52 protein-coding genes (1 of these 52 running past the window's edge) are annotated in these 56,510 nt (G+C 60.5%); 29 read left to right on the top strand and 23 right to left on the bottom strand.

The genetic code is table 11. From position 1 onward, the window contains the following. Positions 1-599: antirestriction protein ArdA (locus tag CORTU0001_RS11250; RefSeq protein ID WP_050776561.1), on the top strand; the 599-nt coding region annotated here is incomplete at its 5' end. Positions 600-985: 386 nt separating this feature from the next. Here CORTU0001_RS11250 and CORTU0001_RS00010 read toward each other — a convergent pair. The 6 genes from CORTU0001_RS00010 to CORTU0001_RS00040 all read right to left on the bottom strand — a co-directional run bounded on the left by CORTU0001_RS00010 (position 986) and on the right by CORTU0001_RS00040 (position 8,489). After that, positions 986-2,248, bottom strand: a complete 1,263-nt coding sequence (locus tag CORTU0001_RS00010; RefSeq protein ID WP_034667787.1) for a hypothetical protein — start codon at positions 2,246-2,248, stop codon at positions 986-988. Between the two features lie 1,347 nt (positions 2,249-3,595). Further along, positions 3,596-4,234, bottom strand: coding sequence for a hypothetical protein (locus tag CORTU0001_RS00015; RefSeq protein ID WP_005326379.1), 639 nt, complete (start codon positions 4,232-4,234; stop codon positions 3,596-3,598). Positions 4,235-4,255: 21 nt separating this feature from the next. After that, positions 4,256-5,347 carry a hypothetical protein gene (locus CORTU0001_RS00020; RefSeq protein ID WP_005326380.1) on the bottom strand — a complete coding sequence of 364 codons (1,092 nt, stop codon included), beginning with the start codon at positions 5,345-5,347 and terminating at the stop codon, positions 4,256-4,258. After that, the gene (locus tag CORTU0001_RS00025) at positions 5,340-5,603 is read right to left on the bottom strand and encodes a hypothetical protein (protein WP_005326381.1); all 264 of its coding nucleotides are present in this window, start codon (positions 5,601-5,603) and stop codon (positions 5,340-5,342) included. Before CORTU0001_RS00025 ends, CORTU0001_RS00020 begins: the two co-directional genes overlap by 8 nt. An 8-nt stretch (positions 5,604-5,611) precedes the next feature. After that, the gene (locus CORTU0001_RS00030) at positions 5,612-7,522 is read right to left on the bottom strand and encodes a DNA primase family protein (protein ID WP_005326383.1); all 1,911 of its coding nucleotides are present in this window, start codon (positions 7,520-7,522) and stop codon (positions 5,612-5,614) included. 562 nt (positions 7,523-8,084) lie between these two features. Then, on the bottom strand, positions 8,085-8,489 hold the full coding sequence (locus CORTU0001_RS00040; protein ID WP_005326384.1) for a hypothetical protein: 405 nt from the start codon (positions 8,487-8,489) through the stop codon (positions 8,085-8,087). A gap of 157 nt (positions 8,490-8,646) precedes the next feature. Between CORTU0001_RS00040 and CORTU0001_RS00045 the strand changes: the two genes are divergently transcribed. The 6 genes from CORTU0001_RS00045 to CORTU0001_RS00070 all read left to right on the top strand — a co-directional run bounded on the left by CORTU0001_RS00045 (position 8,647) and on the right by CORTU0001_RS00070 (position 14,511). Further along, positions 8,647-10,023 (top strand): M20 metallopeptidase family protein, encoded by a 1,377-nt coding sequence (locus CORTU0001_RS00045; RefSeq protein WP_005326385.1) that lies wholly within the window; start codon positions 8,647-8,649, stop codon positions 10,021-10,023. Between the two features lie 42 nt (positions 10,024-10,065). Then, positions 10,066-11,313 carry a sensor histidine kinase gene (locus CORTU0001_RS00050; protein WP_005326386.1) on the top strand — a complete coding sequence of 416 codons (1,248 nt, stop codon included), beginning with the start codon at positions 10,066-10,068 and terminating at the stop codon, positions 11,311-11,313. Further along, positions 11,310-11,921 (top strand): hypothetical protein, encoded by a 612-nt coding sequence (locus CORTU0001_RS00055; RefSeq protein WP_005326387.1) that lies wholly within the window; start codon positions 11,310-11,312, stop codon positions 11,919-11,921. Before CORTU0001_RS00050 ends, CORTU0001_RS00055 begins: the two co-directional genes overlap by 4 nt. Further along, on the top strand, positions 11,918-12,583 hold the full coding sequence (locus CORTU0001_RS00060) for a response regulator (RefSeq protein ID WP_005326388.1): 666 nt from the start codon (positions 11,918-11,920) through the stop codon (positions 12,581-12,583). Before CORTU0001_RS00055 ends, CORTU0001_RS00060 begins: the two co-directional genes overlap by 4 nt. A 66-nt stretch (positions 12,584-12,649) precedes the next feature. Next, a complete protein-coding gene (locus CORTU0001_RS00065) occupies positions 12,650-13,861 on the top strand; it encodes a sensor histidine kinase (RefSeq protein WP_005326389.1) in 1,212 nt (403 codons plus the stop codon). Beyond that, positions 13,858-14,511: a response regulator gene (locus CORTU0001_RS00070; protein WP_005326390.1), complete on the top strand. Its 654-nt coding sequence runs from the start codon at positions 13,858-13,860 to the stop codon at positions 14,509-14,511. Before CORTU0001_RS00065 ends, CORTU0001_RS00070 begins: the two co-directional genes overlap by 4 nt. Before the next feature lie 24 nt (positions 14,512-14,535). Here the strand turns inward: CORTU0001_RS00070 and CORTU0001_RS00075 are convergent, their stop codons facing one another. After that, entirely contained in the window at positions 14,536-14,916 is a 381-nt protein-coding gene (locus CORTU0001_RS00075; protein ID WP_005324140.1) for a hypothetical protein, read from the bottom strand. Positions 14,917-15,089: 173 nt separating this feature from the next. Here CORTU0001_RS00075 and CORTU0001_RS00080 point away from each other — a divergent pair, with 173 nt between their 5' ends. The 3 genes from CORTU0001_RS00080 (at position 15,090) to thpR (ending at position 17,226) form a co-directional block, all read left to right on the top strand. Beyond that, complete coding sequence (locus CORTU0001_RS00080; protein WP_005326392.1) at positions 15,090-16,472, top strand: YeeE/YedE thiosulfate transporter family protein; 1,383 nt, start codon at positions 15,090-15,092, stop codon at positions 16,470-16,472. 85 nt (positions 16,473-16,557) lie between these two features. Then, a complete protein-coding gene (locus CORTU0001_RS12000; protein WP_005324145.1) occupies positions 16,558-16,680 on the top strand; it encodes a hypothetical protein in 123 nt (40 codons plus the stop codon). 3 nt (positions 16,681-16,683) lie between these two features. After that, entirely contained in the window at positions 16,684-17,226 is a 543-nt protein-coding gene (thpR, locus tag CORTU0001_RS00085) for an RNA 2',3'-cyclic phosphodiesterase (RefSeq protein WP_005326393.1), read from the top strand. Here the strand turns inward: thpR and CORTU0001_RS00090 are convergent. The 6 genes from CORTU0001_RS00090 to CORTU0001_RS00115 all read right to left on the bottom strand — a co-directional run bounded on the left by CORTU0001_RS00090 (position 17,223) and on the right by CORTU0001_RS00115 (position 24,630). Then, positions 17,223-18,914 (bottom strand): FUSC family protein, encoded by a 1,692-nt coding sequence (locus CORTU0001_RS00090; protein ID WP_005326394.1) that lies wholly within the window; start codon positions 18,912-18,914, stop codon positions 17,223-17,225. The two genes, thpR and CORTU0001_RS00090, sit on opposite strands and share 4 nt — an antisense overlap. 67 nt (positions 18,915-18,981) lie before the next feature. Then, entirely contained in the window at positions 18,982-20,439 is a 1,458-nt protein-coding gene (locus CORTU0001_RS00095; protein ID WP_005326395.1) for an ATP-binding cassette domain-containing protein, read from the bottom strand. Then, a complete protein-coding gene (locus CORTU0001_RS00100) occupies positions 20,436-21,257 on the bottom strand; it encodes an ABC transporter permease (protein ID WP_005326396.1) in 822 nt (273 codons plus the stop codon). The genes CORTU0001_RS00095 and CORTU0001_RS00100 overlap by 4 nt, the downstream gene beginning before the upstream one ends. Next, positions 21,257-22,225, bottom strand: coding sequence for an ABC transporter permease (locus tag CORTU0001_RS00105; RefSeq protein ID WP_005326398.1), 969 nt, complete (start codon positions 22,223-22,225; stop codon positions 21,257-21,259). Before CORTU0001_RS00105 ends, CORTU0001_RS00100 begins: the two co-directional genes overlap by 1 nt. Then, a complete protein-coding gene (locus CORTU0001_RS00110) occupies positions 22,222-23,826 on the bottom strand; it encodes an ABC transporter substrate-binding protein (RefSeq protein ID WP_100067779.1) in 1,605 nt (534 codons plus the stop codon). The genes CORTU0001_RS00105 and CORTU0001_RS00110 overlap by 4 nt, the downstream gene beginning before the upstream one ends. Before the next feature lie 39 nt (positions 23,827-23,865). Then, entirely contained in the window at positions 23,866-24,630 is a 765-nt protein-coding gene (locus tag CORTU0001_RS00115) for a GntR family transcriptional regulator (protein WP_005326408.1), read from the bottom strand. Positions 24,631-24,832: 202 nt separating this feature from the next. Between CORTU0001_RS00115 and CORTU0001_RS00120 the strand changes: the two genes are divergently transcribed. Further along, positions 24,833-25,369, top strand: coding sequence for a hypothetical protein (locus CORTU0001_RS00120; protein ID WP_157749108.1), 537 nt, complete (start codon positions 24,833-24,835; stop codon positions 25,367-25,369). Here CORTU0001_RS00120 and CORTU0001_RS00125 read toward each other — a convergent pair. The 4 genes from CORTU0001_RS00125 to CORTU0001_RS00140 all read right to left on the bottom strand — a co-directional run bounded on the left by CORTU0001_RS00125 (position 25,366) and on the right by CORTU0001_RS00140 (position 31,282). Continuing rightward, entirely contained in the window at positions 25,366-26,385 is a 1,020-nt protein-coding gene (locus CORTU0001_RS00125) for an LLM class flavin-dependent oxidoreductase (protein WP_005326415.1), read from the bottom strand. The two genes, CORTU0001_RS00120 and CORTU0001_RS00125, sit on opposite strands and share 4 nt — an antisense overlap. 198 nt (positions 26,386-26,583) lie before the next feature. Beyond that, positions 26,584-27,984: a branched-chain amino acid transport system II carrier protein gene (gene brnQ / locus CORTU0001_RS00130; protein WP_005326418.1), complete on the bottom strand. Its 1,401-nt coding sequence runs from the start codon at positions 27,982-27,984 to the stop codon at positions 26,584-26,586. 204 nt (positions 27,985-28,188) lie between these two features. Next, positions 28,189-29,319 carry a MalY/PatB family protein gene (locus tag CORTU0001_RS00135; RefSeq protein ID WP_005326419.1) on the bottom strand — a complete coding sequence of 377 codons (1,131 nt, stop codon included), beginning with the start codon at positions 29,317-29,319 and terminating at the stop codon, positions 28,189-28,191. Between the two features lie 52 nt (positions 29,320-29,371). Continuing rightward, positions 29,372-31,282 carry an ABC transporter ATP-binding protein gene (locus CORTU0001_RS00140; RefSeq protein WP_005326420.1) on the bottom strand — a complete coding sequence of 637 codons (1,911 nt, stop codon included), beginning with the start codon at positions 31,280-31,282 and terminating at the stop codon, positions 29,372-29,374. Between the two features lie 190 nt (positions 31,283-31,472). Here CORTU0001_RS00140 and CORTU0001_RS00145 point away from each other — a divergent pair, with 190 nt between their 5' ends. Then, on the top strand, positions 31,473-32,021 hold the full coding sequence (locus CORTU0001_RS00145; protein WP_005326421.1) for a hypothetical protein: 549 nt from the start codon (positions 31,473-31,475) through the stop codon (positions 32,019-32,021). Continuing rightward, on the top strand, positions 32,018-32,554 hold the full coding sequence (gene idi, locus CORTU0001_RS00150; RefSeq protein WP_005326422.1) for an isopentenyl-diphosphate Delta-isomerase: 537 nt from the start codon (positions 32,018-32,020) through the stop codon (positions 32,552-32,554). Before CORTU0001_RS00145 ends, idi begins: the two co-directional genes overlap by 4 nt. Here the strand turns inward: idi and CORTU0001_RS00155 are convergent, their stop codons facing one another. After that, positions 32,555-33,853: an alpha/beta fold hydrolase gene (locus CORTU0001_RS00155; protein ID WP_005326423.1), complete on the bottom strand. Its 1,299-nt coding sequence runs from the start codon at positions 33,851-33,853 to the stop codon at positions 32,555-32,557. Between the two features lie 38 nt (positions 33,854-33,891). Here CORTU0001_RS00155 and CORTU0001_RS00160 point away from each other — a divergent pair, with 38 nt between their 5' ends. Then, positions 33,892-34,107: a hypothetical protein gene (locus tag CORTU0001_RS00160; RefSeq protein WP_005324176.1), complete on the top strand. Its 216-nt coding sequence runs from the start codon at positions 33,892-33,894 to the stop codon at positions 34,105-34,107. Beyond that, a complete protein-coding gene (locus CORTU0001_RS00165; RefSeq protein WP_005324177.1) occupies positions 34,100-34,339 on the top strand; it encodes a hypothetical protein in 240 nt (79 codons plus the stop codon). Before CORTU0001_RS00160 ends, CORTU0001_RS00165 begins: the two co-directional genes overlap by 8 nt. Positions 34,340-34,374: 35 nt before the next feature. Here the strand turns inward: CORTU0001_RS00165 and malQ are convergent, their stop codons facing one another. Further along, entirely contained in the window at positions 34,375-36,498 is a 2,124-nt protein-coding gene (gene malQ / locus CORTU0001_RS00170; RefSeq protein ID WP_005326424.1) for a 4-alpha-glucanotransferase, read from the bottom strand. A gap of 94 nt (positions 36,499-36,592) precedes the next feature. Between malQ and CORTU0001_RS00175 the strand changes: the two genes are divergently transcribed. The 3 genes from CORTU0001_RS00175 to CORTU0001_RS00185 all read left to right on the top strand — a co-directional run bounded on the left by CORTU0001_RS00175 (position 36,593) and on the right by CORTU0001_RS00185 (position 41,445). Further along, complete coding sequence (locus tag CORTU0001_RS00175) at positions 36,593-38,425, top strand: AMP-dependent synthetase/ligase (protein ID WP_005326425.1); 1,833 nt, start codon at positions 36,593-36,595, stop codon at positions 38,423-38,425. Between the two features lie 252 nt (positions 38,426-38,677). After that, on the top strand, positions 38,678-39,358 hold the full coding sequence (locus CORTU0001_RS00180) for a hypothetical protein (protein ID WP_005326429.1): 681 nt from the start codon (positions 38,678-38,680) through the stop codon (positions 39,356-39,358). Between the two features lie 344 nt (positions 39,359-39,702). Continuing rightward, entirely contained in the window at positions 39,703-41,445 is a 1,743-nt protein-coding gene (locus CORTU0001_RS00185; protein ID WP_005326431.1) for a hypothetical protein, read from the top strand. Between the two features lie 225 nt (positions 41,446-41,670). On the opposite strand, the gene CORTU0001_RS00190 is transcribed toward CORTU0001_RS00185, so the two are convergent. The 3 genes from CORTU0001_RS00190 to CORTU0001_RS00200 all read right to left on the bottom strand — a co-directional run bounded on the left by CORTU0001_RS00190 (position 41,671) and on the right by CORTU0001_RS00200 (position 45,224). Beyond that, positions 41,671-42,543, bottom strand: a complete 873-nt coding sequence (locus CORTU0001_RS00190) for a hypothetical protein (RefSeq protein ID WP_005326434.1) — start codon at positions 42,541-42,543, stop codon at positions 41,671-41,673. A gap of 228 nt (positions 42,544-42,771) precedes the next feature. Then, entirely contained in the window at positions 42,772-43,830 is a 1,059-nt protein-coding gene (locus tag CORTU0001_RS00195; RefSeq protein ID WP_005324190.1) for a CNNM domain-containing protein, read from the bottom strand. Then, positions 43,830-45,224 carry a hemolysin family protein gene (locus tag CORTU0001_RS00200; RefSeq protein ID WP_005326436.1) on the bottom strand — a complete coding sequence of 465 codons (1,395 nt, stop codon included), beginning with the start codon at positions 45,222-45,224 and terminating at the stop codon, positions 43,830-43,832. The genes CORTU0001_RS00195 and CORTU0001_RS00200 overlap by 1 nt, the downstream gene beginning before the upstream one ends. 147 nt (positions 45,225-45,371) lie before the next feature. Between CORTU0001_RS00200 and hemW the strand changes: the two genes are divergently transcribed. The 8 genes from hemW to CORTU0001_RS00240 all read left to right on the top strand — a co-directional run bounded on the left by hemW (position 45,372) and on the right by CORTU0001_RS00240 (position 53,506). Further along, positions 45,372-46,511 (top strand): radical SAM family heme chaperone HemW, encoded by a 1,140-nt coding sequence (gene hemW / locus CORTU0001_RS00205; RefSeq protein ID WP_005326438.1) that lies wholly within the window; start codon positions 45,372-45,374, stop codon positions 46,509-46,511. Between the two features lie 59 nt (positions 46,512-46,570). Beyond that, on the top strand, positions 46,571-47,620 hold the full coding sequence (gene hrcA / locus CORTU0001_RS00210) for a heat-inducible transcriptional repressor HrcA (protein ID WP_005324198.1): 1,050 nt from the start codon (positions 46,571-46,573) through the stop codon (positions 47,618-47,620). A gap of 69 nt (positions 47,621-47,689) precedes the next feature. Next, positions 47,690-48,841 carry a molecular chaperone DnaJ gene (gene dnaJ, locus CORTU0001_RS00215; RefSeq protein WP_005326440.1) on the top strand — a complete coding sequence of 384 codons (1,152 nt, stop codon included), beginning with the start codon at positions 47,690-47,692 and terminating at the stop codon, positions 48,839-48,841. Then, a complete protein-coding gene (locus CORTU0001_RS00220) occupies positions 48,841-49,599 on the top strand; it encodes a 16S rRNA (uracil(1498)-N(3))-methyltransferase (protein ID WP_005326442.1) in 759 nt (252 codons plus the stop codon). Before dnaJ ends, CORTU0001_RS00220 begins: the two co-directional genes overlap by 1 nt. A 23-nt stretch (positions 49,600-49,622) precedes the next feature. Next, on the top strand, positions 49,623-50,603 hold the full coding sequence (locus CORTU0001_RS00225; RefSeq protein ID WP_005326444.1) for a PhoH family protein: 981 nt from the start codon (positions 49,623-49,625) through the stop codon (positions 50,601-50,603). Next, entirely contained in the window at positions 50,600-51,217 is a 618-nt protein-coding gene (gene ybeY, locus CORTU0001_RS00230; protein WP_005326445.1) for an rRNA maturation RNase YbeY, read from the top strand. The genes CORTU0001_RS00225 and ybeY overlap by 4 nt, the downstream gene beginning before the upstream one ends. A 52-nt stretch (positions 51,218-51,269) precedes the next feature. Beyond that, positions 51,270-52,118, top strand: a complete 849-nt coding sequence (gene pdxY, locus CORTU0001_RS00235; RefSeq protein ID WP_005326446.1) for a pyridoxal kinase PdxY — start codon at positions 51,270-51,272, stop codon at positions 52,116-52,118. Between the two features lie 371 nt (positions 52,119-52,489). After that, positions 52,490-53,506, top strand: a complete 1,017-nt coding sequence (locus CORTU0001_RS00240) for a formamidase (protein ID WP_005326447.1) — start codon at positions 52,490-52,492, stop codon at positions 53,504-53,506. Between the two features lie 82 nt (positions 53,507-53,588). Here the strand turns inward: CORTU0001_RS00240 and CORTU0001_RS00245 are convergent, their stop codons facing one another. Beyond that, a complete protein-coding gene (locus CORTU0001_RS00245) occupies positions 53,589-53,978 on the bottom strand; it encodes a hypothetical protein (protein ID WP_005324208.1) in 390 nt (129 codons plus the stop codon). Between the two features lie 326 nt (positions 53,979-54,304). Here CORTU0001_RS00245 and era point away from each other — a divergent pair, with 326 nt between their 5' ends. The 3 genes in view from era to CORTU0001_RS00265 are tightly spaced (at most 10 nt apart) and all read left to right on the top strand, a layout consistent with a single transcriptional unit that may run on beyond the window. Continuing rightward, on the top strand, positions 54,305-55,342 hold the full coding sequence (era, locus tag CORTU0001_RS00255; RefSeq protein ID WP_005326450.1) for a GTPase Era: 1,038 nt from the start codon (positions 54,305-54,307) through the stop codon (positions 55,340-55,342). Positions 55,343-55,348: 6 nt separating this feature from the next. Then, the gene (recO, locus tag CORTU0001_RS00260; protein ID WP_005326451.1) at positions 55,349-56,065 is read left to right on the top strand and encodes a DNA repair protein RecO; all 717 of its coding nucleotides are present in this window, start codon (positions 55,349-55,351) and stop codon (positions 56,063-56,065) included. Positions 56,066-56,075: 10 nt separating this feature from the next. Next, positions 56,076-56,510: the 5' portion of an isoprenyl transferase gene (locus CORTU0001_RS00265; RefSeq protein WP_005326452.1), read on the top strand. 321 nt of this gene lie beyond the right edge of the window; the window shows 435 of its 756 coding nt (coding positions 1-435); its start codon is at positions 56,076-56,078; its stop codon lies beyond the right edge, outside the window.

Here is a 56,510-nt window from a genome sequence, read left to right on the forward strand (position 1 = left end):
CCGAGGGCCTAACTATGTTCACCCAACGCGAAGCACCCGATACAGTTCTAGAGCGCGAGCCTGGCGTAATTGTCATGTGCGAGCACTGCTATACCGTCGATGGCATTGATAAAGGCAAATTCATTAAAGTATCTGAATGGGAAGAGATGCCTACGGCTAAAGAGATACATGAATGGAATGGATATCCAATAACTAATAAGTGTGATACCGCCAAAATATTCCGTTCTTATGGATTGCCCGAAGGCTATGAGATTGAGCCTGGAAACGTTGAAGCATGGACCGGAGCATATGACCAGATTGGCTACACCCTATGGCCCGCTTTTTGTCGTTGGGCGGAAGAGGGAGTTGTCATTGAAGATATGGACAATGTTCCTGATGTTGCTACCTTTGAAGAGCAATTTTGTGGATGGTGGCCGAGCTTTTATGAGTATGCACTAAATCTCGCCGAAGACACTGGGTTGATGGAGGATACTGACCCCGACTCTCCGTTACGGACCTACTTTGATTGGGACTCCTGGGTGAGTGACCTAGCTTACGATTACACCGTCACCACTACCGACGCCCGCGAGGGTGGAGTGTTTATCTACCGGAATTTCTAAACACTACAACCCCGTTGCTGCTTTGTGTGCAGTAACGGGGTTTATTTTTTTTACCATCTGGCGACCAGATACTAACTATAGGATGTCCGTGTATGGTTGCTGCCATCTAGTAACCAAACAGCGACCACATATGGTTTGTATACGGTAGCGACCATACAGCGACCATATACTGACCAAATACTGTCCGTGTATGGTTGCTACCACTTAGCGACCAGATACTGACCAGAGAATGACCATGTATGGTTGCTACCAATTAGCAACCAAATACTAACCACATACCGACCAAGCGGGGGCGGTACTATGTAGCCACCTTCGGGTGGCTTATTTTTTTTGACACGCCACGAGACGCCAAGAATGTCGTCGGGGCGTGTCAGGTACGAGGTAATTTAATCCAGCGGCGTACCGTCTTCTTGCCACTGACGTATCTGCTCTTCACTGTACTTCTCTTTCGCTTCGCGATTAGTTACGCCTGCAGGTAGGTAGCCTTGTTCCCAGTCACTTAAATCGCCAACAACTTCGGCTTTGTTATAAACATCCTCAGTAAACTCTGCCTTTTCACCATTGGGGAGAGTAGCGGTTTCTGGTGTGTGGTCAGGACCGCTGACATACTTACTGAAAAGATACGGTACTAGCAAATGTGGCTGACGACCTTCACGGTTAGCAGCATAGTCTAGAGCATACTCAGCACCACTGCGCGCTTCGGACTCAGTGAATTTAAATTCATCAACAAGACGATCCATCCACTCAGCGGGCGGTTGCTCAAGATAATATGTCTCATGCACGTCAACATCAAAAGGATGGTGGCTGGATTTTTCACTATCAATAGCAGCGCTCAAACGCTCATCAATCTCACTAGCGATGACATAAGCCGCAAAGTCGGACATATCAACCCCAGCTTCATCGAAAGCCTTACGGTATTGATCTGCTGATAACTCATAAGGGTAAGAACCAGGGACTGCTACATCACCATCAGTATCTACATCATACGTCCGCAAAGCCTCATCCAGACGTGCCGGGGTGATAGACATTTTGTATAGCTTTGCAGCCTGATCAAAAGCCTTTTCGTCTACACGCTCAAAGACTTTGTCTTTGTCTTTGTTCAACTCTTCAAATGCTAAATCAACATCAGCATCAGGGTAGATCTTCTTTGCATACTTTTTTACATAGTCAGTATTATTGATATCTTTAGTCAATAACGAATACTTCATTGACATGTATGCTTCGCCGGTCTGCTGATTGCGTTTATTCGCAACGATAAGGGCGTGAGCACAACCCTCGCGACCGTACTTGTCTACCATACTCTCAGCAACGTGTTTAGCGTTTGGAGTAAGGTAGTGGATATTAGATTCGTCATATTCGCCAACTGATATGGCTAGGTTTTGTAAAGTACACCACCGATTAGGATCGCCTTCCTCGTAAGCATTGTCATACACATCATAAGCCTCCTCGATAGACATACCGCCATCAGAGTCTGATGCTTTCTGCCCAAAGTTGGGTTCATCCGAGCTGTCATCATTACCACATGCGCTTAAACCCGTGACGGCAAGAACACCAACGCTAGCTAAAGCGGCAAGTTTAAACTTTTTGTTGTTACGAGAAATAAACGGCATTTTAACAATCGGCTCCCAGCACTCATTCAATATTTTCACAAGAGGAAGACATACCCTCAGGCTATGCTCCGTACCTTTGCACTATAACAGGCTGGGATGTCTCTGGTCGCCGGAATGTGTCAACTGCGAGGCTATACCCCCGAGGGGTGGGGAAATTTTAAATTATCTTGCAGCGTGACCGCTGAAACCCGACGAAATTTCAACGTGTGCCACGTTAGTCTACGAATTTTAAATTTCGTAAATTTTAAAAATCCCCTGACCTGCGGTTTTAAAACTGCGTTTTAAATTTAAATTACACGAAGACGCGTTAAAACGGGCACATTTAAATAGCACGCTATTGCCCATTTTCCCACGTCATCGTACGTTTTTACCGCGCCGGCGACCGCCGTAGGCGGTCTAAGGGCGCAAGGGGATAAAAGGGCATAAGAGAGAGTGGCACACTTGGGGCAAAACCCCTGCGTGTGGTCGGCATAGCCGACGCCTCTCTTATCCCCCATTTAAAAAGACCCCACCCAGCGGGGTGAGGTCTACGGTGGCCTATTCGGCTAAGAATCTATGCAGCAACTGCCAGTTCCTGCTCTTCAGTGAGTGGATCACTGTACGGGGTGTACACTAAAACATTATTGAAATGTTCTAACGTTTTAGAAACGAAATCAATATTGCGTTTATTATTATCGCTACGACATTGCGGACAGAAGTACAGTTCTTTAACCGTATCCTTGCGCCGCAATTCATGCCCTTCCGGGCACGTACCAGGGTTGACAGTATGCAACGATGGGCCTGACCCCCGGCGTGTCCACTGTCCGGGGGTCAGGCCCTACAATTTTCACTGGTCTTATACCGCTATCGGCGGGTTAACCCTATGCAACGCGTTCACAACGTCGCGGGGAAGTACGCGCCCGAACCATCGATAGGCTCGAGACGAATGCTAGTAGAGCACGGCAGTCATCGGGGAGTTGTTAATTATGGCTGTCTTGGCTTCTAACTCAGCATGTGAAGGGGAAACCTCGATAAGGGAGCTCTTACATCTAATTTTCGTATCATGGAAAATACGATAACTAAATCCAACCGTAACCGTCCCACCATCCCTCACTAACGCTTTGTCTCTTCCCCAGTGACAATTGCTTACGATCCCATCGCACTCAACGCGCGGGAACGTAAAAATCTTGTGGAACCACCAGCTCACCCAAGTTGGTCTGAAAACCGTGCGGATTTCACGGCAGTCCACAAAGTTCTCTACGTTTTTATCGTCTTCCAACTCTAGGTACCCTTTCTCAACAGGAATGGTCGAAGCAGGGGCCTAACCCCCGACGTGTCCACTGTCCGGGGGCAGGCCCGATTTAGATAAGGGCGACGGTGGTGGTATCACCCCTCGGTGGTTAGCGGCTACTTCTTGGGTTCTAGCTTGTGGCCGTAGATCTTGTGCAGGCGGTTACCTAGCTCGGCGGTAATATTTTCCAACTCAAGAATGGCCGCCTCAAGAGTGGCCGCTCTTCCGTCGGCGCTATCACTCCGATCATAAGTGTATAGTGTTATCGGAAAAGATGTCCGCACCGCCTCGCTAAGCTGGTGTCCCACCTCGCGAACAACCGACGTGTAGGTCTTATCGGCCGGGTGATCCGCGCTGTCGCATGTTTTGATAGTGACTGTAGCTGCGTGGTCGTGGGTGGATGACTTACCCATTTCAGCATCTAGTTTGCTACCACAGTCCACGCCTCGGTCGATGATGATAGATATCCTGTTATCTTCTACGGGAACCATGAATATGTGTATGTTCGCCGTAGAGGGGTGGACGTATTCGATGTCGGTGGCTATGACCATTCCCAAATTATCTACACGGTGGGCAACATAAGTGGCACTCACTTTGCACCCCACGATGTGCGGGAAAATGTCCGGCGTGGTTTTAGCGAGTTCTTTTATAAACTTGTTGTATTCTGGGTTACTAGATTCGGTCTCTACCTTGATACCATCAACCTCACGGTAGATAACTTTCGCCTCTTTGGTCTTTTGGTTAATGATGGTCATGATGTATGAATATCCTTTCGATTAGTAGTTCTCACTACGGACGGTAGTTGCATCTTCCATGACGAGGGCCTTCTCTATCAGCTCGTCTAGGTCCTGCAACTCTAGATTTTGTGTTACGCGCCACATGACGAAGTTCATTCCGTCGCGCTCTTGCTCGTGCTTGTCACGATGGTCAAGTACCTCCCGGGCCACCCGGGTAGATATCCTGATGACGGTCCCTGGGTGAACCCCACCGTGGTCTGCCCGTCGTACATAGTCAGCTCCCTTTTTCGCGATGATGCGGTACAAAATATCTTTGAAAACTTTCTGAACAATGATGGCAATACGCCCGAACTCGTAGCGGCTCCAATCGCCGCCGTAGTTCTCTCGGTCCGGTAGTCGGCCTTCTTCTTCCAGCCACTGCATGCTCTCGGAGACGGCCTCTGTTATCTGGTTTTCTACTTCAGCGTCTTCGTCGTTGTAGTCCTCCGGTAACAGATCTTCTTCAGTGATGACTAAGCCGTTAACAGCGGTCGGGCCTGGTGCTTTTTCGGCTAATGACGCCCAAAGTGTGTCCCATTCCACACGTATCACCTCACGAGACTCGGCAACGATGTCATCCGGTATGGGGTTGCGGGTGAACGTCACCCAATGACGCTGCAGAAGCTCGAACCAACCTTCAGGGTGCTTGAGTACCGGCCTGGCTGTCGCGTCCGGCCACTGATTAAAGTTCTCTGGTAACGGCATAACCAGGTGGTAGCCTTTGCCGCTCATAGAAGTTTCCGAGTACAGTGCGTCCGGCAACATACCTAACAGGGATAGGGCAACATCTTTGGGGCATGTCTTTTCAATATCCACGATGATGACCCGGTCAACGATAGAGTCGAGGTAGTACGCATGATTAGCGGCCTCCGGAATACTATCTACTAATGTGTCTAGGTCCACACATACTTGGTCGCAGCCCTGTCGGATAGCCGCGCCGCGCACCATGCCAGTAGTAATAAGGTGTGGTACATCAATGGGCATTTTGTCCTTGGTGGAGATGGACCAGCGGCGTGTAGTACCAAGCTCTTGGATGGTCTCATTCTTGTAGAATGTGGGCCATATCACTTTAGGGTCAAAGGTTTCAGTCATTATGGTGACCCCTCAGTAGTGCAAGCAACTGCCCAAGCTCCGTAAGTACGTACTGCTTATCCGGGTCAGTAACACCGCGACGCTTGACTACCGCCAGACCTGCACGGGCGTTATCGTTCTTGGCTTCTTCTGCAGCCTCGCGTACCCACTGGGCCGCGTGAATCTTACCGCCATAGTCCTTGCATTCAATAACCACGCGGTCACCCTGATAGGTGATAATGAGCGTATCGTCTTGATAAATATCTAGGTATCGCATGATTTTCCTTATGTAGTGGATGGCGCGTCTGTACCTGTAGGTTGGTCGAAAGTTACAGGGGGATAACTTATGGGCCATCCGGTAACCGGGTCTAGTTTGGCGGGTAGTATTGGTGGCATTGGTGGCATTGGGTTAGCTTTTCTAAAGCGGGGGCCGGTGTGGTTCACCCATAAGCCTTCTATTAGGCCCGATGCGGGCACCTTGAGTGGGTTGCCAGGCCCTTTGGTGTGCCAGTACATATCCTGGAGTTTTCTGTCTTGACCTTTATATTGCTCAACCAAAGGTTCACTAGAAGCATCAAAAGATTTAAACTTAGAAGTTTGCATCCTTTTATTAGCTGGTGCCTCCCACCCATACTCCGGGTTTTCGTCGATGACGCGTCGAAGTTCATTCGTAAACGCCTTCTTCGAAGCTGCTTTACCCCGGTCAGAGACGGTATCCGCATACCATGCCTTGTATATCTGGTACAAGCATTTCAGCGGTATGAAATCGTGTACGAAGCTGTCATAATTTTCGTCGATAAACTCCCTAATAGGCGAGTTAACAAGTTTCTGCTCAATCTTGAGCTCTTTGGATGCAGTGGACTCGGTGAAGCGCTTATAGGAGGGGATTTCCAATAGCACATGCTTTGCCACCCATTCCAAGACCTCGGGGCGCTTAACATAATCCTCTCGGATAGCTGGGTTGCGCTTGCTGTCTAAGAATGTCTGAGGGAACGGGATGAACAGTTGACGCCGGAAGAGGGAGTCAGAGTCGTCGGCAACGCGAAGGTTGTCGTTGAAACACTGCGTTACCTGCACAAATGGTCGGTAGTCTACTACTGAGCGGTTCTTGCGGTCGATAGTCAGTGTGTCGGCAGTCACTAAGGCCTTGAAGTTCCTCGCGCTGGTGTGGTATGCACCCACGTTGTTCTCGTCGGCAATCACGGCGCATTTACCAATCACCCGGTGCATACCGAAGCGCTGTTCCATAGCGTCGAGCGGGATGTGCGCCGTGTTATGGCTACCTACTAAGGACTCAATCAGCTGCAGAAGAGTACCCTTGCCGTTGCTACCCTTCGGAGACATGAGGATAGCGGCTTGGTCAAAGCTGTTATACGGGCGAAGGTGCGCGCCAATTACTTGCCACATGGATAGTGCCAATTCTTCATCGCCGCCGAATAAAGATTCGAGCCACTCATCTGGTCGCCAGACTGTACCGTCTTCCTGCTCAATAACAGGCATCTCGGCATCGGGGTTCCACTTTGTTGCGAATTTAAACAGGTGGGTCTGGTCTGGACTATAAGGTTTAAACTCGCCGGTGTCGTAGTTGTAGACACCGTTAGCAAAAGGCGCAATGTCTTGAGTGGTGTCCACTCGCCGGGTGGGGGCCTCGCCTCGGATGTAGTTCATAATCTCTTCCCGGTCACGCTTCTTCAAGTCGCCGTGGAAGAAGGAGAAGATTTTATCCATACGAACGGTATCGGTGACATACAGACCATAGGAGTGGGACTTCTTATTACCGTCATAAAAGGCTAAGAATCCGCTTTCCCGGGTGTTACTATCGTCCGGCATAATTGCGACAAAGTTAAACTTCTTCAGCACCATAATCGCAATAACAAAAGGCGGCAGTTCTTTAGGCGGGGCCAGTTTGGTTTTGAGTATCTCGGCCTTTGCTTGGTAGACACCTTGGATAATGGTCAGCATTTCTTGCGCCATAATCTCGCAAGAGTTGTCGCAAAAGCCCGGTTCCTCTACATGCTGCAGTGCTGCGGCATTAACAAGTATTGATGTAGGGCGGTACATGGACTTAGATACATCAGCATTAGCTGTTCCAGACTTAGTCTTCTTAGCTTCTTCCAGTTCAGCCGGGGTGTTGGGTACTTTATCCGCGTCGACACCGTCAGTGCCGTAGATAGCGGAAACAATATCTTTAGACATTGCGGGCCTCCTTTGCGTCTAGGGCTCCGGCGACAGCGTCAAGTTGTGCGTCGCTCAGTCGTGGGGCGCGGTTTATAACCTCATCCACGTAACTATTCATGTCGTAGCTTTTAACGTCTGCTAATGATGCGCGCTCTTTTCTCTTTAATCCGCGCTCTTTCTTCTCTAATAGGGTTTTCATATTCTTTCTCTTAATTAACAAGGGGTTATGTCAGACTCAGACTTTAAAAATTGTCCGAATCTTCTTTAAAAACCAGCCTCGCGGCTGTTTAAAAAATCAATCTCGATAACAACAGGGCACTATTTAATTTTATGCTGCAGTGTGGAAGATATGCGACCGTCTCTGCGGTGCTTTTCTCTTTGCTGCACCTTCCATATAACCAGACAATGATCCACCATGCAAGGGTCTATTTCTGCAGATGAGAGCGTATATCAGAATATAACATAGTAGTTGTATGTATATTTTACGAGCTGGGGCTATAGGAAAAACGCAACAAATCGAAGTATGTTCGGTGCCAAAACTAGTATCTGTCCTGGTAATGCATATTATTCAGTGTGCCACTCAGGCTAATAGGGGCAAATTAGCAAATGTTATTTTATGCTCTATCTTGGGCTGCCGCGGCGGATACATCTCCTTCAATCGCGTGCGCGCGAGCCGCTCCACGTCTTGGTCGGTCGCGCATAGTTCAGCGCGCAGCGCCCACGCATCCCGCTTGGATTTCGTGCGCGAGACGTACTTTTCGATGATCTTCAACGTCGCCAAGCAATGCTTGGTCGCCCGGCATGAGCGCTGCCGGCGGGTGAAGGGAGTGGGGCCAAAGTAGACGTCGGCAAGCGCAAGCAGGCTCCGGGCCTCCTGCCGGGGAAGCCCCAGCCGGCACAGGTCGGCCTCGCGCGCGCCAGAGACCTCGCCGAGAAGCTCCATCGGCGAGGCAAGTTGGCGGGCGTAGTCCTGCAAGCGGGTCATGCCGGTGAGCCTAAGGCACCCCGCAAGCCCGCGGTAGCCCACCCGCGCCCGCCTGTGGATAACTCGCCCCACCCGTCACACCAACCCCGAACCCGCCGGGCGGCCTGTGGATAACCTGCGGTACCCTCGAATGCGAAAGCGAGAAAAGGAGCTCCCCATGACTGACCCGACCAAGCGAATTCGCCCCACCAACCCTGGCCGCCTGGCTGCCCCGCGCCAGGCCCAGCAGCTGCCGCCCCTGCCGGTGACGCGGGCGCGCATTGGTGAGCGGGTAGCCACCGAGGTATTCCAGGAAATGGGCGAGGGTATGCTCGAGGAGCTGCAGAACTTCCGCCGCGACCTGCACCGCAACCCGGAAATCGGCCTGGACCTGCCGCGCACGCAGAAAAAGGTTCTAGAAGCGCTGGAAGGCTTGCCGCTGGAGATTCACGTGGGCCAGGATTTGAGCTCGGTGGTGGCTGTGTTGCGCGGCGGCCAGCGCGGCGAGCGGCCGGTGTCGGTGCTTTTGCGCGCGGACATGGACGCCTTGGAGGTGCGCGAGCAGACCGGTAGCCCGTTTGCGTCAACGAATGGCTATATGCACGCCTGCGGCCACGACTTGCACACCGCCGGCCTGGTGGGCGCGGCGCGGATTCTGTGCGAGCACCGCGAGGAGCTGCACGGCGATGTCACCTTCATGTTCCAGCCCGGCGAGGAAGGCCCGGGCGGCGCGCTGCCGATGATTGAGGAGGGCGTGCTCGACGCCGCTGGCCGACGCCCCATTGCCGCCTACGGCCTGCACGTCGGCCCGCAGGATCGCGGCACCTTCCACTATGTGCCAGGCCCGATGATGGCCAGCTCCTCCAACCTGACCATCACGGTGTTGGGCAAGGGCGGGCACGGTTCCCGCCCGCACGATGCCATCGACCCGGTGGCGGCGCTGGCGGAGATTCAGATGTCGCTGCAGACCGCGCTGACCCGCCGTTTTGATGCGCTGGAGCCCATCGTGATTACCGTGACCAACCTGTGGGCGGGCGACGGCGCCTATAACGCCATCCCGGAGCGCGCGGCCTTGGGCGCTACGGTGCGCGTGCTGCGCGATGAGAAGATCGATGCCGTGCGCCAGATGATTACGGAGGTCTCCAGCTCCGTCGCCGCCTCGCACCGCTGCACCGCGCAGGTGGATTTCGAGATTTTGTACCCGACCACCAAGACCAATGCGCGCGAGAACCAATTCGCCGCCACCTTGTGGGGCCAGATGTTTGGCGCCGAGAACGTCCAGCCTTTCGACGCCCCGATGATGGCCTCCGAGGACTTCGGCTACGTCCTCTCCCAGGTGCCGGGCACGTTTATGTGGATGGGCACGGCCAATCCGGAAAAGCCCGAAAATCAGCGCGAGTGGAATCACTCGCCGATGATGCGCTTTGATGATTCCGTACTCGGCATGCAGGCTGCCGCGCTGGCGGCCGTGGCGTTTGAGCGCCTGGCTACCGAGAACGAGCATCCGTCCGCGCAGACGAAGGCCATGCGCGATGCGGCCGGGGTGCAGAAATAAATCATCCCTAGGGACTATGGCCGCGGGCTTAAGCTTGGGGCCATGGTCAGAACGAAGTGGAGTACGGCGGGCATTGTTGCCGCCTGCGCGGTGGCGAATTGGCTCGTCGGCATGGTGCTGATGAACCTCGATATTGAGGAGTACTCGCCGACATTTGAGGAGTACGGGCCCTATATCTGCACCGGGTTTGCGGTGGGAGTGCTGGGTATTATCGCCCTGCCCTTTGCCCTGGAGCACCAGCCGCGCGAGCTTTCCGACGTCGACTATGCCGGCTCCACCCGCAGCTTCATCGCCGGTTGCATCGTGCTGCTGGGGTCTAGTTCCTATTTCGGCGCGGTCAGCGGAGTTGTGGCTTTTATTTCCATGGTCTCGCGGCGCTCGACTACGCGCTCGGTGGCCGCGGTGGCATGCTTTGTACTGGCGTTTGCGATAGATACTAGCTTCAACCCGTACCTAAGCTGGGACGAGATCGGATGGGTTGGGGCCATCTTCGTCGTGGTCGTGATGGTCGCGGGCTTGCTGGTAGGCCAAAAGCGCGGCAATCAGCGCGAAAAGCGGTGGCGCGTGGAGCAGCAAGCCCGGATGAACCGCGAAGAGATGCGCGCCAAGGTGGAGCATGCACGGCGAGAGGAGCGCGAGAGCATCGCGCGGGATATGCACGATTCACTCTCGCATCGGCTGAGCCTTGTGGCTATTCATGCGGGAGCACTGAGTTATCCGCGCGAGGGCGTGCCGGAGGAGTTTACGGAGGCTGCGCGAACCATCCGTGCCGAAGCCCAAAACGCGGTGGAAGATTTGCGCACCGTCTTAAGCGCCTTGCGCGAAGACCTCTCCCAGGACCCGCGCACCGGTGTCGAGGAGCTGGTCGCGAGCGCACGGGAGGCCGGCGCAGAGGTAACGGTGGCCTACGCGAACGGTACCGACCCGGACGTTTTCGCCGGACTATCCACGATGGCGCAACACGCCGTGCACCGTGCAGTACAAGAAGGCTTGACGAACGCCCGCAAGCACGCGCCCGGTCAGCCGGTAAGTATCACGGTGCGCGAGGTGGCCGGCGCGGTAGACATCGAGATGCGAAACCCGGTGCCGCGCGGGAAGGCAGGAACCGACACGGGCAATGGCGCGGACACCACAGGTGGCTACGGTCTAGTGGGACTGCGCGAGCGTGTGGAGCTTTCCGGCGGGCGCATGAGCATCGTGGCTAACCAGGAAATCCCAGAAGGAAAGGGAGGCGAGGAATTCGGATGGAGTATCCAGCTACCGCTAGCGCACAAGGAGGCCACACGATGAGCGAGATGAGCTGGCAACTGCGCCATCCCGAATACGGGCTCATGCGCATCGACCTAGAAGAAACCACGGCCCGCGAGGGGTGGACGGGAAAGTACTTAGACTTTAAGCGCAGTCTTTTTATCTCCACCGTCAACGGAACCTCGCGCAAGCTCAGCTATACCGATACCGATGACTCGGCCTATAGCCTGGAATTCCTGCGCGGGCACAGCGACGATAACGCGCCCAAAGACGCAGACCGCATCGAGCTGGTGGAGCGCCGCGGTTATGTCGTGCCGGAGTTTCGCGGGCAAGGCGCGAGGGTGCTGTTTGCGGCGGTGGGGAAGCCGGACGTCGATAAGCGGCTGCATCGGGTAAGCCTATGGACGTTGCTCCTGCAGGCTGCGCTGACATTCATCGCGGCCACACTAGTCATCGAATTTTTCCCCAAATTCTTCGAAAAGCTAAACGATATTCTCGTGCCCTCGTTCCTCAATGGCGTAGTGGCGGGCCACGCGGGAATCGTGCCCGTAGCGCTGGCGGCAGTGGTAGCGGTTACTGTGGCTTATACGCCCGTCGCATCGCAGTTGTGGCGCGCGCGGTGGAATCAACCAGTAGGAAAGGGAGCATGATGGCCGATGCCCTGCGCGTAGTGCTCGTTGATGACGAGGAACTTGTCCGCAGCGGCCTGCGTCTGCTGCTATCCAACGCGCCCGATATCGAGGTCGTGGCCGAGGCGAGCAATGGCCGGGACGCGGTGGCTACGGTGCTCGACGCGCAGCCCGATGTGGTGCTGATGGATATTCGCATGCCGGTCATGGATGGCATCGCGGCCGTGGAGAAGATTCTGTCCGTTCACGCAGTGCCGATCATCATGCTCACGGCCTTCGATACCGATTCCTTCATCCTGCGGGCTCTGCGTGCCGGGGCGGCTGGGTTCCTGCTGAAGTCGACGCCGCCGGAATCGCTCATGGCGGCCGTGCGTGCGGCCGCGGCGGGGCAGCCGTTGTTGAGCCCGCAGGTCGTTGACAAGCTGGTGGGCATGCAAAGCCCCGCGCTTTCCGACGCCCAATCACACCACACCCGCACCGCTCGCACCCGGCTTGCCACTTTAAGCTCCCGCGAGCGCGAAATAGCCGGGCTGGTGGCCCAGGGCTTGAACAATCAAGACATCGCCGACCAATTGGTGGTGTCCCTGGCGACGGTGAAGTCGCATATGCAGCATATTTTGAAAAAGATCGGCGGTACCAGCCGTGTGCACATCGCCATTATGGCCTTAGAGGCGCGTGGCTAATGTCGGAGAATCCTCCCTGCGGGGGATACTGCGCCGGCGGCGTGTCGGCTTAGACTGGTGCGCGTTATGAAGGTGTTCCGAAAATCCGACGCGATGCTTAAGCGCCCGCTGTGGCAGAAAATTCTCATCGCAGTAATTGTTGTCGTCGGCGATGTGCTGGTCACGTTGATGCGACTAGCGGATACTGATGCCTCAGTAAATCGCATGCTTGTTACAGCCGCGGTGATGGTCGGCACCTGGATGCTTCTGCCTTTCGCCTTGCGCCATGCCGCCCGGGAGCGTGACCCGCGCAGCGCGCAGGCCGGACCGCGCAGTGCGTTGGTAGCCGCAACCATTATTTCGGCGACGGTGACGATTGCTGAGTACCGTCCTTCGGTAATGATAGCGGCGTTTTCTGCGGCCTCGCGCCGCAGCCGGTTGTGGATCGCGCTGGTATGCACGGCCATGGTGGCCTCGAAACTAGTCGACACTGATTTTTCCGGTGCTAAAGGTGCAAGTATTCCGTTTCAGATGGGCTATTTCGGCGGAGCGTTTATTCCCGCGCTGGTCGTACTAGTTGTTGGACTGGTTCGCTCGAACCAAAAAGAGCGCACGATTGCGCTGCAGGCGCAGGCGGAGCTCACACACGAGGAAATGGCCACGCGGGAGAACTTTGCGCGGCAGGAAGAACGCGACCGGATCGCGCGGGATATGCACGATACGCTCTCGCATCGGCTGAGCATGATTGCGGTTTATGCCGGCGGGTTGGCCTACCGCAAGGACCTAGATCCGGAAGAGACGCGGCAATCCGCGCGCACGATTCGCGATGAAGCCGAGGCCGCCGTGGGGGACCTGCGTGAGGCGCTGCACTCGCTGCGCAGCGAGGGGCGTATCGATCCGCGCGAGGGCGTGGAATCGCTGGTGGAGCGTTCCCGCCAGGCGGGCATGGACGTGGAGGTGCGCTACCAGGAGGGCGCGGGGCCGCAATCGCTGGAGGAGCTGAGCACCATGGCTGGCCACGCGCTCAATCGCGCGGTCCAGGAGGGCTTGACCAACGCCCGCAAGCACGCGCCGGGCGAGCCGGTCACCATCACCATCGCCGCGCTTGCCGACGCCCTCTTAATCACCATGTCCAACCCCACCGCCCAGGCCAAAGAAAAGGGGAGTGGGAACAGTGGCGGGTACGGGATCGTCGGCATGCGCGAGCGCGCTAGTGTGGTGGGCGGATCGCTGCAGGTAAACGACGAGGAAGATAGGTTCTCGTGGACGCTGCGCCTGCCCAGGAAGGAAGTACAGTGAGTGAGATTCGTGTAGTTCTCGTCGATGATGAGCCGCTGCTGCGCCACGGCCTGCGCATGATCTTGGAAGGCGCGCCGGGCATTAGCGTCATTGGCGAGGCCGGAAACGGCAAGGAGGGAGTGGAGCTCATCCTGGCCGAGGAGCCGGACGTGGTGCTGATGGATATCCGCATGCCGGTCATGGACGGCATCGAGGCGACGGCGCAGCTGCATTCGCTCGCCGGTGCGCGCGATATCCCGGTGGTGATGCTCACTGCCTTTGATACCGACGAATTTATCCTGCACGCCCTGCGCGCAGGGGCGGTGGGCTTTTTGTTGAAGACGACGGCGCCGGAGGCGCTGGTGGCGTCGGTAAGAGCGGCGGCCCAAGGCCAGCAACAGCTTAGCCCGAAGGTGCTAGAAAACCTGGTGGGGCTGGCGGCCACGCCGCCGCAGCCGGAACAAGAGATGATTCAACCCAGCGGGCTGGCCGAGCTGAGCGAGCGCGAAAATGAAATCGCCCAGCTGGTGGCCCAAGGACTGAGCAACGCCGAGATTGCCGAGCAGCTATTCATTTCCCTGACCACGGTCAAGACGCACATGAAGCACATCCTGGCCAAGATCGATGGCACCAACCGGGTGCACATCGCGATTGCGGTTCTCGGCGGTTAGGCGTGGCTGGGCTGGCCTGGGTAACTAGGGCCGGCGGAAAATGGCGGAGGCTAGGCCCACCAGCGCGATGACGCCGACGATAAGGGACGCCACCGGCCAGTACTGCGGGAAGTACTTGAGCGTGTAGCCGAATACTTGGCCGTCATCGAATTGCTGCCATAGCGCGAAGGGCATCCACCACAGCTTGGTTAGCGTGAGGATGGCGCCCACCAGGCCGGCGGCGACACGGCTTCCTCCGCGGAGGAAGAAGCTGGCCGCAACCAGCAGTACGCCCGCGATGGTCAGGGCGAATAGGAGGGGAGTTTCGGTGCCCAGCGGAGAGCCGCGCAGCAGGAACTCGTGGTCGATTGCGTGTTGCTCGATGAGGGTATATCCATCGAGTACTACGTCGTCTGGGATTCCCATAGGTTAATTCTCCTTAATTGTGCCCGGAGCGGCTGGGGTGCCCGAGGCGGCATAGGGAAGGCCGACGGAAACGCGGAAATCTGCCACCCTAGAACCGGGTTGTACGTCAATTATAGACAATTCTGTCTTAGGTGTCGTAGGCTGAGGCCCTTAACTCGAAACAAGGAGAAATAGTGATTATTACCGGACTTCTCACCGGCATCGTCTTCGGCGCCGTGCTGCAGCGCGGGCGCTTCTGCGTAACCGGCATGCTGCGCGATATTTTCCTCAATAAGACCTGGCGCGGCTTTACCGCCCTGCTCATTTTGATTTCCGTGCATGCCTTTGGACTGACGCTATTGACTGGCACGGGCGTGCTTTCGCCGGAGATTAGTGATTTCAAGCCGGTAGCCGTCATCGTGGGCGGCTTCATCTTTGGCCTCGGCATCATCTTGTCCGGCGGTTGTGCCTCCGGCACGTGGTACCGCTCGGCCGAGGGCCTGGTCGGCTCGTGGATTGCGCTGCTGTTTTATGGGCTTTCGGCCGCGGCCATGAAATCCGGCCCGCTGTCTGGTGCCAATGACTGGTTCAAGCAGTGGAGCCTCCCGGTTACCACCATCCATGGCGCGCTGCATATCTCGCCGTGGATCTTGGTTGCGGTCCTGTGGGTCGTGACCTTCCTGCTGTGGCGCCACTATCGCGCCAAGGACGCCGGCCGCCCGAAGGTGGACTTGGGCCAGCCGTGGTACGCCAAGCCGCTGAACATGAACATCGCGGCGGTTGCTGTAGGCGTCATTGGCACGGTGGGCTTTGTGCTTTCGGCCGACGCTGGCCGCAATGGCGGCCTCGGCATCACCACGCCGACTGCGGACATAGTCCGCTGGACCGCCACCGGTGATTCCGCCCGTATGAACTGGGGCACCCTGTTGGTCATCGGCCTGTTGGTGGGCGCGTTTATCGCCGCCAAGTCCGCCGGTGAGTTCCGCGTGCGCGTGCCCGATGCGCAGACCGCCACCCGCGCTATTTGGGGCGGCATCATGATGGGCGTAGGCGCGTCGCTGGCCGGCGGCTGCACCGTGGGCAATGGCATGGTGGAGACCTCCCTGTTTAGCTTCCAGGGCTGGGTATCGCTGTTCTTTATGGCCCTGGGCGTCGGCGCGGGCGCGCGCCTCTGGCTCAAGCCCAAGAGTGAGCCGCAGCAGCCGCAGACCTACTCCACCGAGGAATCCGTGGATAACTCGGTGGTCTCCGCCGAGGATAAGGTGCTGCCGAGCTTTGCCACTGCCACCGGGGCGGTAGCGCTCAAGACTAAGCCGCAGGCGAAGGACAAGGCCCGCGCGCTGGGCGGCGGGCGCTATGTGCTCGATACCCTCGGCGCGGTGTGCCCGTTCCCGTTGATCGAGGCCAAGCAGGTCATGGCGGAACTGGAGCCAGGCGAGGCGCTGGTTATTGACTTTGACTGCACCCAGGCCACCGAATCCATTCCGCAGTGGGCGGCCGATGAAGGCCATGAGATTCGTGATTTCCATCGCTCGGGCGATGCTGGTTGGCAGGTCACGGTGGTCAAGGGCGGATAATTACATCATTGTCAGCTACTATGTGGAGGCAGAAGAATCGAGTGTGATTCTTGTGCCTCCTTTGTGGTTTGAAAGAAGTTATCGCATGCCCGAGTTTGATGATAATTCCACCGCTGTAGCGGATATTTTGCATGCCTTCGCCGTCTTTGAGCGCGAGGAAGAACACGTGCTGGACGCGGAACTGCGCCTCAACGTCTATGCCAGCTAGGCCATGATCCGCGTCTTTGCTGCACTATTACCCTCGGCCGCCGCGCGCGAGCATTTGGTGCATACGCTGCGGCCCATCCACGCGGCAACTACTAATGAGCTGCGCTGGACGGATCCGGATAATTGGCATCTGACCATGGCGTTTTATGGCGAGCAGCCCAATGATGCCGCGGCGGTGCGCGAGCACCTAGCCCACGCGGTGGCAGGGCGCGCGGCGTTGGATGTGCGTTTAAGCGGTGCGGGGAGCTTTGAGCAGCGCACGCTGTGGGTGGGCGTCGGCGGGCAGGCGCGCGGTGTGCGGGAGTTGATGGCGGAGTGCCAGCTTGCCGACGTCCCCTTTAGCCACCACCGCCCCCACCTCACCGTCGCGCGTGCCGGCCGGCGGACCCGTGAGCCGTGGGCGCTGGCGGATTATGTGCGCGCGCTATCGGTGTATCGGGGACCGGATTTTCGCGCCGACCGCCTGTGCTTGATGCAATCCCACCTGGGTGAGGGCCGTGGCGGTGGCCCACGCTATGAGGTGATGGAGGAATATCCGCTGTTTTAAGCGGCGCGGGCGGTGCGGATTTCGCGGACGAGCGAATCGAGCTCCGCGCGGGTGGCGGTGCGGTCCGGATGGGTGGTGCAGAAATCTAGCAGGAAGTAGCCGGCGTGCTGTACAGCAATGTGGCGGGCCCAGAATTGGCGCACGGCATCGCGGTTATCCACGGCGAGGGACTGGATGGCGCGGCGCTCCGAGAGCAGCTCGTATTGCAGGTCGCGGCGCGCAGACAGTACGGCATCTGGGGTATTAACAAAGAGCAGACCGAGCAGGGTGGCCATGGACTCCATCGCGCGGACCTGCAGACGGGCCTGATTGCGCACGGGGGCGCTGCGCTGCCACAGCCACAGCACCGCGGTGGCGATGAGGATGGATAGGACGATCTCGCCGCAGCGAGCCTGGATGGTGGGCAATAGGGGCCGGGTGGCGGAGTTGCCCATGAGGAGGGCAAGTGGGGTGGAGAAGATAACGCAGATGGCGTAGTTCTTGGCCACGAAGATTTCGGCGCAGAACTGGCACGCGGCCAGCGCAAGCAGGAGCGTCCAGCCGCTGATGCCAAAGTAATGGAGGATAGAAAACAGCAGCACGCCGACGACAGAGCCGATCATGCGGTGGATACCACGGACGGTGCCCGGTACATGGTCGGGTCCCCACTGCAGCATGAGGAAGGCAGAGACCACGCCCCAGTCCGGTCGGTCAAAGCCGATGCTAAGACCCACGAGTACGGTAATTATCGCCGAAAGAACCACCTTTTGGGTGGTGACCATGGCATGGGAATCCCGGACCGCGGCGCGGTAAAGCCGGTATCGGCCCGTGGGCCGGGTGTGGGGGATAGCGGTGCGATTTGGATCGACGTCGGTGACATTATCGGTGAGCTGATCCGAATCGGCGCCCAAATCCAAAGCTCGGTTATGCGCCACGATGGTGTGCTGGGCAGCAAGGGTGCGCTCTACTAGGTGGGCTCCCTGGGAGTCGATGATGCGGCCGCCGCGGATAATGCGGGCGTCGGAAAGCGCCTGCCAGGCAGCAAAGAGTGCGGTCTGCGCCTGGTGGTGGCGGGCCAAGGAATCGTCGCGGTCATCCTTGAATGCGGCCGCGGCCTTTTCCAGTGCGGCGACCGCGCGGCGCTCGGGGCCGTGGGCATCAATCAGGGCCGGCGCCATGCCGAGCACGAGGCTGGCCACCATGCCCGTCAGCGCCCAAAAGAGCAGCTGGCCCACGGTGACATCGGTGCGCGCGAGCATCACCGAACCGCCGCCAACCATGACCAAGAAGAAGGTGCCCGGCGGCGGCAAGCGCAGGGCGTTTTGGGCAAAGCCGCACACGGCGGCCAGCGCCGTGGTGTACAGGCCCGCCAGCAGCAGCCACCAATGGCCGTGGCCAGGCGCAAAGATGAGGTGGCCTACCAGCACGCCCACGGCCGCGACGGTAATGAGTGCGGTGCCGGCGGTGAGCATGACGCGCGGGCGGGTGCGATAAGGGTGGCCCTCGCCAAAGATGACGGTGAACGCGCCGGTGGAAATGAGCAGGATGGCGTAGTCGTGGCCGGTCAGCAGCGCGATGGCGCCGGGCAAGAGAATCGCCAAGCCCGCGCGCAGGGCACTGGGCCAGCGCACCGAGGCGCTATTAAACGCGGTGAGCAACTGGGTGGTGCTGGGGCGCTGCGGGATGGGATAGTCAAGCTGGGTGGCCACGGAGCAGCAGGATCCTTTCTCGGCGGAGTTATCTGACCCGACTACCTTACGCCCGAAGCCGCCCGCTTTACATGTCGGCGGCCGCGATGAGCCGGCGCGTGTAGTCCGTGCCGGGCGAGGACCATATGGAGTCGGTCGCTCCGTGCTCGATGAGCCGGCCGCGGTCAAGGACCGCAACGCTATCGCATAGGTGGCGCACCACCGCGAGATCGTGGGTGACAAAGAGCAGGGTGAGCTTGCGCTTGGCGATGACCCCCGCCAATAGCTCCAGCACCTGCGCGCGCACGGACATATCGAGGGCGGAGACGGCTTCATCGGCCAGCAAGATATCCGGCTCGCCGCACAGTGCGCGGGCGATGGAAATGCGTTGGCGCTGGCCACCGGAGAACTCGTGCGGGAAGCGGTCGAGGCTCTCGGCCGGCAGGCCGACCTCCTCAAGCGCGGCCGCGGCGCGAGCGCGCTTGTCGGCCTTGCTGGGACTGCCGGGGATGGCCTCTGCGATGGATTTCCAGACTTTCAGCCGCGGGTTAAGCGAGCCCTGCGGGTCTTGGAAGACCATCTGCACGCGGCCGCGGACGTCGATGTCACCGCTCGTGGGCTGGTCGAGCCCGGCGATGAGCTTGAGCAGGCTGGTCTTGCCCGAGCCGGAGCCGCCCACGATGCCGAGGCGCTCGCCGTGGTGCACGCGCAGGTCGATGCCATCCAGTGCGGTATGTGCGGCGTGGACCTTGCTGACCCCGCGTAGCGTCACCAGCGCATCCTCCTCCGCCGTGGCAGGAGAAAGGCTCAGCTCCGGCGGCCGCGAGGAGGCGATGAGCGTGCGGGTATAGGGATGCTCGGGGTGGACAAGCACGCGCTCGGTGGGGCCGGATTCCACCACCGCGCCCTGTTGCATGACTAGGACGTTGGGGCACATGCGGCGAATAACGCCCAAGTCATGGGTGATAAAGATCAGAGCGGTGCCGTGGGCCTTGGTGACCCGCTCAATGACGCGCAGCACGCCGTCCTGGGTGGTGGCATCCAGCGCGGTGGTTGGTTCATCGCAGATGAGGAGGTCGGGGCGCCCGGCCATGGCCATGGCGATGAGCACGCGCTGGCGCTGCCCGCCGGAGAGCTGATGCGGGAAGCGGGAGGCGACATCGGCGGCTAGGCCCACCTCGTCGAGCGCGGCCGCGCAATCGCGCACCCCGGCCTGGGAGAGCTGGGTGCCTATGCGCATGAGCGGATCTAGCGCGCTCATCGGTTCTTGGAAGACCATCGCCATGGTGGACCCGCGCAAGGGGCGGATGCGGGCATCGCGCGCGCCGATCACCTCGGTCCCATCCACGGTCACGGAGCCGTTGGCGCGCACCCCATCGGGCAGAAGGCCCATGATGGATAGCGCCGTGAGGGATTTGCCGGAGCCGGATTCACCAATGATGCCGAGCTTCTCGCCGGCCGCGAGCTCGATATTGATGGGGCCCAGTAAGGCAGTGGTGGACCCGGTGGCGGTAACCGTCAGGTCATCTACGTGGAGCAGGCTCATCGCGCGGATCCTTTCAGGCGGGGATCGAGGAGGTCACGGAGGGCGTCGCCAAGCAGGTTAAAGCCCAGCACCGTGGCAGCAATGGCAAGGCCAGGCCAGACGGCCTGCAGGGGAGCGGTGCCCAGCAGCGACTGGGAATCTTGCAGCATGCGGCCCCAAGAGGCTGCCGGCGGGGCAGTGCCCAGGCCGAGGTAGGACAGGCCGGCTTCGGCCAGGATGGCAAGGGCGAAATAGACGGAGGCCTGCACGATGAGCAGCCCGGTGAGGTTGGGAAGGATATGGCGCAGCGCCACCTTCCACCCCGGCACCGCGGAAATGCGCGCGGAGGAAATAAAGTCCTGCGTGATAACCTGCAGCGTGCCTGAACGCGCCACGCGGGCGAAGGAGGGAATGCCGGCGATGCCGATGGCAACCATGGCAGTCAGCGTCGAAGGGCCCCACACCGCGCCGGCAATAATCGCCAACAACAGCGCGGGGAAGGCAAGCAACAGATCCGCGCCGCGCATCACCAGGGCATCTACCCATGTGCCGCGGCGCATGCCGGCCAGGATGCCCAAGGGCACGCCCACGAGGGCGGCGATGCCCACCGCCACCAGACCGACAAAGACCGTAATCTGGGCGCCCGCCATGATGCGGGAGGCGGTATCGCGCCCAAAGCGGTCCGTACCCAGGAGGTGCTCGGCGCTGGGACCGGCAAGGCGCACATCCGGGTGCGCCAGCGTCGGGTCATAGGGGGTCCACACCAGCGAAAGTAGCGCCACCAGCACCGTGGCGGCAACGAGGAAGGCGCCCAGCCAGCCAGAAAATCGCAGCTTCATTACTTCTCACCTGCCGTGATGCGCGGATCGATGAATCGGTAGGCCACATCCGTTAAGGCATTAACCACCAAGGCGAAGGCGACGAGCAGCATGACCAGGGTTTGCACCGTGGTCAGATCGCGCACCGATACCGCGTCCAAGAGCATGGAACCAATACCGGGGATGACAAAGACGGATTCGATCACCACGGCACCCACGACCATTGTGGTTAGTTGCACGCCGGCTACGGTAAGCACCGGCAGCGCCGCATTGCGCAGGCCATGGCGCTTTAGTGCCTCCCACGGGGACTGGCCGAGCGCACGGGCGGTGCGGATATAGTCTTGATTCAGTACATCAAGCACCGCCGAGCGCACGTAGCGCGTCAGCATTGCGCCTTGCACCAGGGCCAGTGCAATGACCGGCAAGATGAGGTGGCGAATAAACTCGCCCGCGCCCTGGTTGGGCGGCACCCAACCATTGGCGGGCAGCCAGCCCAGATGGACGGCAAAGATAGCCACCAGAATGATGCCGAGGAGGAAGCTTGGCACCGCAATGCCCAGCTGCGTGCCGGCCGACACCACATCCGCGCCGCGGCTACGGTTGCGCAGCGCCAGCCACATGCCCACCGGGATAGCTCCGGCCAGCGCCAGCAGCATCGCCAGGCCAATGAGGATGAGCGTGACTTGGGCGCGGTCCAATACCAGCGGCGTAATATCCTGCTGCGAGGACAAAGACTGCCCAAAGTTGCCGGTAAATAAGCCCTTTACCCACTCCCAATATTGCGTAAGCAGCGGGCGATCCAGGCCCAACTCAGAGCTGAGCTTGCCGACGGCCTCTTCTGTCGCATTCACCCCCAGCGCCACCCGCGCCGGGTTGCCCGGCACCGCGCGCATGAGCGCAAAAATGATGATGGAGGCTACAAAGAGCGTCAACGCAAAGCGCAGCAGAGGGCGCACGATGGCGCGCCCCGTAGTGCGAAGGGAACTCATCGGGCCTCCTTTTCGGTGTTATCTGCGGCGGCAGCTTTGGCGTCCGCGTCCGCGCCCGTGCCCGCGTCAGTATCGGTGTCGGCAGAAGTCAGGTCGCGCAGGATGAGCGCGTCGGTGACCTGATCCGGATGCAATCCGCGCACGCCGGCGCGGGTGAGCACGATATTGGGCATATTCATCAGTGTCAGCGCGCCAGCATCCGCCATGATTTGATCCACGGCCTGCGCCATGAGCTTGGGGTAGTCCTTCTCGGGTGCGGAATCGGCCTGGGCCAAAAGCTCGCGGGTGCGCGGGGAATCGTAGTTGAGGTAATAATCCGGATCGCCGAACAAGGTAGGCACATCGCGCGGCTCCACGTGGGAGATGAGCGACATCTGATAGTCCTTAGCCCCCATCACCTGGCCTAGCCACACGGCCGGGAATTCGGCGGATTCCAGCGTCACCTTAAAACCAACCTCAGTAAGCTGCGAGTACAGCAGCTCGGCGACGGTCTGGGCGTAGGGCAGCGTCGGCGTGGTCAGTGTAATTTCGGCGCCTTCCGCGCCGGCCTCCGTGAGCAGCTGGCGGGCCTTATCTGGGTCGTAGTTGTAGTAGTGCTTGCCCTCGAACCACGGATCCGTGGGCGGGATCGGTGCGCCGCCGGTGTCCTTGGCCATGCCATTCCACAAAATGTCATTGGCCGCCGAGCGGTCCACGGCATAGGCCACGGCCTGGCGCACCCGTGGATCGTCGAAAGGCGCGCGGGCATTATTCATAGACAACAGCACCTCACCATTGGTGGTGCCGACCTCGGTAGCGATGCCCTCCTTGACGTCGTCGAGAAGCTCCGGGTTTTGCACGCCCCAGACCACGTCCACGCCGCCGGCCTGCAGTGCATTGACCGAGGAGATGGTATCCGGGAAATAGCGCACCGTGACATCCTGCGCGGCGGGCCTTCCCCAATATTCGTCGCGAACGTGCAGCTCAACGAATTCCGAGGGCGCAAAGCGGGACACCTCATAGGGGCCGGTTCCCACTGGCTGCGCGGCGAGGTTATCCATGCCGTGTGGCGTCATCATCGCGCCGGTGGCCGTTCCCATGGACCACAGCCAGCCATTTGACGGCTGCTTGAGGTGCACTTTTAGCGTGCGATCCTCGGTTGCGGTGACCTTGTCCACCGGATCCATGGCGGCGGCGATGCCGTTGGTCCACTTCTCGCGCACGTAGTTAATGGAAAAGGCGGCGGTCTCAGCGTTAAAGGCATCGCCATTGGAAAAGGTGACGCCCTTGCGCAGGTGGAAAGTATAGGTGCGGGCATCGTCACTAATATTCCACGAAGTGGCAAGTCCTGGGGTAATGGAGCCGTCTTCATCGATGCGCACGAGGGTCTCGTACACGTTGTCCATAAGCACGGCGGGGATGGCGGCGCCACCGGTGGTGGTGAAATCCAGCGAGGTGGCGGCCGATGTGGAGGCCACGGTGAGGGCAGAAGGTGCGGCGTCGCTGCCTGTCTGGGTGGTATCAACCACCGCGGTATGGCCCGCGGAACATGCCGAGAGGGTTCCTACAGCGGCCGCCATGGCGAGGCTGCCCAGCGCCCTGCCGGCGCGAAATCTTCTCATAGAAAGCAGGGTAGCCGGTGGGTATAGCTGCCGTGAAACTTATGCAAAATTTCCAGGTGTGGGGATAACTTCTAGGGGTGAAACACCCCCGCGCACGCTATTCATTGCCAGCTTCATGCGGTCCGCGCGGTAGAGGTAGACCGCCAATTCCACCGGCTCGCCGGAGTGGTTGGAAATCTCCATCTGTAGCCGCCACAGCGGGGTACCCGTAGCCACGCTAAGCGCTTCAGCATCCTCGGCATTGGCTTCCTCCAACGTGAGTTCGCGGCGCACATTATCAAAGTCCACGCCGCAATCGCGCAGGTGCGCATGAATGGATCCGGCATCCGCATCGAAGTCTAGGATGTGCTTTCCCACTACCATGGGGAAATACATGCGCTCGATGGCAATGGGGTGGTCTTCGGCATAGCGCACGCGGTGGACAAAGACGACATTTTGTTCTGGGTCTACGCGCAGAAAGCGGGTGATGTCTCGCGGAGCGCGGCGGCGAGCCAGCCACAGGGTGTGCTGCTGCGGATCCACGTCATATTCGCTCAGCCAGCTGGAAATGGAGTAAATCGATTCAAACAGCTCTGCCTGGGTGGAGGCCAAGACGGTGGAGCGGCGCCCGCGGCCTGAGGACACTAGCCCTTCGGCCCGCAAAGCTGCAACGGCTTGGCGCACGGGTCCGCGGGAGGAAGAAAACTTCTCGCACAAGTCTGCTTCACTAGGCAGGAAATCGCCTGGTTGCAGCACGCCGGAGCTGATCTGCTCCCGCAGGTAATCAGCGATCTTCTTATGCTGCTGTTTATCGCGTGGGCTCATTCAACCTTTGTCCTTAGTTTCTCCGGGGCCTTTCCCAGCGGAGCGAAACACAGTAATGCTATTCCATTTTGCAAAGGCGCGCTAATGCAATGACGCTACCGAGTATGTGCGCCCCGCCCGGCCGAAGGGAAGGCAAAGGAAAAGGCCACGCGCCGTCCGACCAGCGCCGAGTTATCAGGCGAGCACGCTAGGCTAAGTGTCCGTGGACGAGAGCACCGAAACGATTGAAGTACGCGCGGCCAGCGGCAGCGCGCGCCTAGGCAAGGCGGTAGCAGTGGCGGTCATCATCGCCGTCGCGTTGCTGGTTATCGGTGGGGTGCTTATTTACTCGGCGTTGCAGGAACCGGCCGATACGCGCCTGCACTCCGTTTATCTCATTGCCGCGCTCATGCCCCTAGGCGGGGCGCTGTGCGCCATGCTGGCGGTGGTGGCCTCCGGGCGGCGCCGGGCACGTCCGGTGCTGCGGATCGGCGAGGAGATTTCCTTGCCCCACCAGCGGACCAGTTTCGCCGCCTCTGAGCTAGAGCGCGTGCAGTTCTATTCGCTCGGGCCGGATCAGAATTTCCTTGCCCTGATTCCAGGCGGGGTGCGCGTTTCTACCTTGGACGAGGCCCAACGGTATTCGGCCCGCCTGCCGGAGCAGGCGAACCTGGGCCCGCGGGAACTCGAGGGAAAGCTCCGGGAACGGTTCCCTGGCGTTCCCATTGACCACCTAGGCCAGGTGCGGGCCGAAGACTAGCTCGGGGTGCCGGCTACGCGTGCCGGATCGAGCTGCCAGCTCTGCGCGAGCAGCTGCATATTCTTGATTACTTCTTCGTGCGAGCTGGACTGCAGCGAGACCATGAGCTCATCGGCCTTGGCGTGCTCTTGGAAGGTATCGAGGTAGTTGGCCACCTCATCGGCGGTGCCGACGGCGGAGTACTTCAGCATGTCTAGGATCTGCTGGCCCTGGTACGAGCCGATGATCTGTTCTACCTGCTCGTCGGTGAGGTGCTTGCCGCGGCCGGCGAAGGCCTTGACGCGGTTGAAGCACACGCGCTCGTATTCTTCCTGTGCCTCTTGGGTGGTATCGGCGGCGGTGACGTTGACGCCGGCGATGACATAGGGCTTGCTAAAGCGCTCGGAAGGCTGGAAGTGCTCGCGGTAGTAGGTGGTGGCCTGCTCGAGGTGCTGCGGGGCGAAGTGGGAGGCAAAGGCATAAGGCAGACCGAGCTTGGCGGCCAGCGAGGCGCCGAACATGGACGAGCCCAAAATATAGATAGGCACGTTGGTATTCGCGCCTGGAATGGCGCTGACTCCAGGGATATAGGACTTGCCCTCGAGGTAGGAGTTGAGCTCCTTGACGTCCTCGGGAAAGCGCTCGGCAGAGTGGGGGTCACGGCGCAGCGCGCGGCCCAGAGTATTCATGTCCGTACCGGGGGCGCGGCCTACGCCCAAGTCAATGCGCTCGGGGTACATCTCCTCCAAGGTGCCGAATTGCTCGGCAATGACATAAGGGGAGTGGTTGGGCAGCATCACGCCGCCGGAGCCCAAGCGGATGCGCTCGGTATTCGCACCGATGTGGGCGATGAGCACGGCCGGGGAAGAGGACATGATGGACTTCATATTGTGGTGCTCGGTGTACCACATGCGGGAGTAGCCCAGCTTTTCTGCTTCCTGTGCCAATTGCACGGAGCGGGCGATGGACTGTGCAGGGGTTTCGCCCTCATAGATGGTGCAGAAGTCCAAGACGGAAAGATGCGCGCGTTCGGTCACGGTGGAGGGCCTTCCTTTACTTCGGTAGATGCTCTATAAGTTCTCTCCTTCCAACGGTACGCGCCGCCTGACTATTCCGGTCGGGGGCGATACAGCAAGGCTGCGTGGGGAGCTAGAGACGCACAGAAAACTCCCCTCCGCCTCGGCGCTGCGATGCAGTGCGGAGAGGGAGGGGAGTGTGGAGGAAGCGAAAGGCGACTAGGCCTCTGCGAGGGCCTCAGCCTCGGCCGGTTCTTCCGCTTGCGGGTTGGCGGCGGCGTGCTTCTCGCCGGCCTTGGTGGCGATATCGACAACGAGGCCGATGACTGCCGCGATAGCGGTAGGAACAATCCAGCCCAAGTCCACGGACTGGCCGGGCGCCAGGCTCAAGAGGGGATCGAGTGTGTCGGCGCCCCAGCCCTGGGCGGCGATGACGGACAGAGCCGACCACAGCACCGATACCCACAGCGCCAGGCGGTAGGTCCAGTAAAAGACGACGGACTTCTTTACCACCGGCTGGATCAGGGTGAGGGCGATAAGGGAGATAGCGGGTGGGTACAAGAAGGTGATGAACGGAACCGCGATAGACAGCACCGTATCCAGGCCCTGGAAGGCAAAGAGGATGGACAGCGCGGTAAACAGGCACGCCCATACGTGGTACTTGACCTTGGGCATGAGCATCTCAAAGAAGGCCGAGGTGGAGGTGATAAGGCCTACCGCGGTGGTCATGCAGGCCAGGATGACGATGGCAGAGAAGACGGCCTGGCCGATGGTGCCCATGGTGAGATTGGCGGCGTCGGCAAGCAGGGGCGCTCCCGACTCATAGGACTGGCCATTAGGAATGGTTTGGCCTACCCAAGCCAGACCGAGGTAGATGGCGGCCAATAGGCCGCCGGCCACAAGTGCGGCGGTGATAGTGCCGTTAACCAGGGACTTCTTGGTCTTAAAGCCCTTGGAGCGCAAAGAGCCGACAATCACGATGGAAAAGGCCAAGCCGGCAATCGCATCCATAGTGTTGTAGCCCTCGAACAGGCCGGTGACCATGGGGGAAGAAGAATAATCCGCAGTAGGGGCCTGGGGATCGCGGCCGTTGCTAAAAGCGGCCAAGGTGATAAGGGCAATCAGCAGCGCTACCAGGGCGGGGGTAAGGAACTTGCCCAAGGTATCGATGATGGTGTTTGGGCTCCAGGCCAGCACTAAAGCGATAAGGAAGAAGACGATATTGAAGATGCCATTGGCCATCGTTCCTTCCCAGCCCAGAAGCGGGGTGATGGCGGTTTCCATGGACACGGCGCCGGTACGCGGCAGGGCGTAGAAAGCACCGATGGCCAGGTAGGCCATCACGGAAAAGACCAGGCCGAAGAGGGCGCCGCCGTTGGAGCTCAAATCGCGCACGGAGCGGCCAGAAATGGCAACGGCAACAATAGCTAGGACCGGAAGGAGCACGCCGGCGGCAAGAAAGCCGAGGACGGCGGGCCAAAAGTTGGTGCCGGCCGAAACGCCCACCATGGGCGGGAAGATGAGGTTGCCGGCGCCGAAGAACATCGAAAACAGCATCAGCGACGCAATTACGATGGTGGCGCCGGGCTTAGAGGTGCTTGACGCAACTGGGGTAGCCATTGTGGCTCCTTAATTTTCCATGTACAGCTAGAATGCGAGGAAGCTTTCCCATTCCGCCGAGGGTGGTGGCGGAGGCGGGGTGCCTCTTCGCGGTCCGAGATGGCGGGTCACGCCTGTTCGTGTAATGAGACATTACCGCCCACATGGTGAGAAATCAAAGCGTGGGGGTGACGCAGAATACATGGTGGCTCCAGCTGGGCGGGCCTAATCGAGGTCTGCGAAGGCGCGTTCCATTCGGTCGAGCGCTTCTTCCAAGATTTCGCGCGAGGTAGAAAAGTTCAACCGCGCATGGCCCGGCCCGCCAGTGCCGAAGGTATCGCCCTCATTGAGCGCCACCTTGGCATTCTCGCGCAGCCACTTGGCCGGCTGCGGATTGCCACCGATGGCGGTATCGGCAAAGTCCAACCACAGCAGGTAGGTGGCATCCGGTTTGCTGGTCTTTAGGCCGGGAATGCGCTTGGGCAGCTCCTCCACTAACCAATCTCGGGTCTCGCGCAGGTAGGCCACCTCCTCATCGAGGAAGTCGCCGCACTCGCGGTAGGCGGTCTCCGCGGCCAACACGCCCAAGGTGCCCGTGCCATCCTTGGCCACGCCAGAAAGGCAGTTCCAGGTTTGAACATCGGCCGCGTTGGAGAAAATCATCTGGGCGCACTTGAGCCCGGCGGTATTAAAGGCCTTGGATGTAGCGGTGACCGTGATGGTGCGCTCCGCGGCCGCCGCGCCGAGCGAGGCTACCGGGATATGCCGGACCTCATAGACCAGCGGGGCATGGATTTCATCGGCCAAGATGCGCGCGTCATACTTTTCCGCCAGTTCGACCAGGCCGGTGAGGTAGTCCTCATCCAACACGCGGCCGAGCGGATTATAAGGATTGGCCAGCAAAATAGAGCCCGCGCCCGCCTGGAAGGCGCGCTCAATATCGTCGAGCTCCAAGCTGGTCTCGATCTTCTCGCGGCCCGCGGTGCGCGGCAGCTCCAAAAGCGGTGGGTAGGAGGGAACCGGCACGATCACGGGGGAGTCATTGCGGGTGAAGTACTGTACGCCGAGCAATAGGCCGCGTACCACATCGCCGATCCAGAAAATATGGTCGGAGTTGGGGCGCCAGCCATAGCGCGTGTCATAAAAATCAGCCACAGCCTCGCGCAGACCCGAGGCCTTGGGTGCTGGGGTATAGCCAAAGGTTTCCTTATCCACCATGTCTTCCAGCGCCTTTTTTACGGCGGGCGCGGTGGGGAAATCGGACTCCGCGATCCACAGCGGCAGGACGTCTTCCTCGAAGACGGTCCACTTGCGGGTTCCGCGGGCTTGCAACTCTTCTAGGCTAGGAAACTCCATGGCCATAACCATAACGCGAAGCCCGCGGACACCCCAGCGCTTTTATGCGCTTTTATTCATCTTCCTTGTCGGCCCACCGGGAGTCCTCCTCCGCGTCTTCGGATTCGGAGGCAGGGCCGGAGACAAAGCCATACTTCTTCAACCGGCGGCGGTCCGCGGCCGAGGTGGATTGGGTGAGCTTGAGTAGCTCGGCATAAATGCCACCGGATTGCGCCAGTTCGGCCGGCGAGCCCATTTCATCTATGCGGCCGCGATCCAGGGTGATGATGGTATCCACATCCGCGATGGTGGACAGGCGGTGGGCAATAATGAGCGTGGTGCGGTCCTTCATCAGCTCATCTAGGCCGGCCTGCACGGCGCGCTCGGACTTGGTATCCAGCGCCGAGGTGGCCTCATCCAGGACCAGGATGGGCGCGTCCTTGAGCATGGCGCGCGCCACGGAAACGCGCTGCTTCTGCCCGCCGGAAAGCTTCAGACCGCGCTCGCCAATGACCGTGTCATAGCCGTCCGGGAAGGCTTGGATGAACTCATGGGCATTGGCCCGCTTGGCGACGTCCACGATTTCCTCCTCCGTCGCCCCCGGCTTGCCATAAGCGATGTTCTCGCGAATGGTGCCGGAAAAGAGGTAGGACTCCTGGAAGACCACGCCCACTGAGGCGCGCAGGCGTGAGGCGGTGAGATCGTCTACTCGGTGCCCCAGTACATCCAGGTGTCCGGCCGAGGGATGGTAAAGGCCTAGCAAGAGGTTGACCAACGTGGACTTGCCGCCGCCGGACTCGCCCACGAGCGCCACCTTGTGGCCCTCAGAGGCGGCGAAGGAAATATCCTCCACCACGGGCTTGCCCTCCTCGTAGGCGAAGGAGACGTGATCAAAGGAGAAGACCGGCGCGCCGGGTGTGGGCTCCAGCGGGCTGACCGGGGTGAGGTCGAGCTGCGGGGTATGCGAACCGGTGGTGGCCGCAACCAGCTCGCGCGGGGCGGTGGGCTCGAGCTCTTCTTCCATGACCTTGAAGTAGTCCTTGGAACCGGCGATGGCGCGCTGGGCGGTATCGACAATCCAACTCATCATAAAGACCGGCTGCTTCGCACTGGAGACCATCTGCAGCAACATGACCATATCGCCCAAGGAGAAATGCCCCTCGAGCGTGCGCCAGAAAATTACGCCGTAAATGCCGAGGAAGATAATGGCCATGGCTAGGCCACGGAAGGTATCCATCATGTGCCACCAGCGCGACTGCGGCTTGGTGGTATCGACCACGGTGCGGTAACGCTTGGCAAAGTGGGAAAGCTCGCGGGTTTCGCTCACGAAGGATTTAGCCACCTTGACCTGGCCAATGACCTCCGCGAAGCGGCCGTTGGCGACGTCAATATTCTCGTTCTTGACCGCCTCAAACTTCTGCCAGCGCTTCGAGGTGAGCGCGGTAAGCCACATATAGACCGGGAAGAGCAGCGCGAGCAGGATGGCCAGCGGCCAGTAATACCACGCGGTAATGGCCAGCACCGCGAGGGTCTGGATGATCATCGTAAAGAAGTTATTGGCAAAGGACTGCACGAACTGCGTGATATTGGCAATCGAGCGATCCAGCCGGGCGATGATCGTGCCGGTGACCTGGTTATCGTAATAGCCCTGCGGGAGGGCCAGCAGCTTGGCAAAGTAGCGCGTTGACAAAATCTCGCGCAGCCGCGAGACCATGACATCGCCGATGTAGCCGCCGATATTGCGGAAGAGGGCATTGGCGGCGTCGGCAAGAAAAAGCGCCACCGCCAGCAACAGCACCGTGCGCAGCGCATCGCCCAGTGGGGCGTCGTTCTGCAGGGCGTCCACGATGGTATCGGTGGCTTCGCGCGTCAAAAACGGCGAGACTAGTGCAACGACCGCAGTGATCGTGGCGGTCAGCAGCACGCCCAGGTAAAAGGGCCACAGGGCGGAGGCACTGCGGGTAATGCGCAAAATGGAATTCATAAGTAGACCACACTCACTTCGAAACGGCGGTTAGTGCGCGGAATTAGGGAAAAGGAGGGAGAGATTTAAGCGACTGCCCAGTATGCCACATGCGGCGTTAACGAGCGTAAATACTTAAGTTCAGGGAGGTTTAGGCTAAGGTACTTGTGCAGAAATACAACAATCTTCGCGTGCAAAGGATCCATCCACGGTGAAAATTTCCCACACACTCGGCGCGGGCGTAGTCAGCGTACTCGCCGTGACCCTGACCGGATGTAGCGTTCTCCAGCCGGAAGAAACCGGGCTGGGGGACCATATCACCGTCTCCAGCTCCGAAGAGGCCCCGTACGAGGCCAAGGACACCGACGATAAGGAAGTCACCTCTAATCTGGGCGAGCCGGTAGAGGATAAGGGCCTTGGTGTGAGCTGGGAGTTGCAGGGTGTGTATACCGATAGCAACACCGGTGGCACCGTAGTGACCATTCTGCTCAAGAATAAAAACGATGTGCCCCTGCCTGTCGACGCCTTTGAGGACCCCACCCTGGAGCGTGCCGACGGCAACGGCGGCTGGGCCAAGATCAACTCCTTGCCCTATGACAAGGAATCTGCCCCAGACGTGGAGCCCCCGGGACTCGATCTCCCGCTGGGTGCAGGCGCTTCGGTCAACCTGCAGTACCGCTTTGACGTGACGCCTGGCAACCTGTGGAATGCGCGCTTGCACATTGGCAACGTGACCTGGGTAGGAGACCTTAATCTATGACGGAACTTGTAGTCTTGGCCTCTGCCGCGGGTAAACCCATCGGCACCGCTCCCAAGGCCGAAGTTCATACCACTGATACCCCGCTGCACTTCGCCTTTTCTGCCTGGTTGACCTGCGGTGGCAAGGTGCTGGTCACCCGCCGCGCCCTGAGCAAGCGCACCTGGCCCGGCGTGTGGACCAATGCCTTTTGCGGCCACCCCGCACCCGGCGAGGAGACCGCGGATGCGGTGCTGCGCCGCGCTTCCTTTGAGCTGGGCATTGCGCCGGCGGATCTGTCCGCCCCGCGGCTTATTCTGCCGGACTTTTCCTATCGCGCGGTGGATTCCTCCGGCACGGTAGAAAATGAAATCTGCCCGGTATATACCGTTGAGCTTGCTGCCGACGCCGCCTGGGAGCCCAATCCCGACGAGGTCGATTGTTTCCAATGGGTCGAGCCGGCACGGCTCTTCGCCGCCGCTGATGCCATGCCCGGTGTCTTTAGCCCGTGGATGATTGATGAGCTAGCGGACGAAAAGCTGCGTGCTGCGCTGTAATTAAAGCTCGTCGTCGTTGTAGAAGGCGGCGGCCACGTAGTCCAAGGTGGCATAGGCTAGGCGGCGCTCGCCCGTATCCAGGTCAAATTCCAGCACCTGGTGGTCATCGCCGTAGCGGGGGAATCCGGGCTCGCCCGTGGTGGCATAGTGGCGCAACCACTCGTTGAGCTCACCGGCGGGAGCGTTGTTCGCCTCCTCGCCTCCGCTGCCGCCAAAGAGCGGGTTCAACTCGGCGCAGTGCACCGCGGGCGAATCAGAGCGGGTAAATTCCATCATCCAGGTCGGTCCCGGAGCATATTCGGCTACCTGGGCTGTCCAGCGGCGCACGGCGGCATCACCGATGAGGCGGCCCATCGGCCGCTGCGGATCGACGTAGTGCGCCAATTGCTGCCACTGCTTGAAGCGCCCCTGCGAAATCCCAAACTTGGGTGAAAAGTAGCTGGTAATAAAGCCCGCCAGCGCCATCTTGTCAATGCGCTGGGCCGCAGGCATGTTGTAGAACTCATCGCGGGTAGACGTCACCACGATAGGGATATCCGCCAATTCTTCGGCGCGCAGTGGTGCGGGGCCCAAGGCAACGTCGAAGCGGTACTTCTTGCGGAATTTGGCATAGCCCTTGGCCAGTGATTCAGGATCCATCTTTTCCAGCGCCTGGCGCGTGACCGGCACGCCTAGGGCCCGGCGCAGGTCGGTGATGCGATGCTCAAAACGGTCGCGCGGGAATGCCGGCGAGAGCGCCAGCACGCGGCGGAAACCGCCCCGGAAGTGATCGCGGCGTGCGAGCCACAAGCTCATCGCTGCCCCAGCGGATTGGCCTACCAAGGTGATATTGGTCTTATCGCCGCCAAAGGCCTCGATATTGTCCTGTAGCCACTCCAAGGCCAAGAGGCAATCATCGATGCCGCGGTAGCGGTCCGCCTCGTCGCCGTCGAAGCGCGCGAAGCCAGCCAAGCCCACCCGGTAACCCACGTTGACCTGGATTACCCCGTGGCGGGCATTCTTTTCCCCCGACAGGCGTGGATCCTCGTGCGAGCCGTGCTCAAAGCGGCCGCCGTGAATAAAGACCACGACGGGGCACTCGGCGGCGTCGGCAGGCGCGGTAATGCTCAGCGCAATGTCATTTGGGCGCGGCTCGCGGGCATCCTGATCAAAGGCGCCATCCAGCGGCTCGGCAGGCGAGTAGGGGCTGGGGATGGTGCTATAGCGCACCGAGTGGAAGTAGTGCAGGCCATCGCGGCGCACGCCGGTGATCCGGCCGGAGGCGGTGGTGACGGTAACGGGAATCTGGGCGCTCGACATGTCAGCCAGATTACCGCGAGCAAGTAGGATAAGTAGCCATGGAGTGGTTGACGAGCTTGGGCAGCACGCTATCGCAATTGTTGGTGCAGGCGCCCGTGTGGATTCAAATGGTCATCGTGGTGGCCATCGCCGTGCCGCTCATGGTGGTCATAGCGTGGTGCCTGATGTGGGCGGTTGACCGCGTGGCCAATCGGGCCGCCGGAGTGATTTCCCAGCAGCGCAGCCGCAGCACTAAGGTAGACCATCATGGCTGAGGAAAATAACGAGCGCGCGCGGCAGGAGCGCGCCGAGCTGCGCGCTAACCCCCGCGAGGGCCTTTGGGACCCCGAAGCCAAGCGCGCCGGCCAGTCTTCCGCCCCGGCAACTAAGCCCGGCGCTCAGCCGGCAAAGCGCAAGCGCGCCCTGCCCAAATCGCGCGTCTCACTCACGCTGTGGACGATGATCGCGCTGGTCATCGTCGTTGCCCTCATCGGCCTGTGGACCTAGACGCGCCCACTGCGCGCAGAGGCTTAGGCCCAGCGCTAGTCCTTCCTGCTGGTGGCTGCTAAGCGCTGGAAGAATTCCAATCCGGGAAGATCCTCGATAAGCAGGGCAGTGCCGTTGGTATCGCACAGCGGCACGCACCAATTGGGATAGAGCTCGTGCGTGGTGCCCGGCTGATTCTGCGCACGCACATCGCCCACCATGTCCACCAAGCTGGTGCAGGCAAGTGCTGAAGGCGTGCCCGCAATATAGCGGTGCAGCGCCACAGAAATGTCTTCCTCCGCGCCGCGGGAGGCGCGCTCGGCCGGATCCACTAGGTAATCGCGCTGCGGCAAGAGGCCTCGGTCCGCTACCGCGCCCAATACGCGGGCCTGCCACTCGATGTCATCGCGCTGCTCGTCCTCGACCGAGCGGGTCAGCACGCCTAAGCGCGCGCGGAGCGAAATATGATCGCCGCGCAGGTACGCCAAGGTCGGCGGCAGATCGTGGGTATTGACCGAGGACAGCGCCAGCTGGCGGTACTTGTCCTGCGGCAGCGGGGAGTAGTCATCATCGTCGCGCTCAAACCACACGATGGAGGTACCCAGCACCGCCTTCTGCGCGAGCACGTCTTGTACCCACGGCTCGACGGTGCCGAGGTCCTCACCGATGACCACCGCACTGGCGCGCTGCGCCTCTAGCGCCAAGATGCCCACCATGGCTTCAAAGTCATAGGAGACATAGGTGCCCGTCAGCGGGCTGGCCATGCGCGGGATCCAGTACAGGCGGAAAAGCCCTAAGATGTGGTCCACGCGCACGCCGCCGGCATGGCGGAGCACGGTGGAGAGCATCTCGCGCCACGGGGCATAGCCCGCGGCGGCCAGGCGCTGCGGGTGCCACGGCGGCTGCGACCAATCCTGGCCCTGCTGGTTATAGTCATCCGGCGGGGCGCCTACCGAGCACTGCGGCGCCAAATACTCAGTGAGGTTCACGGCATCGGCGCCGCCTGGGTGCACACCCACGGCAAGATCAGTCACCAGGCCCAGGCGCATGCCGGCATCGAGCGCGCGCTGCTGCGCGGCGGCCAGCTGCTCATCGCACAGGAACTGCAGCCAGGAATAAAAGCGCGTGAGCGTGTCCATGTCCAGGCCTTCGGCATGGCGCTGGCCCGACTGTGCGGCGGCGTCTTGTTGCGCACACCAATATGCGAAATCGCGCAGGCCGCGGCCTTCCTCGCGGGCGTAGCGCACGAAGGCCTCTTCGCGCTCCGGGGAGGGCTGGTAGTTAAAGAGCTCGCGCAGCACCTGCAGCTTGGCCTCAAAAATGGTGTCGCGGTCAATCTCCTCGGCGCTGCGATTGCGCTGGCGAAACTCCTCGGCCAGCTCGCGCACATCATCCTGCAGGTCCTCCGGCAGGAGCTTGAGCTCCGGGATGGATTCGATGTGCAGGTAGAGCGGGTTGATAAAGCGCCGCGTGGTGGGCAGGTACGGCGAGTCCTCCACCGGCGGAAGCGGCTCGGCCGCATGCAGCGGGTTGACCAGCAAGAAATCCGCGTGCGGGGCCAACGTTTCTGCCAACTGCCCCAAATCCTGGAAATCGCCGATGCCCCAGGAGGACTCCGAGCGCACCGAATACAGCTGCGCCATCACGCCGCTAATGGGGCGCTCCACAAACTCATCGGCCGTGGAAAGCCGCGCCGGGGTGATAATCAGCGGGCAGGCATGCTTGCCGATGCCCCCAGACTCCAACACCAACTCGTGGTACCCCATGGGCAGATCGCCGGGGATGTGGAAGCTCGCCTCGCCCCACAGGGTGCCATCAACGTCAGCATCCGGGGCGTCATTGGGGTCTTGGTAGACCTCGCGGGTGCCTCCTTCCTCCAGCTCAATGTGTACGTTGGCGGCATCGCCCGCGTGCACGTGGACCACGAACCCGCGCTCTTGGCCTTGGGGTGCGACAACGCAGTGGGGGAGGGGCTGGGAGGAGCGGTCCAGGTAGTCGTCGTAAAGCAGCTGCGTGAGCGCCGCATCGTCCGGATTGTCATCGATGGCCACGCCCAAGGCGCGCAGGGTATAGGCAATAGTGTCTTCAGCGACGTGGACGGGGAAACCAGACTGGGAGGTATAGCTGGTGGCCACGCCGTGGCGCTGAGCGAGTTCTTCAAGCAAGTCGCGGGTAGTCACAGGCCACATTGTGCCACGGGGACAACGCACCTGCTGGGGAACAGATTGGTACAGTAGGCGAAGATTAATAATTAGCTGTTCGAAAGGACACCGCGTGACCCTGCAAGAAGTGCATACCCCGGCGCAATTTACTATCGAGCCGGGCGAAACCTGCCTGACCGCCCTCATGGACACCGCGAAGAAGCGCCCTCACGGCGTCATGTTCACCCGCCCGGCTAACTACGAGTGGGTCAACGTCACGGGTAAAGAATTCATCGATGAGGTCTTTGAAGTAGCCCAGGGACTTATCGCCCTAGGCGTGCAGCAGGGGGATCGCGTCGCCCTCATCTCTGCCACCCGCTATGAGTGGTCCCTGCTGGACTTTGCCATCTGGGCCGCCGGTGCCGCCTCCGTGCCGGTCTACCCGTCCTCGTCCGCCTCCCAGGTGCGTTGGATCATCGAGGACTCCGGCGCCGTGCTCGCCATTACGGAAACCCGCGAGCACTCCGAGCTGGTAGAAAACCTGGTGCTGCAGGAAGACGGCGAACCCAACCTCAAGGGCTCCCCATCGCAGCTGCGCCGCGTGCTGGAAATTAACTCCTCTGCCATCGATACCTTGAAGTTCGAGGGCCGCGGCGTGGCCGCCGACGAGGTCTACGCCCGCATCAAGGCCACCTCCACCGATGACCTGGCTTCTTTGGTTTATACTTCCGGCACAACCGGACGACCCAAGGGCTGCATCCTGACCCACCGCAACTGGCTGGCCCAGACCCGTGGCTTGTGCACCAACCCGATTGGCATCTTCGCAGTGCCGGGCAGCCACACCCTGACCTTCCTGCCGCTGGCCCACGTCTTTGCCCGCGCGGTATCCATTGCGGTGGCCATGCGCGGCGCCTCCCAGAATCACTGGTCGGACTTTTCCACCATCTCCATCGAATTCGCTCGCTCCCGCCCGAATGTCATTTTGGGCGTTCCGCGCGTCTTTGAAAAGGTGCGCAACTCTGCCGCCGCTAAGGCGGCCGATTCCGGCATCAAGTCCCTGCTTTTTGAGCAGTCCGAGAAAGTAGCCATCGAGTACTCCAAGGCTTTGGATAAGCCGGAGGGCCCGGACCGCCTGCTGAAGGCCAAGCACAAGGTCTTTGACAAGCTGGTGTACTCCACCATCCGCAAGGGCGTGGGCGGCAACGTGAACTACTGCATTACCGGTGGCTCGGCCATGGGCCATGACCTGCTGCACTGGTACCGCGGCATCGGCATCCCGGTCTATGAGGGCTATGGCCTGACCGAGGTCGCCGCCGCGGCCGCGGTGGACTTTGTGGATCAGTCCATCGGCACTGTTGGCCCGCCGATGGGTGGCGTGACCTTCCGCATCAATGAGGAAGGCGAAATCTGCATCAAGGGCGATATCGTCTTCCACGGTTACTGGAATAATCCGGAAGCCACGGCCGAGGCCCTCGAGGATGGCTGGTACAACACCGGCGACCTGGGTGAGATTGATGAGGACGGCAAGCTCGTTATCACCGGCCGCAAGAAGGACCTCATTGTCACGGCCGGCGGCAAGAATGTCTCGCCCGGCCCGATGGAGGATATCTTGCGCGGGCACCCGCTTATCTCCCAGGCCATGGTGGTAGGCGATGGCAAGCCCTTCGTCGGCGTGCTGCTGACCCTGGATCCGGACATTTTGAAGCGCTGGAAGCTGGACCACAACATTCCGGAGAATCGCTCCATGCGCGAGCTGGCTACCGATCCGACCCTGCGCGCGGAGCTGCAGGATGCCATCAACCAGGTCAATGCCACCGTCTCCCACGCGGAGGGGATTAAGAAGTTCTACATCCTCGAATCTGACCTTACCGAGGAAGAAAACGAGCTGACCCCCACCATGAAGGTCAAGCGTAACGTGGTTTCGCAGCGCTATGCCGCGGCCATCGAGCACCTGTACAAGCGCTAGTCCGCGCGACGGGTACACCCGAGGGAATTCCCTCGGGTGTTTCTTTTTGCCCTGCTTGCCGACGCCCCCTTCTGCAGCTCACCCCACCATCCTCACCCCAGTGCGGGCGAACCTGCCATAAACCTGTGAATGGCTTCGGAGTGTCGCGCGCTCGCGGCGGCGGATCTCGCATAAAGTCGTGAGGCGTTACAGCAAACCTCAACCTCTACTAGAGGTTAGAAATGGGACCGTGGAAGGAGTGGCTCGAAGCCAATGCACAAAATCGCCGCCGAGCTGCGCCACCGCGAGCTTACGCAAGAGATTTACAATATCGGCGACGAAGTCGCAGAGTACCTCGAGCACCTCATTGAAGCCATCGAGGATTGGGACGAAGAGCTGTGCATGGATTGCCTAGCTGAGCTGGGCGATATCGTCGAAGATGCCCGCGTTGACTCCGGCCGTTGTGTAGGCGAGCTGATGGGCCTGCGCCAAGCCCTTGTCTCCGGCGTGCGCTCGGGTACCATTTCCGCCGCTTCTTCCGGCGTGAACGACGTGGAAGAGCCGGAACAACTGACCCCGCGCCTGCTGGATGAGCGATTCCCCATCTCTAAGCCCATCGTGGTACACGAGCTGGCCGAGTCCCTGCGCTCTCGCACCCAGACCGTGGCGGATTACCTCCGCGAGGTAGTCGAGTACGTGCTCGCGCAAACCGACGCCGTGGCCCGCAACCTCGACATGGTCTCGCTGCCGCACTTGTATAAGCGCACCGGCGAGTCCGCCCTCATTGCGGTCCAAGCGTGGAAGCACACGGTGCTGGATACCCACCCGGCCTATGTCCGCACGATGCGCGGGCATAACCCACCGCAGTTCCTAGAAGAGCGCGCCCGGGTTGCCGCGGTGGTGGAAAAAGTCCGCGCTAAGCGCGAGGCGGCCCGCCGGGCTACAACTGCATAAACCACATAGACTTCCTTGTTTCACGCAAGGGGATGTTCACGGCCACCGAGATTCCCTCTCTCGGTGGCCGTTGAAGTTTTCTGCGCTAGGGTGCCCTAATTCGGGGAAGCATTTAGGGAAATTTTAGGTTAACGGCCGTTCCATATAATTTTTGTTATTCCTGTTCAGCGGCTTGGGTGCTGTATTCAGCGGTATTGTTGATGGGTCAACCTTAAGATCTAAGTAGAAAATGCTCTCAACGCGCTGTAGGGTATTTCCCGTCCAGGCGAACGCCGTGACCTAGCATCATCCACACGCGGCGCGCGCAATCACATTCTTTAACCACATCTACAGGGAGTTAAACCATGGGCGCACGCCGAACTTCTCGCCTCATTGCCAGCGCAGTGGCCGTAGCCACCTTCTCTTCCATCACTGTTGTGCCTAACGCCGTCGCCGCCGACGACACCACCTTTGTCGAGGAAAAGACCACCGACGGTACCGTAAGCCTCAACGGCATCGAATTCGATGAGGACGGCAACCTGCTGGAGGAAAACAACGCCGGCGATAAGGCGATGGAAGAACTCGACGCAGAAGAAGACGCCGCCGAGTCCATCACCCCGTACGCCGTAGACGGCGCGGAGGAGACCGCCGAAGCTCCGGCTTCTGAGGAGTCTGCAAAGCCAACCACCCTCGAGGAACTCGCACAGACTGAGGCCTCCAACGGCGACGTCAACGTCAAGGTGGTCAAGGATGAGCAGAAGGACAAGCTTGTTTGTGAGGTCACTGATGCCCCTGACAAGGAAGGCAACATGCTCGACCTGAAGCTTGCGCTGGCTAAGGCCTTCTACGATGGCGGCGAAAAGATCCTCAAGACCGTCTGGGAGATCATCCCGGTTGTCGGCGACCTCGTTCCGGCTGATTTCATCGATAAGATTTCCGGTAAGACCTGGGACGGCATTGCCAAGCTGGTCAAGGAAGGCGAGAAGGACAAGACCGTTACCTGGGATCTCTCCCGCGCCCAGGGTATGGCCATCGGCCGTATCGATAACGCCGATGCCGACGTTGATATGAACAACCCGGATGGTGCTAAGAAGACCGTCTCCGGCCTGCTTAAGTTCGCCGACGGCGCCTTTGGCAAGGGCACCAAGGTTATCTTGAAGCTCTTTAATGCAGCCGTTACCATCGCCGGCCTGGTTCCAGGTGCGAGCGTCGCCGGCGACCTGAAGCTGAGCAAGGACCAGCAGAAGAGCATCGAAGACTCCCTGAATAACATCTCCACCGCAGCTTCCGATCTCGCGGCCGTCAACGCCCCAGCCGGCCAGCTGTGCTCCGATATGCTCAACGGCAAGAAGACCAAGGACCAGCCTGCCGAGGAGAGCCCTTCCGAGGAGCCTTCTTCTGAGGAGACCACTTCCGAGGCTCCGGCTTCTGAGGATGCTACCTCTGAGGAGACCACCCCGTCCGAGTCCGCAGAAGAGACCTCCGCCGAGGAGACCTCCGCTGAAGAAACGGCCACCGAAGAGCCGACCTCCGCAGAAGAAACTTCCGCTGAAGAGCCGACCTCTGAGGAATCCACCGAACCTTCCACTACCGAAGCTGCGGTTGTTCCGGGCAAAGACGGCCAGGACGGTAAGGACGGCCAGGATGGCGTAGACGGTAAGGATGGCCAGGATGGCCGCGACGGTCGCGATGGCCGTGACGGTCGTGACGGTAAGGATGGCGAGAACGGCCGCGATGGACGCGATGGTCGCGACGGCGAAGATGGCCAAGACGGTAAGGACGGCCGCGACGGCGAAGATGGCCGAGACGGACGTGATGGCCGAGACGGTCGCGACGGCGAAGATGGCCAAGACGGTAAGGACGGCCGCGACGGCGAAGATGGCCGAGACGGACGTGATGGCCGAGACGGTCGCGACGGACGTGACGGCCGCGATGGCATCAACGGTAAGGACGGCAAGGACGCAGACATGTCTTCCGTCGCAGGGTTCTCCTTCCTGGCTGCGCTCGTAGGCGGCGGCACGGTGCTGGGCATCCTGTCCACCATTGACTACCTCTACACCCACGGCATGCTGCCGAAGAACAGCGTCCCATGGCGCATCAACCAGTAAGACCTTCCTGTTGAGGCATTAGCTGGAAGTAGTAGAGCCTCCGCGAGCATGCGCTCGCGGAGGCTTTTTCTTATTGCGGGCGAAGTCTCGGTGGGTTCTCTTGCAAGGCATTCGCCATTACCCGCCCTTCGCGCTCACCGGCGCAGCCGACTCCGCGGCGAAAGCACCGCTGGTGAGCGCGAAGGGCGGCGGGGTAGAGGATGGCGGGAGGCAGGAAGCGTGGACTTAGGCAGAACGGGCGGCTTTTTGTCTGGCGGAGATGGTGGAAATGAGGTCGGTTAGGAAACGAGTGGGGCGGTCGATGAGCTGTCGCGGGGTATAGCAGAGGACGGTGAAGCCAGCCTCGCGCAGACGTCGGTGGCGCTCATGCTGATGGCGAAGTGCCTTCGCGGGGATGATGTCGATGAGGTAGGCGCTGTTGATGCATAGGGCGGTCGTGATGCCAGGCAGCGCGGTGAAGGGCGCCTCGAAGAACATGGGCCAGGGGAAATCGGCCTCAATGAGGAGGGCGCGGGCGAAAGACTCGTAGGGAGAGCGGGAAAGGGAAGAGGCGTGGTGGATTACGGAGCGGACGATGCGGCTATTGCGCACCCGGCCCATGCGGGCGAACTCTTCCTTGAGGTCTTCCCGGCTGAGGCCGGAGCGCAAAGCCGAGTCGGCGGCGATGAGGCCGTCGGTGAAGCCGTGGTAGCGGGCGACGTCGATAACCGCGCGGGCCTTGGAAACGCAGCGGGTGCCGTCCACGAGGACGGGCTCGGGAAGTAAAGCTTTGCGGTAGATGCGCTCGGGATGGCGGCGGTCCTTGTGGGGAAGCGTGTTGGTGGGAAGCGCCATTTCAATCTTTTCTTCGGCCGTGGCGATGACCCACAGCCCGTGCACGCGGGCGGCGGACTTGGAGATGAGCACCGCGGTATAGGCGCTGCGGGCGGCGGCGATGGCGCGTAGGCGCAGCTGGGAGGGAAAGTTGAGGTCGTGGTAGTGATCGCGCCGGACGGCGATGCGTGGTGCGAGTTTGAGGTAGGTGCCGTTTTTCAGGTCGGTCCAAAAGGTGGGGTGGTTGGTGCGGATGGAGTCGATATTGGTCAGTGGTGGTGTCATGCCTCCTAGGCAAGGACACGCCGCCGGCCGGCGCGAGGAGGTGGCGGCCGGGCCTGTGGATAACAACGACGCGGGGAAAGGCGAGTGAGCGAAGTGGCGGCTGGGAAAGTTACGGCCACAGTTATCCACAGTCGGGGGCAACATCCCTTGCGCGTGGGAGCAAAAACGACAAAGCCCGCGCCGGCCACAATGAAGCGGGCACGGGCGCGGGCGAGGTCGCGGCAGGAACTAGACGGCTGGGGGAGGGGTGACCTTATCTAGCTGCTCGGTAATCTGCGGCCATAGTTGGCCCATAATGTCGTCCCAGGTGAGGATCCACACGGCGTTGTCTTTATCAGCCTTGCCCACCATGACGAGCTGCTCGTTGCGAGCGCGCATATGGTCCAGAGTCTTTTGCACGGTGGTGGAAGAAGACACGGACAGGGCAGGGCGGGAGAACTCGAGAACCGGGGTTTCTGGTTCTGCCAGCAAGGTATCGCGCACGTGGACCACGCGGGGGACTCGGGAGTCCTTGGGGAAGACCAGCACGCGCATGATGTTCTTGCGTACGACGAGGTCTTGGAGGTCCTCCACGGTGGCGTCGGAAGGCAGGGGCACTACCTCCGAGCCGTGCTCGCGGGCCATGGCGCCCACGGTGGAGTTTTCCAACTCGATGACATCAGAAATCTGGTTGGCAGACTCATCATCCAGAGCACCGGTCTCGCGGGAGTGCTCGACCAAGGTGCGCAGAGTCTCAGCGTCGTAGCCGGCCGCACCGGCGCGGTCGACGGGTTCTTCGCCAGCCAGGGACACCATTTTGTTGGCCATGACGTTGATCCACTTCAGCAGCGGGCGGAAGATCCACACGAAGCCACGTGCGGGGACCGCGATGAACTGCAGGGCGGTCTCCGGGTGGGTAATGGCCCAAGACTTCGGCGCCATCTCACCGAGTACGAGGTGGAGGAAGGTAACGATGAAGAGGGCGAGGAGGAAGCTGACGACGTCGGCAATGCCCAGCGGCAGTCCCGCGGCTTCTAGTGGTGCCATGAGCAGGTGGTGCACCCAGGGCTTGGTTACAGCACCGAGCACAAAGGTGGCGGCGGTAATGCCCAGCTGCGCGCCGGCGAGCATGATGGTCAGCTCATTGAGCGAGCGCAGGCCGGCGCGGGCGGTGCGGGAGTTTTCCGCATCCTCTTCTAAACGGTTGCGGCGAGCGCCCATCAAGGAGAACTCGATAATCACAAAGAAGCCGGAAGCGGCGATGATAAGGAGGGTAACGAGGAGGTTAAACCACCACGATTCGGTCATTATGCATCCTCCTTCTTATCGGCATCATCGGAGTGGTCGGAGTAATCCTCCACCAACTCGATGGCGAGCACGGACGGTACGTGGCGGTCCACCTCTTGCACGCGCAGGCGGAGGGAGCGGACGGGCGCCTCATCGTGGTCAACCCAGTCATCGGGTTCGGCCTCGAGCTGGATGGTGTGTTCCTCGCCTACCTCAGGCAGCGCACCGGAGTGGGCAATGACGAGGCCGGCGACAGTCTCAAAGTCGCCTTCAGGCAGGTCGTGGCCGATGGCGCGCTCGATCTCATCAATCGGCGTATCGCCATCCACCACCCAGTGGGAATCGTCCTGCTCGGTGATTTCCTCGGTTTCTTCGATATCGTGCTCATCGGTGACATCGCCCAAGATTTCCTCGGCCAAGTCCTCCATGGTCACGATGCCTACAAAGCCGCCGTATTCATCGATGACGCACGCCATCTTCTGGTCGCTATCGCGCAGCTCTTCCACCACATCCGGCAGTGGCATCAACTCAGGGACCACGACGGCCTCCTGCATGATGCTGGTGGCCTTGGTGGCGGCGGGCAGGTCGCTTCCCAGGACGTCGATAAGATGCACCACGCCGACTGGATTGTGCTCATCGTCGATGACGGGGTAGCGCGTGTGGTCGGTAGACATCATCTCGCGGACCTCACCAAGGGTGGTGTCCGGGTCAATGACGTCCACGCGGGAGCGCGGGATCATGGCGTGCTCAACATCGTGCTCGGGGAAGTCCAGCAGGCGGTCTAGCACCATGTAGGTATTTTCATCCAGATCGCCGGCCTCATGGGAGGAATCCACGATGGATTCCAGGTCATCGGCGGTGGCGGAGGAGTCCACGTCTTCTACTGGTTCGATGCCAAAGACCTTGAGGATGGCATTGGAGGAGTACTCAAAGAAGTGGATGAGCCAGCCAAATAGTCGCAGGTAGAGCTGCGTGGAGGCGGCCAGCCAGCGCGCCGTCTTCATCGGTGCGGCGATGGTGTAGTTCTTGGGGAAGAGCTCCGCAAAAAGCATCGTCGCAATCGTGGAGATGAAAAGTGCCGCGATGGTACCAACGGTGACTGACACTGCGGACGGAACGCCGACGCCGCCAAGCAACGTACCCAGTCCCTGGCCCACGAGCGGCTCGGCCACATAGCCGATGAGCAGGCCGGTAATCGTAATACCGAGCTGCGCGCCCGAGAGCATAAAAGAGGTCTGCTGAGTAATAGCCAGCGCGCGTTGGGCTGTCTTATCCCCCTCAGCAGCCTGGGTCCGCAGTTGTGTGCGGTCCACGGACATAAAGGAAAATTCTTGGGCCACGAAGTATGCGTTCGCGACGATGATGAGGCCAATGACTACGAAGCCGGCCAGAATCATCAAAATAGCCGATAACATGATTTACTCCCCACCGCCTAGAAGGAGGTAGGGACATCGACTCGGAGGTTCCACTGAGGGTGCCTTTCTACTTGGGAAGATGGAAACATACTACATGCTCAACCCCGCTTTCGGCCATTTTGTTCCTGCTCTATTAGAGTTTTATCCATGACTGAACCCTTCGGGCTGTATATCCACGTTCCTTTCTGTGCCACTCGTTGCGGGTATTGCGATTTCAATACCTATACCCCGGGCGAGCTTGGCAGCCCGCGCGATCTCACCGGGCCCTACCTGGATGCCTTGGACCGCGAGCTGGAATTGGCGGCCGCGCGCGTGGGCCGCCCGGCCGAGACCGTCTTCATTGGCGGCGGCACGCCCTCGCTGCTGGGAGGGCAGGGCCTGAGCCGCATCCTGAACACCGTCCGTTCCACCTTCGGCCTGAAGCCTGGGGCGGAGGTCACCACCGAATCCAACCCGGAGTCCACCTCACCGGAGTATTTTGCCCAGCTTGCCGACGCCGGCTATACCCGCATCAGCCTCGGCATGCAGTCCGCATCCCCGGGCGTTCTCCAGGTCCTCGAGCGCGCCCATACCCCCGGCCGCGCCTTTGACGCCGCCCGCGAGGCCCGAGCCGCCGGCTTCGAGCACGTCAACCTGGACATGATCTATGGCACGCCCACCGAAACCGATGACAACGTGCGCGAGACGCTCGACCGAGTGCTAGAAACCGGCGTAGACCACGTCAGCGCCTATTCGCTCATCGTAGAAGACGGCACCCGCATGGCGCGCAAGGTCAATAAAGGTATCCTGCCCGCACCGGACGAGGACGTGCTAGCCCGGCGCTACGAGATGATTTCCTCCACCCTCGAGTCTGAAGGCTTCGAGTGGTACGAGGTCTCCAACTGGTCCAAGCCCGGTGGCGAGTGCGAGCACAATCGCATCTACTGGGTAGATGGCAACTGGTGGGGCGCAGGCCCCGGTGCCCACTCGCACTTGGGCAACGAGCGTTTCTTTAACGTCAAACATCCCTCGCGCTATATCGACACCCTCGGCCGCGGAGAGCTGCCCATTAAGGAAACCGAAACGCTTACTGAGGCCGACCGCCACATGGAGAAAATCATGCTCGGCCTGCGCCTGCGCGAGGGCATCCCGGAGGCCTGGCTCGATACCCACGCTGCCCCGGCCCTCGAGCGCTTCATCGGCCGCGGTCTGCTCGAGCGCGCCGGTGATCGCGTACGCATCACCAAGCCCGGCCGTCTACTAGCCGATGGCATCATCACCGATCTCCTCGTCGCCGAAGAAACCTAATCCCCCTCGCGTCTAAACTTGAAAGCACGTGAAATAGCCAAGCGAATAGGAGCGCCATAGTGTCTACCTCAACCGATGCCCGCCGCAAGGAAGTCCTGCGCGCCATCGTGGCGGACTATATTGCCTCCCAGGAGCCGGTTGGCTCTAAGTCGCTGCTAGAGCGCTACCAGCTGGGAGTTTCCTCGGCCACCATCCGCAATGACATGGCCGTGCTCGAATCCCAGGGCCTTATCTCCCAGCAGCACGCCAGCTCAGGCCGCGTGCCCACCCAGCAGGGCTACCGCCACTTTGTGGACTCCCTCCACGAGGTCAAGCCGCTTTCGGCCCCGGAGCGCCGCGCGATGCTCAACTTCTTGGAAGGCGGCGTCGACCTGGAGGATGTGCTGCGCCGCTCGGTGCAGCTACTGGCGCAGGTGACGAAGCAGGCGGCCGTCGTCCAGCTGCCCAATCTCAAGGTCTCGCGCGTCAAGCACTGCGAGGTCGTGGCGCTGTCCCCGGTGCGCCTGCTGCTGGTGCTTATCACCGATAACGGCCGCGTGGACCAGCGCAATGTGGAGCTCGATGAAATCATCGACCAGGACCAGACCTTCCGCCTGCGCGACATCGTCAATAGCGCGCTGGTGGGCAAGACGCTTACCGACGCCTCCGTGGAGCTCGCCCACCTTGTCGACGACGCCCCCTTGGATATCCGACACCACGTACTCAAGGTGGCCACCACGCTCATCGAGACCCTAGTGGAACAGCCCTCCGACCGGCTGATTATGGCCGGCGCCTCCAATCTCACGCGCGTGGCGCGCGAGTTTCCAGAAGGTTTACCCAAGATTATTGAGGCGCTAGAGGAACAGGTCGTCGTCCTCAAGCTGCTCGCCCGCGTGCCCGATTTGGGCAACGTCTCCGTGGTTATCGGTGAGGAAAACGAGGAAGACCAGCTGCGCCAAGCCTCCGTGGTGGCCACGGGCTACGGACTGGGCACGGGCGATGAGGTGGCCACGCTGGGCGGCCTTGGCGTGGTGGGGCCTACCTTTATGGATTACTCGGGAACAATTTCTAAGGTCTCTGCCGTTGCACGGTATGTGAGCGAAATTTTGGCCGGCGAGCAGTGCGAGTAAACTGGCTGGCCGCGCATTATTTTTTCAAGTTAACCCCAACAAGACGAATTAGAAGGAATATCTCTTACAGTGGCTCGTGACTATTACGGCATCCTCGGTGTTGATAAAAACGCAACTGACCAGGAGATTAAAAAGGCCTACCGCAAAATGGCCCGCAAGTATCACCCGGATCTGAACCCGGATGATGACGCTGCCGCGGAAAAGTTCCGCGATGCCGCGCTGGCCCAGGAGGTCCTGCTGGATCCGCAAAAGCGCCAGATCGTGGACATGGGCGGCGACCCCATGGAGCAGGGTGGCGGCGGTGCCGGCGCCGGTGGCTTTGGCGGCTTCGGTGGCGGCGGCCTCGGCGATATCTTCGCCGAGTTCTTCGGCGGCGGTGCCGGCGGTTCCCGCGGCCCGAAGTCCCGCGTCCAGCCGGGCAACGATGCCCTGCTGCGCACCCGCATCACCCTTGAGGAGGCCTACACCGGCCTGAAGAAGAAGGTCACCGTGGATACCGCCGTGCTGTGCGATAGCTGTGGCGGTACCGGCTCCGAGTCCAAGGCCAAGCCGGTTACCTGTGATAACTGCAATGGCATGGGTGAAATCCAGGAGATGCAGCGCAGCTTCTTGGGCAACGTCATGACCACCCGTCCGTGCCCGAAGTGCCAGGGCTTTGGCGAGGTCATTACCGATCCGTGCAACCACTGCGCCGGCGATGGCCGCGTGAAGAAGCGCCGCGATCTCACCGTGAATATCCCGGCCGGCATCAATGATGGCATGCGCATCCGCATGGCCTCCCAGGGCGAGGTCGGCCACGGCGGCGGCCCAGCCGGCGACCTCTACGTCGAGGTCCACACGGAGGAGCACCCCGTCTTCCAGCGCAACGCCGATGACCTGAACCTCACCGTGCGCGTGCCGATGATTGATGCCGCCTTGGGCACCAACTTCACCATCGACCAGCTCAATGGCGAAGAGCTCACCATCGACATCGAGCCGGGCACCCAGCCGGGCGAGTCCATCAAGGTCGATGGTGCCGGCATGCCGCGCCTGCGCACCGATGGCTATGGCAACCTCTTTGCCCACGTGGACGTCGTTGTGCCGAAGGACCTGGACCGCAAGACCCGCGAGTCCCTGGAGAAGATCCGCAACTCCCGCGACGAGGGCGCGCGCGTGCGCACCACCGGCGACGGCCAAGAGGAATCCTTCTTCAGCCGCATCCGCGATAAGTTCCGCCGCTAATGTCCCTGCCCGTCTTCATCCACCCGGATCTTTCCGCCGCGCGCACCGGCGAGGCCTTTAGCTTTTCCGGCCCGGAGGCCCGCCATGCCGTGACGGTCAAGCGCATGGGGGAGGGCGAGCGCCTCGAGCTTATCGACGGCACCGGTACCCGCCTCACCCTCACCATCACCGCCACCTCGGGCAAGGACTCTTTGGAGGGCACGGTCGACTCCATCGACACCGCGCCCGAGCCCACGCCGCGCGTAACCGTGGTGCAGGCCATCCCGAAGTCCGAACGCGCCGAGCTCGCCGTGGATCTCGCCACCCAAGCCGGCGCCGATGAGATCATCGCCTGGCAGGCGGATCGCTGCGTGGCTAAATGGGACGGTAAGAAGGCGCCGAAGGCGGTGGCCAAATGGCAGGCGGCCGCCGATTCCGCGGCCAAGCAATCCCGCCGCGCCCGCATCCCGCAGGTGCGCGGCCCGCTGACCACCCCGCAGCTCGTTCAAGAGCTCACCGGTCGCCGCGACGGCGCTTCCTCCAACGCACCCACAGTGCTCGTATTGCACGAAGAGGCTACCGCCTCCATCAAAGACGTGCCGCTCACAGAGGACGTCGTCCTGCTCGTTGGCCCCGAGGGCGGCATTGGCGACGCCGAGCTCGATCGCCTCAAAGAAGCCGGCGCCACACCCATCAAGCTCGGCCCGGAAGTGCTGCGCACGGCGAGTGCGGCAATGGTGGCGCTGGCGGCAATCGGCATGCGCACCGAGCGTTGGTAGGCGGCGCTGGTAGCCTAAAGCACGTGCCTATCATCACGAAGAAATGTGAGCTAGATTCCGCCTACGTCAGCAGCGTGCTGGGTAGTGCGGACGATAACCTGCGCGTGCTCAATAACCGCCTGGATGCGGACCTTTTTGCCCGCGGCAATGTCGTTACCGTCACCGGTCCCGATTATGAGGTGGCCCGTGCCGCCAAGATCCTCGATGAGCTCGAGGCCATCGCCCGCCGCGGCCACGCCGTGTCCACCGATACGGTCAAGCACACCATGGACATGGTGGCCGTGGAGGCGCCGCAGTCGGTATCGGCGGCGCTGGCGGCGGACATCGTTAAGCGCCGCGGCAAGGCCGTCCGCCCGAAGACGGTGGGCCAGTCTGAATACGTGCAGGCCATCGACGATAATACGGTGGTCTTTGGTATCGGCCCGGCAGGTTCCGGCAAGACCTACTTGGCGGTAGCCAAGGCCGTGCAGGCGCTGCAGACCAAGCAGGTCTCGCGCATCATTCTCACTCGTCCGGCCGTGGAAGCAGGGGAGAAGCTCGGCTTTTTGCCGGGCACGCTCAATGACAAGATTGATCCGTACCTGCGCCCGCTTTATGACGCCCTGCGGGACATGCTCGACCCAGAAATGATTCCGAAGCTCATGGAGGCCGGCATCATCGAGGTCGCCCCGCTGGCCTATATGCGCGGCCGCACGTTGAACGATGCCTTTGTCATCCTTGATGAGGCCCAAAACACCACGCCGGCGCAGATGAAGATGTTCCTCACCCGTCTGGGCTTTGGTTCCAAGATTGTGGTCACCGGCGATATCTCGCAGGTAGACCTTCCACACGGCCAGGTCTCGGGCCTGCGCATCGTGCGCCGCATCCTACGCAACGTGGATGATATCCACTTCGCGGACCTGGGCTCCAAGGACGTGGTGCGCCACCAGCTGGTCGGGCGCATCGTCAATGCGTACGAGACCTTTGATAATAAGAAAGCCGCTGAATACGAGGGAATGGAATGAGTATCGAGTTTCTCAATGAATCCGGCTTCGAAGGCGTCAACGAGGAGATGCTGATTGACGTCGCCTCTTATGCCTTCGGCGCGATGGACATCAACCCCGATGCCGAGTGCACAATCACCTGCGTGGATTTGAAGACCATTGAGGATCTCCACGTGCGCTGGATGGATCTGGAAGGCCCCACCGATGTCATGAGCTTCCCCATGGATGAGCTCACCCCTGGCGCCATCGCCGGTGGCGGCCGCCCCGATGCCGCCGACCCGGGCCCGGCCATGCTGGGCGATATCGTCCTGTGCCCCGAGTTTGCCCTGCGCCAGGCGGAGGCCGCCGGCCACTCCCTAGGCCACGAGCTGGCCCTGCTTACCGTCCATGGTTGCCTGCACCTGCTGGGCTATGACCACTCCACCCCGGCCGAGGAGAAGGAAATGTTTGGCCGCCAAAACGAGCTGCTCGCGGATTGGTACGACGACGCAGCCGAGCGCGGCGTTTCCTATCAGCCCAAGCCTTCTGGCCCGAAGGCTTTTCCTGACGCTGCCGAGCGCGCCAACCTAGACAAGCAGGTTCCCGGCGGCGGAATCCCTGCGGTGGGCGAGCCACAAGATCGCCCCGAGGAATAATTTTTGTCTTTTCCTTGGTGAGCGCGCGGGCAGCGTAGCACAATGGGTAGCTATGACTATCCTTTCCATCCAGTCCCACGTCACCTACGGCCACGTTGGCAACTCCGCGGCCGTCTTTCCCCTGCAGCGCGCCGGCCATGAGGTATGGCCGGTCCACACGGTGAATTTCTCTAACCACACCGGCTACGGCGACTGGGGCGGACCGATGATTCCAGCCAGCGACGTTACCTCCATCATCGATGGCATTGAAAAGCGCGGCGCCTTCCCGCAGATCGACGCCATCCTTTCGGGCTACCAGGGCGGCGCCGACATTGCCGACGCCATCGTGGAAACCGTCCGCCGCATCAAGGCTGCCAACCCCAAAGCCCTCTACGCCTGCGACCCTGTAATGGGCAATGCCAAGTCCGGCTGCTTCGTCTCCGATGAGATCCCGCCGCTTTTGCGCGACCGCGTCGTGCCCGTCGCCGATATCATCACCCCCAACCAGTTTGAGCTGGGCTACCTCACCGATTCCGAGGTCGGCACACTTGATCAGACCCTCGCCGCAGTAAAGAAGGCGCAGGAAATCGGACCGAAGACCGTGCTGGTTACCTCCGTTAAGCGCCCTGAGACCCCTGAAGACCAGGTGGAGATGCTTGCCGTCGACGGCGACCGCGCCTTCCTCGTGTCCACGCCTCTATTGCCGTTTAAGCGCAATGGTTCCGGCGACGTCACCGCCGCCTTGTTTACCGGCCACTACACCGAGACCAGCGACGTCAAGGAGTCCCTGCGCCGCACCGCCTCCTCCGTCTATGACCTGCTGGAAAACACCTATGAGGCCGAGTCTGCCGAGCTCCGCCTCATTCAGGCGCAGGACGTCTTCGCTCACCCGCGCATGCAGTTCGACGCCGAGGAGCTTTAAACCCTGCGGGGCCCGCTCTCGCGCGTTGGGCTCCGTGAAGTTTGGCCTACTAAAGCTAGGTCCATTCTGATCGAGCTGATCTGAGGGAAAGTACCCCTCAGATCGGCCTTTTCGCCCTCAATTCGGCCCGATCACCTTGGACTTTTCTCCTCTGCTCCCTTAAGAACCCGCACCTACGCCCCCTAGGTCTATCGAGTTTCGGCCGAGCTGAGTAAACCTTCCCCTCAGTTCGGCTCTCTTATTTCATCAAAGGCGGCTCACGATGAGTCTCATATACGAGACTACTTCTCAGGGCGAATAGTGTGACGTACTACCAAAACGCCAGTAATATGGCTCCCGTCACATCATCTACTTTGCGATAGGAGTCCACCATGTCCAGCACCGGCAGCATCAGCGCATCCCCCGACGGCCTGTTGATGGCCCTCATTCAGTATCCCGTTCCGGTGGTCAATACCCCGGAAGACGTCCAGGCTAGCGTGGACGAAATCTGCCGCATGGTGGGTTCCACCAAGGCCGGTTACCCAGACCTCGACCTTATTGTTTTCCCGGAATATTCTTCCTCCGGTCTCAACACCAAGATTTGGTCCTATGATGAATTCCTCATTGGACTCGATGATCCCAAGGTAGATCAGTTCAAGCAGGCTTGTAAGGAAAATGACGTGTGGGGCGTCTTCTCCATCATGGAACCAAACCATGAGGAAGGAAAGCCGCCATTTAATACCGCCATCATCATCAACTCCGATGGTGAAATTGCGCTGCACTACCGCAAGCTCCAGCCGTGGACTCCTATCGAACCGTGGTACCCGGGCGATCTGGGCATGCCGGTTTGCGACGGCCCGAAGGGCTCCAAGCTTGCCGTGAACATTTGCCACGATGGCATGTTCCCTGAGCTTGCTCGCGAGGCTGCATACAAGGGCGCCAACGTTTATATCCGCATCTCTGGCTACTCCACACAGACCCAGGATCAGTGGATCATGACCAATAAGACGAATGCCTTCCAGAACCTGATGTACACCGCATCCGTAAACTTGGCTGGCTACGACAACACCTTCTACTACTTCGGTGAAGGTAACGTCTGCAATTACGACGGCCACATGATTTCTGAGGGCCACCGCAATCCCGGCGAGATCGTCACCGCCGAAATCTTCCCAGAGTTGGCTGACAAGGCCCGTATCAATTGGGGCCTAGAAAACAACATCTTCAACCTGGGCAACCGCGGATACGTGGGCTACCCCGGCGGCAAGACCGACAACTATCTCACCTGGGTCGAGGACTTGGCTAAGGGCAAGTATAAGCTGCCGTGGGCTGACGACGTCCGCATCAAGGATGGCTGGAAGTACTACCCGGACGGCCCGCAGCTTGGACCGCTGCCGGATGAGTTTAAGTAAGCTTCACTAATTTAGCGGCAAGCCCTGCACCCGTTTCGACGGGCGCAGGGCTTTGGCGTTGTCCAGCGTGCGGTCTTTCCCGCTAATACTCGTAGCCTTCTACCGCACCAGTATCGGCATCGGCTGGCGTATCTAACACTGCGTCGGACTCTGGCGTGTATCCAGCATCTACGTCGCCATAGTCATTCAACGAATCTGAATCTGAAGGCGGAAGGCCTCCATTGCACAGCTCGGCCCATTCTTCGGGGTACTTATATCGTCCGTCTAGACTGCCGCACACTCCTTCTGCGCGTGCAGATCGGCGATGAGCGGGAGTATCGCATAGCTCTGTGGGCCTTTGCGTGCCGTCGGAAAATGTACCGATGATGGTCAAATTTCCCGGATCGCAATACAGCAGCTCCGGCTCGGCAGCCGCGGTTTGAGGCTGGGTCTCCGGCTCAGGAGCGGCGCTTTTTGCAGGTTCTTCCGCCATGCTCTCTTCGCTGCTGATGGTAGCGGCAGAAGAGGCCGTACTTGAAGAACTGGTGGCGGATGAAGAAGAGGTAGCCGAAGAACTAGTACTCGTCTCGGCGGGTGACTCGGAATTAGGCGAGGAGCATGCGGAAAGGATGAGAGTAAGGGCAGCGCCCAAAAGTAGGGCAGGGGATTTGCGGGGCATGAGGAGCCTTTCGGAGAGTGAGCGCGGTATGCGCTGGAGAGAAGAGGTTTCTCCATAGATTAGTCCTATGCCGCTTCACCGGTGCGAATTGGCCGCGAACTAATCGGAGATCTTGACTCTGTGGGCTATTATTGCGGGTAATGAGTTCTGATTTTGATGCACAGTTTGATGCGGCATTCGAGGGTCTGCCAGAAGACCCCGATGATGCCGTGCCGGAAGGCGCCGAGAATACGGCAGTCCCGCTTGATTATTCGCAATACACCGATACCCCGGAGGGATTCCGCTCAGGCTTCGTATCCTTTGTTGGGCGTCCGAATACCGGCAAGTCCACCCTGACCAATGCCCTGGTGGGGCAGAAGATTGCGATCACCGCGGACCAGCCGGAGACCACCCGCCACACCATTCGCGGTTTGGTACACCGCGATGATGCCCAGGTCATCGTCGTGGATACGCCGGGCCTGCACCGCCCGCGGACCCTTCTGGGCGAGCGCCTCAACGAGGTAGTCAAAGACACCTATGCCGATGTGGATGTAATCGGCCTGACCATCCCGGCTGATGAAAAGATTGGCCCGGGTGACCGTTGGATCCTGGAAAACGTGCGCAGCATCGCGCCAAAGACCCCGATCATCGGTATCGTCACCAAGCTGGATAAGGCCAGCAAAGATCAGGTTGGCGCGCAGCTGCTGGCCCTGCACGAGCTGCTCTCCCAGGATGACCCGAATGCGGTAGTCATCCCGGTTTCCTCCAAGGAGGGTGTGCAACTGGATGAGCTAGTGCAGGTCATCGTGGATCACCTGCCGGAAGGCCCGAAGTTCTACCCGGATGACCACATCACCGATGAGGGCCAGGAAAAGCGCATCGAGGAACTCATTCGTGAAGCCGCCCTGTCTGGCTTGAAGGCGGAGCTGCCGCACTCGGTGGCGGTGCAGGTGGATGAGATGCTGCCGTCGCGCACCCGTGAGGGCGTGCTGGATATCCATGCCATTTTGTACCTGGAGCGCCCCGGCCAAAAGCGCATTATTGAGGGCAAGGATGGCCTGCGCTTCCGTCGCATTGTGGGCAATGCCCGCAAGGAGATCATCGAGCTGCTCGGCCACAACGTGTATCTGGATCTGCGCATCAAGGTGCTGAAGAATTGGCAGTCTGACCCGAAGTCGCTGGGTAGACTCGGGTTCTAAACCACTATGCGCGAGAACTATCGTGACCGCGCAGTGGTCATCCGCACCTACGACTTTGGTGAGGCCGATCGCGTCATCGTCCTGCTTACCCGCGATCACGGCCTCGTGCGCGCGGTGGCCAAAGGCGTGCGCCGGGCAAAATCACGCTTTGGTTCGCGCCTGCAGCTCTTCGTCAACCTTGATGTCCAGCTGTATGTGGGCAAGAATCTAGCCACCATTTCTCAGGCGGATACGGTCGACTACTTTGGCGCGCGCCTCATCGAGGACTATGAGCGCTACACGGCCGCGTGCGCGGTGCTGGAATCGGCCGAGCGCCTTGCGTTTGCCGACGCCGCCCATGACCCCTACCTCTACGAATCCGTCACCGCGACCTTGGAGCAGCTGCAAACCGCGGATCCGACCATGGCGCTGGATGCCTTCTTGCTCCAGGCGATGGCGCATGCCGGTTGGGCGCCGAGCCTCTTCAACTGCGCCCAGTGCAACCGGCCCGGCCCGCACCACGCTTTCCACCCGGCTGCCGGCGGCGCGGCGTGCCACGAATGTCGGCCGCCAGGTGCTGCGGAGGTAGACCCGGAAACCCTGCACCACCTGTGGCTTTTGGCGCATAATCACCCGACGAATCCGACGAATGCGCAGAAGCAGGAGGGGCACCGCCTAGCGCGGGCGCACCTGCAGTGGCACATGGAGCGCAATGTTTCCGCATTGCAGGTTATGGAGCAGTAGAATATAGCCCGTGATTACGCCAGACCCGAACCGCACTTTGACCCCGCCGAATATTCCGGATGAGTTCATGCCGCGCCATATTGCGCTGGTCATGGACGGCAACGGCCGCTGGGCCCAGGAGAAAGGTATGAAGCGCACCGAGGGGCATAGGCGCGGAGAAGCCGTGCTTCTTGACGTCGTCGATGCCTGCCTTGCCGCCGGCGTTCCCTACCTTTCGGCCTATGCTTTCTCCACCGAGAATTGGCGCCGCAGCCCTGAAGAGGTCCGCTTCCTCATGGGCTTTAACCGCGACGTGCTGCGCCGCCAGCGCGAGTGGCTCAATGAGCGCGGCGTGCGCGTGGTGTGGGCCGGCCGCCGCCCGCGCTTGTGGCGCTCGGTTATTAAGGAGCTCGAGGCCGCCCAGGAGCTGACCAAGGACAATACCAAGATGACCTTGGCCATGTGC

It is taken from the genome of Corynebacterium tuberculostearicum SK141 (assembly GCF_000175635.1).
GTDB lineage: Bacteria > Actinomycetota > Actinomycetes > Mycobacteriales > Mycobacteriaceae > Corynebacterium > Corynebacterium tuberculostearicum_C.

What these genes read in the sequence shown, in the direction of transcription:
- CORTU0001_RS00165 (WP_005324177.1), top strand. Translation starts at nt 34,100, where the DNA reads ATGGCTGAGGAAAATAACGAGCGCGCGCGGCAGGAGCGCGCCGAGCTG.
- CORTU0001_RS00055 (WP_005326387.1), top strand. Translation starts at nt 11,310, where the DNA reads ATGAGCGAGATGAGCTGGCAACTGCGCCATCCCGAATACGGGCTCATG.
- CORTU0001_RS00040 (WP_005326384.1), bottom strand. Translation starts at nt 8,489, where the DNA reads ATGACCCGCTTGCAGGACTACGCCCGCCAACTTGCCTCGCCGATGGAG.
- thpR (WP_005326393.1), top strand. Translation starts at nt 16,684, where the DNA reads ATGATCCGCGTCTTTGCTGCACTATTACCCTCGGCCGCCGCGCGCGAG.
- CORTU0001_RS00030 (WP_005326383.1), bottom strand. Translation starts at nt 7,522, where the DNA reads ATGTCTAAAGATATTGTTTCCGCTATCTACGGCACTGACGGTGTCGAC.
- pdxY (WP_005326446.1), top strand. Translation starts at nt 51,270, where the DNA reads ATGACTATCCTTTCCATCCAGTCCCACGTCACCTACGGCCACGTTGGC.
- CORTU0001_RS00200 (WP_005326436.1), bottom strand. Translation starts at nt 45,224, where the DNA reads ATGTTATCGGCTATTTTGATGATTCTGGCCGGCTTCGTAGTCATTGGC.
- CORTU0001_RS00140 (WP_005326420.1), bottom strand. Translation starts at nt 31,282, where the DNA reads ATGAATTCCATTTTGCGCATTACCCGCAGTGCCTCCGCCCTGTGGCCC.
- CORTU0001_RS00115 (WP_005326408.1), bottom strand. Translation starts at nt 24,630, where the DNA reads ATGAGCCCACGCGATAAACAGCAGCATAAGAAGATCGCTGATTACCTG.
- CORTU0001_RS00240 (WP_005326447.1), top strand. Translation starts at nt 52,490, where the DNA reads ATGTCCAGCACCGGCAGCATCAGCGCATCCCCCGACGGCCTGTTGATG.
- era (WP_005326450.1), top strand. Translation starts at nt 54,305, where the DNA reads ATGAGTTCTGATTTTGATGCACAGTTTGATGCGGCATTCGAGGGTCTG.
- CORTU0001_RS00060 (WP_005326388.1), top strand. Translation starts at nt 11,918, where the DNA reads ATGATGGCCGATGCCCTGCGCGTAGTGCTCGTTGATGACGAGGAACTT.
- ybeY (WP_005326445.1), top strand. Translation starts at nt 50,600, where the DNA reads ATGAGTATCGAGTTTCTCAATGAATCCGGCTTCGAAGGCGTCAACGAG.
- recO (WP_005326451.1), top strand. Translation starts at nt 55,349, where the DNA reads ATGCGCGAGAACTATCGTGACCGCGCAGTGGTCATCCGCACCTACGAC.
- hemW (WP_005326438.1), top strand. Translation starts at nt 45,372, where the DNA reads ATGACTGAACCCTTCGGGCTGTATATCCACGTTCCTTTCTGTGCCACT.
- CORTU0001_RS00195 (WP_005324190.1), bottom strand. Translation starts at nt 43,830, where the DNA reads ATGACCGAATCGTGGTGGTTTAACCTCCTCGTTACCCTCCTTATCATC.
- CORTU0001_RS00105 (WP_005326398.1), bottom strand. Translation starts at nt 22,225, where the DNA reads ATGAGTTCCCTTCGCACTACGGGGCGCGCCATCGTGCGCCCTCTGCTG.
- CORTU0001_RS00050 (WP_005326386.1), top strand. Translation starts at nt 10,066, where the DNA reads ATGGTCAGAACGAAGTGGAGTACGGCGGGCATTGTTGCCGCCTGCGCG.
- CORTU0001_RS00075 (WP_005324140.1), bottom strand. Translation starts at nt 14,916, where the DNA reads ATGGGAATCCCAGACGACGTAGTACTCGATGGATATACCCTCATCGAG.
- CORTU0001_RS00100 (WP_005326396.1), bottom strand. Translation starts at nt 21,257, where the DNA reads ATGAAGCTGCGATTTTCTGGCTGGCTGGGCGCCTTCCTCGTTGCCGCC.
- CORTU0001_RS00155 (WP_005326423.1), bottom strand. Translation starts at nt 33,853, where the DNA reads ATGTCGAGCGCCCAGATTCCCGTTACCGTCACCACCGCCTCCGGCCGG.
- CORTU0001_RS00160 (WP_005324176.1), top strand. Translation starts at nt 33,892, where the DNA reads ATGGAGTGGTTGACGAGCTTGGGCAGCACGCTATCGCAATTGTTGGTG.
- CORTU0001_RS00095 (WP_005326395.1), bottom strand. Translation starts at nt 20,439, where the DNA reads ATGAGCCTGCTCCACGTAGATGACCTGACGGTTACCGCCACCGGGTCC.
- CORTU0001_RS00190 (WP_005326434.1), bottom strand. Translation starts at nt 42,543, where the DNA reads ATGACACCACCACTGACCAATATCGACTCCATCCGCACCAACCACCCC.
- CORTU0001_RS00025 (WP_005326381.1), bottom strand. Translation starts at nt 5,603, where the DNA reads ATGCGATACCTAGATATTTATCAAGACGATACGCTCATTATCACCTAT.
- CORTU0001_RS00065 (WP_005326389.1), top strand. Translation starts at nt 12,650, where the DNA reads ATGAAGGTGTTCCGAAAATCCGACGCGATGCTTAAGCGCCCGCTGTGG.
- CORTU0001_RS00135 (WP_005326419.1), bottom strand. Translation starts at nt 29,319, where the DNA reads ATGGAGTTTCCTAGCCTAGAAGAGTTGCAAGCCCGCGGAACCCGCAAG.
- CORTU0001_RS12000 (WP_005324145.1), top strand. Translation starts at nt 16,558, where the DNA reads ATGCCCGAGTTTGATGATAATTCCACCGCTGTAGCGGATATTTTGCAT.
- CORTU0001_RS00045 (WP_005326385.1), top strand. Translation starts at nt 8,647, where the DNA reads ATGACTGACCCGACCAAGCGAATTCGCCCCACCAACCCTGGCCGCCTG.
- CORTU0001_RS00110 (WP_100067779.1), bottom strand. Translation starts at nt 23,826, where the DNA reads ATGAGAAGATTTCGCGCCGGCAGGGCGCTGGGCAGCCTCGCCATGGCG.
- CORTU0001_RS00185 (WP_005326431.1), top strand. Translation starts at nt 39,703, where the DNA reads ATGGGCGCACGCCGAACTTCTCGCCTCATTGCCAGCGCAGTGGCCGTA.
- brnQ (WP_005326418.1), bottom strand. Translation starts at nt 27,984, where the DNA reads ATGGCTACCCCAGTTGCGTCAAGCACCTCTAAGCCCGGCGCCACCATC.
- CORTU0001_RS00020 (WP_005326380.1), bottom strand. Translation starts at nt 5,347, where the DNA reads ATGACTGAAACCTTTGACCCTAAAGTGATATGGCCCACATTCTACAAG.
- CORTU0001_RS00180 (WP_005326429.1), top strand. Translation starts at nt 38,678, where the DNA reads ATGCACAAAATCGCCGCCGAGCTGCGCCACCGCGAGCTTACGCAAGAG.
- CORTU0001_RS00220 (WP_005326442.1), top strand. Translation starts at nt 48,841, where the DNA reads ATGTCCCTGCCCGTCTTCATCCACCCGGATCTTTCCGCCGCGCGCACC.
- CORTU0001_RS00245 (WP_005324208.1), bottom strand. Translation starts at nt 53,978, where the DNA reads ATGGCGGAAGAACCTGCAAAAAGCGCCGCTCCTGAGCCGGAGACCCAG.
- idi (WP_005326422.1), top strand. Translation starts at nt 32,018, where the DNA reads ATGACGGAACTTGTAGTCTTGGCCTCTGCCGCGGGTAAACCCATCGGC.
- CORTU0001_RS00015 (WP_005326379.1), bottom strand. Translation starts at nt 4,234, where the DNA reads ATGACCATCATTAACCAAAAGACCAAAGAGGCGAAAGTTATCTACCGT.